The sequence below is a fragment of the Sulfolobales archaeon genome (genome assembly GCA_038881635.1).
GTDB lineage: Archaea > Thermoproteota > Thermoprotei_A > Sulfolobales > AG1 > WYEN01.
The window spans coordinates 1-42,327 of record JAVZPJ010000010.1 but is presented as its reverse complement, the minus strand read 5'-3'; the positions used below and the strand labels follow the sequence as shown (position 1 = coordinate 42,327).

37 protein-coding genes are annotated in these 42,327 nt (G+C 40.9%); 14 read left to right on the top strand and 23 right to left on the bottom strand.

Annotated features, from left to right (window positions below):
• Positions 1 to 590 precede the first annotated feature (590 nt).
• Complete coding sequence (locus tag QXS89_06460; GenBank protein MEM3831820.1) at positions 591 to 2,270, bottom strand: thiamine pyrophosphate-binding protein; 1,680 nt, start codon at positions 2,268 to 2,270, stop codon at positions 591 to 593.
• A gap of 11 nt (positions 2,271 to 2,281) precedes the next feature.
• Positions 2,282 to 3,307: a 2-hydroxyacid dehydrogenase gene (locus tag QXS89_06455; protein MEM3831819.1), complete on the bottom strand. Its 1,026-nt coding sequence runs from the start codon at positions 3,305 to 3,307 to the stop codon at positions 2,282 to 2,284.
• A gap of 495 nt (positions 3,308 to 3,802) precedes the next feature.
• On the opposite strand from QXS89_06455, the gene QXS89_06450 reads away from it, so the two are divergent.
• Positions 3,803 to 4,603, top strand: a complete 801-nt coding sequence (locus tag QXS89_06450; GenBank protein ID MEM3831818.1) for a ZIP family metal transporter — start codon at positions 3,803 to 3,805, stop codon at positions 4,601 to 4,603.
• A 280-nt stretch (positions 4,604 to 4,883) separates the two neighbouring features.
• Here the strand turns inward: QXS89_06450 and QXS89_06445 are convergent, their stop codons facing one another.
• Positions 4,884 to 5,714: an N-acyl homoserine lactonase family protein gene (locus QXS89_06445; GenBank protein ID MEM3831817.1), complete on the bottom strand. Its 831-nt coding sequence runs from the start codon at positions 5,712 to 5,714 to the stop codon at positions 4,884 to 4,886.
• Positions 5,715 to 5,854: 140 nt separating this feature from the next.
• Here QXS89_06445 and QXS89_06440 point away from each other — a divergent pair, with 140 nt between their 5' ends.
• On the top strand, positions 5,855 to 7,171 hold the full coding sequence (locus tag QXS89_06440) for a hydroxyacid-oxoacid transhydrogenase (GenBank protein ID MEM3831816.1): 1,317 nt from the start codon (positions 5,855 to 5,857) through the stop codon (positions 7,169 to 7,171).
• Between the two features lie 110 nt (positions 7,172 to 7,281).
• On the opposite strand, the gene QXS89_06435 is transcribed toward QXS89_06440, so the two are convergent.
• From QXS89_06435 to mobB, 5 genes are all read right to left on the bottom strand, one after another.
• Entirely contained in the window at positions 7,282 to 7,635 is a 354-nt protein-coding gene (locus tag QXS89_06435; protein MEM3831815.1) for a Rieske 2Fe-2S domain-containing protein, read from the bottom strand.
• 83 nt (positions 7,636 to 7,718) lie between these two features.
• Entirely contained in the window at positions 7,719 to 8,522 is an 804-nt protein-coding gene (locus QXS89_06430; GenBank protein MEM3831814.1) for an undecaprenyl-diphosphate phosphatase, read from the bottom strand.
• A 33-nt stretch (positions 8,523 to 8,555) separates the two neighbouring features.
• Entirely contained in the window at positions 8,556 to 8,858 is a 303-nt protein-coding gene (locus tag QXS89_06425; protein MEM3831813.1) for a hypothetical protein, read from the bottom strand.
• Positions 8,855 to 9,709 (bottom strand): biotin/lipoate A/B protein ligase family protein, encoded by an 855-nt coding sequence (locus QXS89_06420; GenBank protein ID MEM3831812.1) that lies wholly within the window; start codon positions 9,707 to 9,709, stop codon positions 8,855 to 8,857. Before QXS89_06420 ends, QXS89_06425 begins: the two co-directional genes overlap by 4 nt.
• A 48-nt stretch (positions 9,710 to 9,757) precedes the next feature.
• Positions 9,758 to 10,222, bottom strand: coding sequence for a molybdopterin-guanine dinucleotide biosynthesis protein B (mobB, locus tag QXS89_06415; protein ID MEM3831811.1), 465 nt, complete (start codon positions 10,220 to 10,222; stop codon positions 9,758 to 9,760).
• Positions 10,223 to 10,399: 177 nt separating this feature from the next.
• On the opposite strand from mobB, the gene QXS89_06410 reads away from it, so the two are divergent.
• A complete protein-coding gene (locus tag QXS89_06410) occupies positions 10,400 to 10,789 on the top strand; it encodes a hypothetical protein (protein ID MEM3831810.1) in 390 nt (129 codons plus the stop codon).
• A 254-nt stretch (positions 10,790 to 11,043) separates the two neighbouring features.
• On the opposite strand, the gene QXS89_06405 is transcribed toward QXS89_06410, so the two are convergent.
• On the bottom strand, positions 11,044 to 11,724 hold the full coding sequence (locus tag QXS89_06405; GenBank protein MEM3831809.1) for a hypothetical protein: 681 nt from the start codon (positions 11,722 to 11,724) through the stop codon (positions 11,044 to 11,046).
• Positions 11,725 to 12,477: 753 nt separating this feature from the next.
• Between QXS89_06405 and QXS89_06400 the strand changes: the two genes are divergently transcribed.
• On the top strand, positions 12,478 to 14,226 hold the full coding sequence (locus QXS89_06400; protein MEM3831808.1) for a S9 family peptidase: 1,749 nt from the start codon (positions 12,478 to 12,480) through the stop codon (positions 14,224 to 14,226).
• 11 nt (positions 14,227 to 14,237) lie between these two features.
• Here the strand turns inward: QXS89_06400 and QXS89_06395 are convergent, their stop codons facing one another.
• Positions 14,238 to 14,582 carry a hypothetical protein gene (locus QXS89_06395; protein ID MEM3831807.1) on the bottom strand — a complete coding sequence of 115 codons (345 nt, stop codon included), beginning with the start codon at positions 14,580 to 14,582 and terminating at the stop codon, positions 14,238 to 14,240.
• Between the two features lie 84 nt (positions 14,583 to 14,666).
• Between QXS89_06395 and QXS89_06390 the strand changes: the two genes are divergently transcribed.
• Together QXS89_06390 and galT are read left to right on the top strand one after the other, a co-directional pair.
• Positions 14,667 to 15,968: a galactokinase family protein gene (locus QXS89_06390; protein MEM3831806.1), complete on the top strand. Its 1,302-nt coding sequence runs from the start codon at positions 14,667 to 14,669 to the stop codon at positions 15,966 to 15,968.
• A complete protein-coding gene (gene galT, locus QXS89_06385; protein ID MEM3831805.1) occupies positions 15,919 to 16,929 on the top strand; it encodes a galactose-1-phosphate uridylyltransferase in 1,011 nt (336 codons plus the stop codon). The genes QXS89_06390 and galT overlap by 50 nt, the downstream gene beginning before the upstream one ends.
• A gap of 47 nt (positions 16,930 to 16,976) precedes the next feature.
• Here the strand turns inward: galT and QXS89_06380 are convergent, their stop codons facing one another.
• The 9 genes from QXS89_06380 to QXS89_06340 all read right to left on the bottom strand — a co-directional run bounded on the left by QXS89_06380 (position 16,977) and on the right by QXS89_06340 (position 29,486).
• Entirely contained in the window at positions 16,977 to 18,416 is a 1,440-nt protein-coding gene (locus QXS89_06380; protein MEM3831804.1) for an NCS2 family permease, read from the bottom strand.
• A 217-nt stretch (positions 18,417 to 18,633) separates the two neighbouring features.
• Positions 18,634 to 19,851 (bottom strand): MFS transporter, encoded by a 1,218-nt coding sequence (locus tag QXS89_06375; protein MEM3831803.1) that lies wholly within the window; start codon positions 19,849 to 19,851, stop codon positions 18,634 to 18,636.
• 417 nt (positions 19,852 to 20,268) lie between these two features.
• The gene (locus tag QXS89_06370; GenBank protein ID MEM3831802.1) at positions 20,269 to 21,093 is read right to left on the bottom strand and encodes a KaiC domain-containing protein; all 825 of its coding nucleotides are present in this window, start codon (positions 21,091 to 21,093) and stop codon (positions 20,269 to 20,271) included.
• A 61-nt stretch (positions 21,094 to 21,154) separates the two neighbouring features.
• Positions 21,155 to 23,506, bottom strand: a complete 2,352-nt coding sequence (locus QXS89_06365; GenBank protein ID MEM3831801.1) for an AAA family ATPase — start codon at positions 23,504 to 23,506, stop codon at positions 21,155 to 21,157.
• A gap of 6 nt (positions 23,507 to 23,512) precedes the next feature.
• Complete coding sequence (locus QXS89_06360) at positions 23,513 to 24,742, bottom strand: exonuclease SbcCD subunit D (GenBank protein MEM3831800.1); 1,230 nt, start codon at positions 24,740 to 24,742, stop codon at positions 23,513 to 23,515.
• Positions 24,739 to 26,445 (bottom strand): ATP-binding protein, encoded by a 1,707-nt coding sequence (locus tag QXS89_06355; GenBank protein MEM3831799.1) that lies wholly within the window; start codon positions 26,443 to 26,445, stop codon positions 24,739 to 24,741. The genes QXS89_06360 and QXS89_06355 overlap by 4 nt, the downstream gene beginning before the upstream one ends.
• On the bottom strand, positions 26,442 to 27,485 hold the full coding sequence (locus QXS89_06350) for a DNA double-strand break repair nuclease NurA (GenBank protein ID MEM3831798.1): 1,044 nt from the start codon (positions 27,483 to 27,485) through the stop codon (positions 26,442 to 26,444). The genes QXS89_06355 and QXS89_06350 overlap by 4 nt, the downstream gene beginning before the upstream one ends.
• A 129-nt stretch (positions 27,486 to 27,614) precedes the next feature.
• A complete protein-coding gene (locus QXS89_06345) occupies positions 27,615 to 28,079 on the bottom strand; it encodes an LEA type 2 family protein (protein MEM3831797.1) in 465 nt (154 codons plus the stop codon).
• A 3-nt stretch (positions 28,080 to 28,082) separates the two neighbouring features.
• Positions 28,083 to 29,486 (bottom strand): IMP dehydrogenase, encoded by a 1,404-nt coding sequence (locus tag QXS89_06340; GenBank protein ID MEM3831796.1) that lies wholly within the window; start codon positions 29,484 to 29,486, stop codon positions 28,083 to 28,085.
• Positions 29,487 to 29,609: 123 nt separating this feature from the next.
• Here QXS89_06340 and QXS89_06335 point away from each other — a divergent pair, with 123 nt between their 5' ends.
• Entirely contained in the window at positions 29,610 to 30,620 is a 1,011-nt protein-coding gene (locus QXS89_06335) for a hypothetical protein (protein MEM3831795.1), read from the top strand.
• A 159-nt stretch (positions 30,621 to 30,779) separates the two neighbouring features.
• Here the strand turns inward: QXS89_06335 and QXS89_06330 are convergent, their stop codons facing one another.
• On the bottom strand, positions 30,780 to 31,412 hold the full coding sequence (locus QXS89_06330; protein MEM3831794.1) for a mechanosensitive ion channel: 633 nt from the start codon (positions 31,410 to 31,412) through the stop codon (positions 30,780 to 30,782).
• 241 nt (positions 31,413 to 31,653) lie between these two features.
• Here QXS89_06330 and QXS89_06325 point away from each other — a divergent pair, with 241 nt between their 5' ends.
• The 5 genes from QXS89_06325 (at position 31,654) to QXS89_06305 (ending at position 37,566) form a co-directional block, all read left to right on the top strand.
• Complete coding sequence (locus tag QXS89_06325) at positions 31,654 to 32,235, top strand: hypothetical protein (protein MEM3831793.1); 582 nt, start codon at positions 31,654 to 31,656, stop codon at positions 32,233 to 32,235.
• A 12-nt stretch (positions 32,236 to 32,247) separates the two neighbouring features.
• On the top strand, positions 32,248 to 33,339 hold the full coding sequence (locus QXS89_06320) for a signal peptidase I (GenBank protein ID MEM3831792.1): 1,092 nt from the start codon (positions 32,248 to 32,250) through the stop codon (positions 33,337 to 33,339).
• Positions 33,309 to 35,378 (top strand): hypothetical protein, encoded by a 2,070-nt coding sequence (locus QXS89_06315; protein MEM3831791.1) that lies wholly within the window; start codon positions 33,309 to 33,311, stop codon positions 35,376 to 35,378. The genes QXS89_06320 and QXS89_06315 overlap by 31 nt, the downstream gene beginning before the upstream one ends.
• Positions 35,379 to 35,541: 163 nt before the next feature.
• On the top strand, positions 35,542 to 36,996 hold the full coding sequence (locus QXS89_06310; protein MEM3831790.1) for an MFS transporter: 1,455 nt from the start codon (positions 35,542 to 35,544) through the stop codon (positions 36,994 to 36,996).
• A gap of 102 nt (positions 36,997 to 37,098) precedes the next feature.
• Positions 37,099 to 37,566: an Lrp/AsnC family transcriptional regulator gene (locus tag QXS89_06305; protein ID MEM3831789.1), complete on the top strand. Its 468-nt coding sequence runs from the start codon at positions 37,099 to 37,101 to the stop codon at positions 37,564 to 37,566.
• 6 nt (positions 37,567 to 37,572) lie between these two features.
• Here the strand turns inward: QXS89_06305 and QXS89_06300 are convergent, their stop codons facing one another.
• Positions 37,573 to 38,820, bottom strand: a complete 1,248-nt coding sequence (locus QXS89_06300) for an aspartate aminotransferase family protein (protein MEM3831788.1) — start codon at positions 38,818 to 38,820, stop codon at positions 37,573 to 37,575.
• Positions 38,821 to 38,995: 175 nt separating this feature from the next.
• Between QXS89_06300 and QXS89_06295 the strand changes: the two genes are divergently transcribed.
• Positions 38,996 to 40,501 carry an aldehyde dehydrogenase family protein gene (locus tag QXS89_06295; protein ID MEM3831787.1) on the top strand — a complete coding sequence of 502 codons (1,506 nt, stop codon included), beginning with the start codon at positions 38,996 to 38,998 and terminating at the stop codon, positions 40,499 to 40,501.
• Between the two features lies 1 nt (position 40,502).
• Here QXS89_06295 and QXS89_06290 read toward each other — a convergent pair whose 3' ends face one another.
• A complete protein-coding gene (locus QXS89_06290) occupies positions 40,503 to 41,285 on the bottom strand; it encodes a DUF72 domain-containing protein (GenBank protein ID MEM3831786.1) in 783 nt (260 codons plus the stop codon).
• A 41-nt stretch (positions 41,286 to 41,326) separates the two neighbouring features.
• Here QXS89_06290 and QXS89_06285 point away from each other — a divergent pair, with 41 nt between their 5' ends.
• Complete coding sequence (locus tag QXS89_06285; protein MEM3831785.1) at positions 41,327 to 41,728, top strand: hypothetical protein; 402 nt, start codon at positions 41,327 to 41,329, stop codon at positions 41,726 to 41,728.
• A gap of 88 nt (positions 41,729 to 41,816) precedes the next feature.
• Here the strand turns inward: QXS89_06285 and QXS89_06280 are convergent.
• Positions 41,817 to 42,327: beta-propeller domain-containing protein (locus tag QXS89_06280; GenBank protein MEM3831784.1), on the bottom strand; the 511-nt coding region annotated here is incomplete at its 5' end.

Here is a 42,327-nt window from a genome sequence, read left to right as displayed (position 1 = left end):
TGTATAGAGAGCTCGATGAAATAAAGAACCAAGTAATAGAACTACCATTATCAACGCCATAACCCCTAATAACCGAGGCGATCTAGAGTTACTCTACTTAACTACCGCAACCCGTTGAGAACCAGATTCACGAGCATAATCATCAGCTGATCATGCTTCACACCACAAACCTCCCTTGCCTCAACAAGTTAAGAGCTCGAGAGCTAAATCATGTTCAACCCAGATGCGGATACATACTGGAATGAAAGACGTTGCAGGAGCACTAGCAATTCATTCCATGAACTATCTACCGACCTAGAGGAAGAGAATCAATTGAATCGTGAAAACCACACTACTGATCTGACTCGGGCTTCTAATGCATCACTTCACAATGAGCCTAGCTATTGACTTAGGATATAGACCTGCCCGAGCTGATGTCTCTCCTCAGCTAGTATGAGCTCCTTGTAGACTTAGCCAATTTAGAATGCAAATCACTCTATAAAGCAGAGGAACTATTATACCTAATTCTCCTACACCTTCTTTTTCAATCTCTCTATCATATCTACTGGGTGTGAGTATACGGCTGGTGTTCATGTAATCTCATATGCTCTCTACTCTGCAACTCTCATTGAAGCTTCTATATTAAGAGGTGGTACATCTTCTCTGCTTACTCTTAAGTCTATCAGAAATGGTTTCTCTGATCCTAGCATCTCTTCTATGGCTTTATCTATGTCGCTGTCATCTCTAACAGTAGCTCCGAGAACTCCAAATGATCTGGCGAGTGCTTCGAAGGATACGTCTCCGAGGAGTGTTCCTATAACTCTACCTCTTCTCTGGATCCTCTGTCTTAGAAGGAGAACTCTATAAGACATGTCGTTAACCACTACTATCTTCACCGGAATATTCTCTCTGACTATTGTCTCAAGCTCTCCTACACTCATCATGAACTCTCCATCACCGACCACAGCTATAACCTCGTGATCTGGTAGAGCCAGTTTAGCTCCTATAGCTGCTGGAAGAGCGTAGCCCATAGCACCTAATCTCGTAGCTGCTAGAAATCTTCTAGGCATTCTAATTCTCATAAAATCATATACATACACTATATGAACTCCCTGACCTCCTGTTATCAGATACTTCTCCGGAAGCTTCTCATCAAGTCTCTTAAAGAATTTAGAAGGATTAGCATATCCATCATATCTTCTCGATAAAGCTTCATCTAGCGAGGATCTCCAGAAAACCTTGAACCTCTCAACCTCAGAATCCCAAGATGGTTTAGATATTTCTAAACCTCTTACTCTCAAGCTCTCAACCAAAGCTTTCAAAGTCTCATAAGGATCTGCATAAACAAGTTTCAAATAGTAGAGAGGTCTGCTTTCAACAATCTTATTCTCTGTGACCACTACAACATCTCCTCTAGGAATAATATTATAACCATAGGTAGCTATATCATCAAGCTCATCACCTAGAACTAGAAGCAGATCTGCTTCCTCTAAAATCCTATCAGCAGGAAGAGAACCTCCTCCGAAACCAACTCTCCCAACACACCTAGGATCTGTCTCATCACAAGCTCCTCTAGCATTACCAGTAACCATAACATAAGCTCCAACCCTTCGCGCAAGCTCTGAGACTAGAGACTCAACACCCGGATACGCTGCCTCGCCGCAAACTAGTATGGCAGGCTTCTCAGCCTTGATCAAGAGGTTTAGTATTTCTTCCACATCTCTCTCGCCAGGTTTCATTGATGGAATCTCTAGTTCTCTAAGAACCTCTCTAGGATTAGAATCTACAGAACATCTCCACATATCTTCTGGAACCTCTATAACCACAGGTCCTCTAGGCTTAGATAAGGCTGACCAGAGAGCTCTGGACATTATCTTTGGAAGTTCTTCTTCTCTCGATATTCTTACAGCATATCTAGTTATAGACCTCACTATGCTAATCTGATCTACTTCATGCATAGCATCTGTACCATAAAGCCTTCTCTTAACACCTCCTGATATTAGTAGCAGAGGTACTCTATCTTTGAAAGCTATTCCCAACCCGAGAATCGAGTTGAGAAAACCAGGTCCTCCGTGAACAGCTGCAACTCCTAGACCACCTGTAGCTCTATACTCAGCATCAGCCATGCTTATAGCTGCCTGCTCATGTCTTGTTGTTATAAGTCTGATACTCTCCCTATGATCATAGAGAGCATCCATGAAATCAAGAAGAGTCGTACCTATTAAACCATAGATCCTTTTAACACCTAGAATCTCTAGAACCTCAGTTATGTAGGATGCAACAGTAGGCATAATCCAACCACCTATACAGACATGTTAACAACATTCAAAGGCTTCTCTCCTCTAAGAACTCTGATGACATTCTCTATAGTAACCTGAATTATCCTCGCCCTAGACTCGGTAGAAGCTCCTCCTATATGAGGTGTCACAATCAGATTAAGATCGCCTCTAGCCGCAAGCCTTATAAGAGGATGATCCTTGCCAGGAGGCTCTCTACTATACACATCAACAGCAGCTCCAGCAATCCATCTCTCCTCAAGAGCTCTAGCTAGAGCTTCTTCGTCAACGATCTCACCTCTCGCCGGATTTATAAGAACTGCTGTAGGCTTCATCAATCTAAGCTCCTTCTCTCCTATCAAACGCCTGGTCTCAGGTGTTAGTGGCAGATGCAGTGACACTATATCGCTTACTCTCAAAAGCTTGTGCAGAGGAGAGAATTCTACACCTAGTTCTCTCTCTATATTCTCAAATCTGATCTTATCATAGTATATAATGCTCGCATTGAAAGCTTTAACCCTTCTAGCAACCTCTCTTCCTATCCTGCCTAAACCTATTATACCCCAGGTCTTACTCTGAAGCTCAAAGGATCCTTTCTCCATAATCTCCCACTGAGGCCACTCACCTCTTCTAGTTCTCTCATGAGCTTCTACAAGTCTACGTAGAAGAGCTAGAGCAACCATTATAGTATACTCGGCTACTGTAACAGCATTAGCTCCGCCAATATTTGCTACTGGGATTCTCTTCTCAGCACAAGCATCTATGTCTATATGATCAAAACCAGTGCTCGGCTGAGCTATGAGTCTGACTCTCTCCATAGCATAACACATATCTCTTGTTATAGGAATCTCCATAGTATAATCTCCTATTATAACATCAACTGTTCTAAGGAGAGCATGAAGTTTCTCTCGATCTCTTAAATCTCTGAAGACAATAACATCAACATCTTTATCTAGTGAAGATCTGTATGAGGATAACAGAGCTCTTATGAACTCCGCTGGTAGAGGGCTGAAGCTGAGGACAAGATATTTCTCGGAAAGTTTCTCAGACATAGAAGCTCGCCTCAAGGCTCTGGTGGATCAGGTGAGGGATATATGATATATGGCTGTAGAGAAGATCCCATGAAGATGGCATAGATATGAGAATGAATATTTTTGAATTTAATCTACTTCTATTCAAATTAGATACCCTAGAATAGAATGTCATCTTAGGTATATAAAGCAAATATTATATAAGCATGTTAGAGCAGAAATGAGAGGGTATGATGCGAGCGGGAAGATGAGATCCTTATCAGAGAAAACAGATCTTTATATATTCTAATATATTCTAACACCCTCTTTCTACTCGAAATTCTCTGGAGCAGATAGATCTTCTACTGATCATATACAACCAGCTATATAGCTCTCGATCCTCGTTCTACATCATATTATTCTTACTCGTTACAAGGTTTCAATCATAATTTTAAATAGATATGTACAGCTCATAATACTATGCTTATAAGGTCTCATGGTTACAGTTAGATGAAAATGTAACCATGAGGTGTTAGAATGAGCTGGCAACCTGATACTCTGCCTATTGTTTTTGGGCTTATAGCAGGTTTAACCGTGTACATAGGCGCTGTAGCTCTCTACAGAGCTAGAAGAATTCTATCAGCTAGAGGAGTTGGCTTTCTCCAAGCTGTTGCAGGAGGAGTGTTAGGATACCTAGCATTAGAGGCGGGACATGAAGTATCGGAGTATGTTGAGAATCTGGCTAGACCTGCAACGGTGATGGAATTTCTTATAGCATCTATGGTGACTACAATAGCTTTTCTAGCAACATATTTGATCTTGGCAGGCATTGAGAATAATATGAAGAAGGGTAAGAGCTCCTCTCTAGGGATCTATTCCGGATATATTATCGCACTAGCCCTGGGTATACATAATGTTGGCGAGGGATTCGCTATAGCAGTTTCTCTACTCTCAGGAGCTCTAGCATCTGCAATACTATTCACCATAGGTTTTGCGATACATAATGCTACCGAGGGATTCGCGATAGTAGGACCGCTTATAGGAGATCTAAAGCTTAGGATTAGCCACACAACCCTTCTAAGCCTTTCAATGATTGCAGGACTTCCCACAGTCCTCGGATCTGCTGTCTTCTATACAGGCATAGGATCTGAGCTCTTCCTAGCAACCCTAAACACTGTTGCAACAGCCTCCATAGTATATGCAATGCTCCACGTGAACCTCTCAGCCCTAGGAAGATTAGGCGGTGTGTCAAGCCCGCTATTCTGGATCGCGCTAACCTCTGGCGTGATAATAGCCTACTCCACAGAGTCTGTAGTTCTCTTTGCATTAGCTGAATAGAGGCTAGCAGGTTTCCAATAAGCTTCTCCAGAGATCTTTTTTAAACCCTCATATCTATCTAGATCTAGAGATCCAGCCTATGTTAGAGAGTATTCTCTCGAAAATCTCGGTAGGAAGAATATGAAGACATATTCATGCAGAATCGGATCACGAGAAATAATTCTTAAACTCGAAAACCTCGCCCTTTAGAGAGGGGAGAACGCCAATCATGTTGTGAGAGGATCTCAAGAGATTAAAAGAGGAGGACTGGAGATCCTTAGCGTAGGATTTTAAAAAGGTTTCAGGTTAGATATTTAGGAGCTTTCGGATACTTACTCCACAACCCCGGATCATGACTTATGACAACATTAGTTCTAGGTCTTCTAAGCATTAGTTTTAGCAGTTTCATACCGGATATATACTCATCCAGATCTGCAAGAAGCCAGCCTTTATTCTCAACCTCGATCTCCTCAGGAAGATGCGTGAAATCACCTGTGAATATATATGAGTTCCCCTCATCAGTGGTAGCTCTCAGCATGATGCTTCCCGGTGTGTGAGCACCTACCCACAGGATCTCGATCCCCGGTAGCAGTTCGAAGTGGCTTACATCTATGGGGAACCAGTTAGCACCTTTAAGAGCTTCTAGATCTACAGGCTGGTACGCGCCTACTCTATTTATCCAGTAGAAGTAGAGAGCATTCTGAATCTCTTTCTTATGCACTATGAGAGGTGTCTTCAGATCCTTGAACAAATAAGCCTGACCAAGATGATCTAGATGCATGTGAGAGAGAACTACAAAACTCACATCCTCAGGCTTGTAGCCTGCCAGCTTCAGCTGTTTCTCAAGCCTGTTTTCATCTGCGAATCTAACCATTGGAAACACCTGCCAAGCAGACTGAGTCCAGGTCTTCGAAGCCTCCGGATGACTTCCGGTGTCGAATAAAACTACTCCATCCTTATGCTCTATCAGAGCACCTGTCACAGGAATTTCAATCCACTTATGCTTATCAGCAATCTTGCTAATATCTCCTATCTCAACATAGAGCAATGGATTCGGTATAAACCAGCCAGGTTCTCCTGCGAGAACGCCGTAGTCTAGGAGATATATCTTCTTAACACCAGTTCCAGCCATAAGACCACCAGTTCTATAAGTCTTTAAGAGTTAATAAAAATTAACATTGATATTGATATTATATATCATTTAATGTTCTAATATTTAATAATGTTCAGAAGCTACACTATATTTATATATCTCATTAGAGTGTTGAGTATATGGTGATAACCACGTCGTTAGGATATAGCTATATATCATACTCACCTGCTACGGATCCTGTCTTCACAATCTCTCTTCCTCAAACAATAAAATTCGGGATGGGTGTAAGTAGAGAGGCTGGGTATGAAGCTAAGAGGCTTGGTATTAGAAGAGCTCTTCTAGTCGTAGGGCCGAGGCTCTCGGGTAGTAAGCTTGCTGAGAATGTCAGATCCTCTCTAGAGGAGGAGGGGGTTAATGTCGAGGTTCTAACCAAGGTTAAGATAGAGCCTGATGATGAAGAGATTATCGAGGCTTATAAAGAGATCAAGGGTAAGGAGATAGATGGCTTTATAGCTCTCGGAGGCGGATCAACTATAGATACTGCGAAAATCCTTAATCTACTCTACACATACCCAGCACCTCTTGAAGACTATATTAACAAGCCTATTGGAAAAGGCTTACAACCTCCAGGACCTTTGAAACCTCTCATAGCTATACCGACAACAGCTGGAACAGGTAGTGAGAGTACGAGTGTAGCAATACTTGATATAAAGAGGTTGAGAGTGAAAAGCGGTATAAGCAGCCCCTATATAAGACCTACGGTAGCTTTAATAGATCCTCTTACAACCGTGACCATGCCTCCTATGGTCACAGCATCATCAGGTCTTGACGTGCTTAATCACGCTATAGAATCATATACAGCAAGACCTTATACCTCGAAACCAGCTATTAGAAACCCTGCTGAGAGACCGGTGTACTCGGGAGCAACACCTCTCGGAGATCTATTTGGAGAGCAGGCTATAATATGGGTTAACAAGTATCTGAGGAGAGCTTATGCGGATCCAAACGATCTCGAGGCAAGATACTATATGATGCTGGCAGCAAGTATCGCGGGAATAGGCTTCGGTCATGTAGGAGTTCACATCCCGCATGCAATGGGTTATCCTATAGCTGGTATGGTGAGATCTTATTACCCGCCTGATTACGAATTCGGCTACCCTATAGCACCACACGGCATAGCAACAGCTATACCAGCTGGCTACGTATTCAAGCATATAGCATCATACAACCTACCCAAGTTCTCGAGAACTGTCGAGCTTTTAACAGGGGAGAGAGTTCAAAGCGTTGCAGAAGTTAGAGAACTTCTCTTCGAATACTACATGAGACTGCTTGAAGATCTAGGGATCCCTACAAACCTGAGAGAACTGGGATTCGGCAGAGAAGATGTAGAGGCTCTGGTAGATGGGACTTTGAAACAGCAGAGGCTTTTGAATCAGTCTCCTAAATATGTGAGTAAAAAGGATCTTGAGAAGATCTTCTTAGAAGCTCTAGGATAGCATATTATGCATGCTCTAGAAATTCGAGGAGAGAACAGGTTTTATATTACGTAGAGTGATAAGGTGTTATAGAAACGAAAAAAGGATCTTCTAGAACGAGTATGCATGGATCATTCTACTGATGTTGATTCTGCCAGTTTCTCTAAGATCTCACGTCCAGGCTTCTCAACATATATATCTCCATTTCTAACCTCTAGCTTAAGTTTTATGAGAGGGCTTTTAGCCATCCCCCTCGTAGGTTCTCCGCTGGGTATCATGAACTCCTCACCATGACCTGGGCATACTATTCTATCTCCTTTCAAAGCCTTCTCACATAATACATAGTACTTGTGATCGCATACAGCTACGTAGGCGTGTAGATTGCCATTATGCCTGACAACAATTACCGGCACACCACCTCTAACCTTCACTCTAGCACCTCCCTCAGGCACTATATTCTCTCTTGAAAACCACACCATCTCCATGGGGATGGCACCTCAGTGAATTCTATTCAAGCCTTATATTTTTTATCTCTGGAAGCATACGGCTAAAGATCTTCGAAGCATGATCAGAGAAATCTATGGAGAGATATTATGAGAGCTATCGCTATAGTTATCAAACCCATTGCCAGAGTCATATAGCTTCTATATCTTGCTGCTAGCCTGAGTAGAGCTCCTATTGTTAGAAATCCTACTACTGCGGAAACTAGAAAAGCTGCTATAATACTCTGTATATCATGAAGAACCTGTGATCCTTCTGAGAAGAGGTATACCGTAGCTAGAGCTCCAGAGTTTGCTACTATCGATGCTATAAAGCTTAGTCTCATAGAATCCTCCAGGCTATAGCCTAGAAGTAGTAGAGCAGTGACCGTAGCTCCAGACCTACTCACACCAGGTAGTGCTGCAATCCCTTGAACCACTCCGAATAGAAGACTCTCTCTAAAACCTATACTCCTAGGATCCTTGTATTTTTCACTTCTTCCCATCCAGGATCTTGTTTTCATAGATATGAAAGCCTGGATCACGAGTATGAGACCTATGATCATGGTAGGAATCTCAAGCTCGAAAGATCCTCTCAGAATCCTTTCAGAGATCATGTATAGAGGAACTCCTACAACTCCTGTGGCAATAGTTGAGATAATGAGAAATCTTAGAAGCCATCTCTCTCTGAACACCCTAACCACGTTTCTCCAGAAGTATGAGAGTGCAGAGGCTACAGTACCTGCTTGAAGAGCTAGTGAGAGTGTGTATGAAGATGCTAGTGAGTATCCTAGAACATATGATGAGAATAACAGAAGAACTGTTTTACTCGATATAGGAAGCCATTCTACAAAGCCTTGGAGAATACCTAGAAGTATGTAGAATAGATCCACCTTAGACACCCTGTAGAGTTCTAAGATCTAATCCTATGATCTCATACCCTCCTCAAGAGCTCTCTGAATAGCTTCTCTAACCTCATCCATTGTAACCCCATGAAGCTTTAGACCTCGTTCTCTGATCATATTTATAACTGTTTCCATAACTCGATCTCTTCCGATTCTCAGCGAGGATAGCTCAGAGATCAGGGAATCATAAACGTGATCAGGTTCTGCAAAGAAATCTCCCGTGATTATAACTCCTCGGATCTCATCCTCGTAAAATCTCAGGCATACCTTAACTATCTTACCCCCCGCATGCTTCTTCTCGCCACAGCTAATTCTGAAACTCATAATCTCAGCCTCTCCAAGATCCTCTCCTGATCCCTGTCAGGTCTTCCTATAGCTTCAAATGCTTCTAACTCCTCTCTATCAATAAGATCCTGAAGCTCTCTTAGATAAGCTAGATTCCATTCAAGTCTCGAATACCTCGATCTATAGAGTTCTAAAGCTCTTCTAATCTCACCCTCATCAGGCTCGCTCCATGAGATCTCTAGATTAAGTCTTCTAGCTATAGCTCTCGCCAGAATATCATAGATCTCATTAGGAGAAACATCTCTACCTAAAACCTCTCTCACAGTGGTAACCCTCTTAACTCTACTCCTGGTAAACTGCTTGTCAGAAAGCTTTTCAGCAGAGATCTTGAGAACACTCCAGAGAGTAGATATATCACTAGAGACAAGCATAGCACCATGAACAAAAACCCTGTCACTAGAGATAGATGCGGCTAAACCCGAGATCTTAAGCCCTTCAACTTCTATATCATTCATAGGCTTGAAATAAGCCTTATCAATCCCGAGATCTCTTAAACCCTCGACAACAGCTTCACCTACGAGTTTGAAAGCATTCTCAATATCAAGATCATAGCCTGGAAGAGCTAGTGCATAGTTTATATTACCAAGATCATGATATACAGCTCCTCCTCCAGTGAATCTTCTCACAAGCTTTACACCAAGTTTTCTAGCTTCTACAGCTCTAACCTCAAGAGCTGGAGACTGGAACCTTCCTATAATGACAACCTTATCATTACGCCATAGTCTGAGAGTAGGAATCCTAGCTTCTCTATAGAAAGCTTCTTCAAAAGCCAGGTTAAAGAACTGATTCTCAGGCCATTCAGCAATCATTACCCTCAGGATCCCTCTCACACGAGCACCCGAGTATAATACTCTTAACCTATTAAAAGAGTATATTAACTATATTCTCAGACTTTTTCTAAGACATTTAGAAGCTATGTAACCGTAGACTCTCTCAATAGATTCTTCAACACTGAAGCTCTCTAGATCCACTCTAAAACCTATGATCTCATCTCTAAAACCTTCTATAAGCACTATATCAGGTTTCATACACTTTATCAGAAGACTTGGATCCTCTCTCCTCGAGAAGAAAGCATATTCATCTTGAACACCTATAAAAGCTATATCAGCTCCTGCATCTAGAAATCTATAGGTGTCCTTACCCTCGATATCTATCCTTCTATGATGACTATGTTTTACAACGGCAATCCTAATACTACTGCTCACACTTCTAATCCTTCTTATAACCTCTGATATGACAAGAGTCTTACCAGAATCCTTAGGACCTACGATCTGAACCACACAAACCTCACTATTACTCAACTCTCTCAAGAGATCAACTAAGCCTCTGTAGAGACTATCCACCTCCACACCCCCTATAGCATTCTATGCTAATGCTTATCTCCGAGATATTTATAGGATAGAAAGATCGATTCTTTCTCAAAAAGACTTCCACCATAATCACCTCTCATACAAAACCTCGCCCAACTAGTGGTAAACAAACTGCGAGTTTAAGCGAGACACCCTCGATAGAAACTCTACATGAGATGTTATACTCAGAGTCTTAAGAAGCTTGGTTTTATTACCGATTATAACTATATATACAATATAGAGAATATGACACATGATGATAAGATTAGGAGTGATAGAATATTCAAGGTTGTAGAATACATCTTGAGAAGTATTGATGTTCCAGGATTTGATATCGACCTTATATCAAGCGGTGTTGTAAGAAGTTTTAGAATCTCCAGAGATTATGAGAAGATTATTGTATTCGTAGATTTCTCAGGTTCTGATCCTGGATGCCTTTTCTGTAAATTTATAAATCATACTCTATGGAAGTCTATCTCTACAAGAATTAAAGAATCTCTTGCCAGGGTAGGATTCAAGGAAGTTTACGTTGTAGATGTGCAGACAGGACAAGAGCTGTAGACTTAGATTCTTGCTTCTCGAAAGATCTTCTCGAGAGTTTATGAGCTTGATTCCACTGCCTTAGTTTTCGAGATTTCAATCATATCTTTCCCATGTCTCTGATGCTAGAATAGATCTTTTTAGGATCTCATGCTAGGAATAGTAATATGAATCCTATTCGAGAGTTTATGAGCTTGATTCCACTGCCTTAGTTTTCGAGATTTCAATCATATCTTTCCCATGTCTCTGATGCTAGAATAGATCTTTTTAGGATCTCATGCTAGGAATAGTAATATGAATCCTATGATTATAATGAGTAGTGATGTTACTATCCGAATTCTAAGCATGTTAAGTCTTATGAGGTCAGTCACGATTCTCTGGATCTTCTGAAGACTTACTAGGATCACGATAAGAGTTGATGGAGATGCTACCGAGATCGCGTATAGAATCATATCATGAAAAGATTCATGGATCTTGTTCGAAGCTATGTATGATGCTGCTACAGGTATTAGAGGAGCTGTGCAAGGACACACCAGAGAACTTAAGCCTGAGATGATCCCTAGAAGTGGTGGGATTATTAGAGGTCCGAAAACCGTGACACTCTTAGCATGCTTCTGAAGAGGATTTACCGTGAAGATTCTAAGGAATCTATTCTCAGGTTCTAGGATATAGAGGAGAATTAAAACTCCTAAGAGGATCATTAGAAGAGACATGGCGACCGTGATAATTCTAAGAGCCTCCGAAGAGAGGAATGAGAAGAATCTTACAAATAGAAAGAGGAGAACAAGAGATGATGAGAAATACGTGACCAGATAGAGAGATGAGAGATATAAGAATCTCCTCCCTGAAAATCCTAGGTTTAAGAGAAGTGATATGAGAAAGATGAGAATAGATATAGAAAATATGTTAAGCCCCTGGACTAGTCCTACGGCTACTACTAATAGAGACTCTATCAAAGCTCCTCAAATACTATGAAACATAGAAAGCATATAACAAAACACCTAGCCATAGACCGTGTCTTCTGTAGAGGTTTTCAAGCTGTTTTAACTGCTATAGGTTCTTAGAAGATGTATCCCGCCTCCGAAGGCTATCACACCATCATCGAGGCGGGCTCAGTGGTGCCTGCTGATATAGCTTTTCGACGACCCTGCGAATGGTGAGCAGGTGCTGAGGGGAAGCCCGTGCTGATAATACCCAAGATAATCGAAAACACCTGAGCAAACTCGAATAAGCTACACGGACAATCACTTCGCTGAAATAGCTGAAGCATGATTATCATTCTCTAGGTGAGATGATATGATGATTCTCTTGAACCCTCCCGCTCTCGAGAACTCGTAGATAAGACTGCTCACACTACCTGTTAATGCTATTACTATGAGCATGGTCTTAGAATATATTCTGCCCAGCTCTATTGCAGAGGATCTACCTACGGCTGTTTTATCAGAGAAAGCTATATCTTAACCTGAAATAGATCTCTTGAGAATTCTGGAACATAATAATACGAAGATCCTGGATCTCCGATGCAAAAAGTATGAGAACTACAAACACCATGAAAAACCATGCAACTGCTTAGATTTGAAACCAGTATTCGAGAGTCTCTATTCTAATTCTATAATTCATTAGAATTAGATCTTAGATTTCGAATAGCTATATCTCTTTGGAGCATTGATTTCTTAAAAACTCGTGAATTAAAATAAAATGTGTTGAAAATGAGCGGCAAGCTTTCTAAGATCTCTCGTGTGATAGAAGCCTTTGTATCAGCTCATCCATATGTTCTGCTAGGAGTAGATCTGAGAGGTAGAATAGTGTATCAGACCAATGAAGGCGGGTTCAACTCTATATGGGTTCTCGATAGCAGTGGTAGGAGAAGGCTTAGTCAGAAGACTATTCTATGGACTACAGAGGTTTCCGAGTCTAGGGATAGAGTTGTTTTTACAAGAGATATTGCTAGAGGTAGAGAGCTTCAGAAGCTGGGTTACATAGATCTTTCTAGGGATGAGGAGATAATTATAGATGATATAGAACCTATGAGGATCTTCAGTATAGTGAATAAGAGTAGCATGATAATATTCACAGGTGCTACTGAGAAGAGCATAGCTCTCTACATGATTAGAAGAGATTCTGTGGAGAAGCTGGTAGAACTTGCAAATATTGTTTTCGCTACTGATGCTAGTGATGATCTTGTTGTTGGAAGCGGAAATCTAAGAGGTAATCCTAGATCCTCTGAGATCTTTATTTATAATATCTCAACAGGTGAGATGAAGATCTATACACCTAGAGAGGGTAGTAGCAATACAATTCCTATGATACTTAGCGATGGGAGAATAGTGTTTCAGACAGATGCTCTAGATCCTGATAGAAGAATCCTGGCAACACTAGATCCTCATACAGAGGAATTTAGAGAGATGAAGTTCAAATATGATGATTATGAGAGGTATAAGCCTGTAGAGAATCTATTCTACAGAGAGTTTAGAGAAGGATTTCTGGTTATAGGTAAGAGAGAAGGTAGATCTAGATTATTTCTAGATGGTAGAGAGATACAAACTCCAGCTGGTATGATTGTTAATGCTGATATATACGAGAATAAGATCTATTATACATACACTAATATATTCAAACCTCCTAGAATAATAGCTTCAGAGAACGGAGTGCATAAAGAGATCATAGGATCCAGACTTCCCGAAGATATTGAAAACAGCTTGGAAAGCATAGAATTCACATACATAGAATCACTAGATAAGCTTAGGATACCAGTTTTCATAATAAGAAGCAGAGAGTATGAGAATAAGAAGGCTGCAGTAGTGTACATACATGGAGGTCCCTGGTCTGAAGTTGCTGACAGCTGGAGTATTCTCATAGCATCTTTAGTAGCATCAGGATTCAATGTTATAGCACCTAATTTCAGAGGTTCAACAGGCTATGGCGAGTGGTTTAGAAGACTAGATATCGGAGATCCTGGAGGAGGAGATCTGATGGATATAGAAGCTTCAGCAAGATATGCTCTCGAGAAAGGTATTGGAGAAAAACTCTTCGTGATGGGCTATAGCTATGGAGGCTACATGACTCTATGGACCATGTTTAGCAAACCAGATCTCTTTGAATGCGGTGTTGCAGGAGCTGCGGTAGCTGATTGGGAGGAGATGTATGAGTTAAGTGACGCACTCTTCAGAAAATTCATTGAGGTTTTATTCGATGGGAGAAGAGATCTTATGAAAGAGAGATCTCCAATACACAAGGCTGAGAATCTTAGAAAGCCTTTATGCATAGTGCAGCCTCAGAATGATACTAGAACACCTCTCAAACCTATTATAAGACTTGTTAGCAAGCTCATGGAGCATGGAAAAAGCTTCGAAATTCATATAGCTCCTGATATGGGTCATGTGATCAGTACCATAGATGATGCTATCAAGATCCTTCTTCCAGCATTATTATTCCTACAGAGATGTGCTGAGAGATAGAATGTAGTTTTTTATCCTGGGATGAGTCTTATTCTAATTCTTCTATTCTTAGCATTCTCACTCACGATCTCGTATATCTCAGCACACTTGCTAGGCTTGAGACAGATTATAGATCCTGAGGCTTTAAGCATGATCTCGCCTAAACCTATAACAGTCTGAGCACTTCTAAAACCACTTTCTTCTGAGAAGGCTATCTTAACAAGTGTATCATCATCACCATATATGAATGTCGAGAGGGTTTTCACAATCCTATGAAAAGATCCTTCTTCTAGAGATCTCGAGAGATCTTCTAGAAAACCTGAGAACGCTTCAGGAGTTGAGAATATAATTTCAAATGATATTCTGAAGCACTCCATCAGAATCTAATTATACCTATAACGCTTATAAGTAGCACTTTATCTCCAATATAACTCTCCAGTTTAATACTAATTCGGTGGAGAATGAGCGAGAGAAGCGGGGGTAAGGAGATCCAGTTTATCAGAAGAGTTTTTAGAGGGTATAGAGAGTTCTACACATCTGATCCCGAGATCATAGTATCTGCTCCTGGGAGAATAGATTTTCTCAATACTCATCAGGATTACAAAGGTCTTCCCGTAATTGCTGTGGGGATAAATCTTAGAACCTACGTAGCTGCTGGAAGGAATCTCTATTCTAATCATGTTACAGCTGTTTCAGAGAATCTTAGAGATTCTGGGGAGAGATATGTAGATTCATTTGATCTTGATGGTATGAGTATTGATAAAAGCAGATGGTTTGGATCTTATGTGAGAGCTGCTGTTAAAACCTTAATCATTGAAGGATACGATCTGAAGCCTTTCAATATCTGGATCTATAGTGAAATCCCTATGGGAGCAGGTCTTGGGAGTAGTGGTACTCTTCTTGTTTCAATCATATATTCTATTAGTGAGCTTCATAGATTTAACCTAGATCCTGGGAGAATCGCTGAGCTAGCATACGTAGCAGAACATGATGTTCTGGGGATACCTTGTGGAAGACTTGATCAATATGCTGCTGCATTCGGAGGTGTTTCTATTATAGATACCAGACCACCGTACAAGGTTTCGAAGATTGATCTTGGGAAGGGTTTCTTCGTGGTTTTCGATAGCGGTATAAGACATTCTACATCTGATATACATCCGAGAAGACAGGCTGAGATTGATAAAGGTCTTGAAATGCTTAGAAGTATTATTCCTCAAGATCTGAGATCAATGATTCAAGGAGGTTATAATAGTGTCTACTGGGAGGGTTTAAGAGAAGAAGTTCTAGAACCATATCTCCAATCTCTACCTCATCCTTACTCAAGTAGGATACTATACACTCTCAAAGCTCATAGATCTACATTAGATGCTGTGAGAATCTTAAGAGGAGAGAAGATAAGCTCTAGAGATCTAGATTATATAATAAGAGATCTAGAGATATTCCTAGGAGAAAAACCTCGAATAGAAAATGATGATCTTAGCATGATAGGAGCTATAATGACATACCAGCACTCTCTTCTAAGCAGACTATACGAGGTTAGTCTTCCAGCATTGGATGAGATAGTATTTAGAGCTATAAGCTATGGAGCTTTAGGAGCTAAGCTATCTGGAGCGGGTTTAGGAGGTGTTGTGATAGCTCTCGCTAGAGACAGAAGAACTTCTGAGAAGATTCTGAGAGGAGTTCTCGAGGATAGACTTGCCGTGAGAGGATGGATTGTGGAGATTGATAGAGGTGTTTCGAGACATGAGATATCGAGAGAATAATGCTCTCAGAGAACTTAGATGGGATCCGATCCTTAGAGAGTGGATTATGATCTCATCAGGTAGAAAAACGAGACCTTGGCAGCCTCAGAACTTCTGTCCTTTCTGCCCTGGATCTCCTGAGACAGGATTTGGATGGGATGTTCTCATACTTGAGAACAGATATCCAATGCTATCTGAAGAATCTCCAGAACCTGATTCTCATTACTTCTATAGAAGAGGGAGAGCTGTGGGGAAATGCTATGTTGTTGTAGAAACTCCAATACATGATCTTGATGATCTAAGCGATCTACCTTTAGAACATGTTGAGAAGATAATCAAGGTAGTAGCTGAGAAAATGAGAGAAGATATGAAGAGAGAGTATGCGAAATACTTCCTCTGGTTCAGAAATAAAGGGAGAGAGATAGGAGTCTCTCTAGACCACCCTCACAGCCAGATATATCTCATGCCCTTCACACCTTCTAGAATCGAGAGAGAGCTAGAGAGCTCGAGAGATTATTGGAGAGATAGAGGAAGATGTCTTTTCTGCGATATAATAGATGTGGAGAGTAGAGAAGGAATCAGAGTGCTTATGGAGAGCAGAAGATATATTGTTTTCATGCCTTTCTACAGCCACTGGCCTTTCGAAGCACATATATATCCTAGAAGACATGTAGGACTTCTAACAGATCTCGATGATGAAGAGATCAGAGAACTCGCGCTAGTTCTCAAAAGAACTCTCTGTGGTTTTAAAAGACTTTTTAAGAGTAAGAGCAGTCCATATATAATGGTTCTACATCAGGCACCTCTGAAGGGAGAGTATGAGTTCTACCACATGCATATAGAGATCTACGGTCTTCTAAGAGATGAGTCGAAGCTCAAGTACGCGGCTGGAATGGAGATTGGTGGAGGAAATTTCACATATGATTCAATCCCTGAGGAAAATGCTTTGATGCTTAAAAAAGCTATTGAATTATGTGATTAGAATTCTCGGTCTCACATGAGAATCTTATGTTCTTTCTCTGAGAGGTTTCAGTGGATCATTGGTAGCATCATGAAGTATAGTATGAATACCAGTGTTATTACCATGGTTGCAGGTTTTATATCTCTAAATCTTCCCGAGAGAATCTTCAATAGCGTGTATGTTATGAATGCGAGTCCTATACCTGTGGCAATGCTATATGTGAGAGGTATTGCCACCACTGCTATGAAGCTTGGTATGGCTTCTGTGAGATCCTCTAGATCTATTTTTCTCAACACATTGAGAAACATAAGTCCTACGAGAATCAGAACAGGTGCTGTTGCAAATCCCGGTATTGATACCGCTAGCGGTGCTATTGGGAGGAATAGGAGGAATAGAACTCCTGTAACAAGAGATGTAAGACCTGTCCTCCCCCCAGCTTCTATACCTGATGCAGACTCTACATAGATCACTGTAGTAGTTGTCCCAGCTAGAGCTCCTACAACGGTTGCTGTTGCATCTGTGTAGAGAGCTCTATCAATGTTAACAGGTCTACCTCTCTCATCGATGAGTCCTGCCTTGGTAGCTAGACCAACTATAGTTCCTATACCATCGAAGAATTCTACTAGAAATAGCGAGAATGTTATCGGGAATGCGAGAAGTATAAGCTCTACATATGCTTTGAAAGCTGTTGGAAACACTGGAACTATAGATGTTGTAAAACTGGGGAGTTCAAAGATCTTCTCAGGGATCTGTACAACTCCTATTATCACACCTATGATAGTTAGGATAGATATGGTGAGAAGAAATGCTGGAGAGAATCTCTTTATATATAGAATAGAAGCTATTATAAGACCTAGAAAAGCTATTAGAGATCGAGGGTCTGTAAAAGCTTTAACATTAAAGCTAACAGGAGTTCCCACACCCGGTTGAACAAATCCTGCGAGGGAGAGTCCTATGAATGTTATGAAAAGCCCTATGCCAGCGCTAATGCCGTAAGCTAGGTTGGGAGAGATAGATCTAAGAACTCTCTCTCTGATACCAGACCATGCGGCGAATAGAAATATTATTCCATCCATGAATACAGCGAATATAGCAGCGTATAAGGCTGTTAGAGCGGCTGTATCTCCGGAAAACCCTGATCTAGCTAGAATCAATGTGAATGCAGGAATTACAGAGAACCCTATAAAGCTATTCTCACCCATTCCAGGAGCCATTGCAAAGGGAAGTCTTGCGTAGAGAGCCATGAGAATTGAACCAAATGAAGCTGCTATAATTGTTGCGGTTGCGATCCCGATCTTAATGCTGTTAACTAGAGCGATCTGATCTGGAGAGAGATTTTCAACTCCAAGCGCGTTTTTTAACGCGAGTTCAAATCCTTCTCCTATGATCAAGGGGTTTACAAATATAATGTAAGCCATTGTAAGAAACGTGGTAATTCCAGCGATAATCTCTCTACTAGATTGTGTAGAGATTTCTATAGGAGTGAGAATTCTAGATCTCCTGACCAATTATATCCCGCTAGAACGAGAGTGATATAGAGCTTATAAGTCATAGGTGTATCCTCTGATATTGTTTTTAATATGATTAAGTAAAAAGATCTAGGGCTGATCTCAAGAGAACTTTAACATTATTTCATTAATAGAGATCGCATTATTCTCAGGAGTGGATTTAAGTATCTATATTGAGAGAATGGTATCAGCAAAAGCTCTGAGTCTGAAGATCGGATCATCTTACTTTATCTATTTTTATGAAAGGTATTGTTGTTAGGATTCTGAAAACTGTTGATATAGCGAATCCTATCCTAAGTCCTTCATATCCGTATAGTCTGACAAATCGATCCATTGTAAAACCTCCTATCATAGACCCCACAGCCGCTGTAACACCCTGGCTGAAGTTTAGAAATGCTAGATGACTTGCTTGAAAACGCTTCTCAGATACCTCGAGGGTGTAGAGTGGTATAACTACGTTGGTGATAGCCTGGAAAGGACCTATGATAAGATTTGAGATGTATATATACTCTATATTAGGTGAGACAGCGTAGAATAGAGGTGGTGTTACAAATCCTATTCTACTAATAATAACAAGCTTCTTAAGATCTGTTCTAGGAAGGATTTTCATGAGAATATACTGAGAGATCATTGTTGAAAGAGTTGAGATTATGTTCAGAATCGCGAGATCTGAAACACTCATTCTATATAGATACACCTGAGCAACAGCGAAGTAAGGCCAGGCAAAAGACATCGCCAGTATATATCCTGAGAATGCGTAGTCGAATTTCATAAAGGATCTGTTCTTGAGGATTATTTTAAATGCTTTAGAGATAGAGATCTCAGAAGATTTTCTTTCAGAGCTTTCCAGACATGAATCTAGGTATAGCATATTAAGCCAGATTAATGATCCTATGAGGCTTATGATTCCTGAGACTATAAATAGGATTCTGAGAAGATCTATTGAAGGATTTATTAGAAATCCTACTGTTACGAAAGCCAGTAGAGCTGTGATCTGAGATGCAATGGTTATAGTGCTCAGGATCTTTCCTCTCTCATGACTTGAATAGAAGGCACCTATGAATGCTATGAGAGCAAGTCCTGAGATCCCCACGGCAACGGCTCTGAGAGTGTAGAGTCCTACTAGAATCAAAGGATCTAGTGTTAAAGAGATCAGTATCCAGAGTGATGAAGCTGTGACTGAAGTTATAAGAAGGATCATTATATATTTTCTCAATCTATCTATAAAAGATCCTAGGAGAACCTGAGCAAGCGTGGGGAGAGAGTTTAATGAGAACTGAAGAATCCCTTGAAGAACTCCAGAAGAGGTTAATGCCGCGAGATAGTAGCCTATGTATGGAGCTGAGAAATTATCTGCTAGAGATGCTAGAGACTGTCTGACAACTACAGGTCTCGAGAAACTCTTGTTAGAACACCTTGGGTCGCTGTCGTTCATTTTTCAATTCGCATAGAAAACCTTCTCAGCAGAGCTAATAAACGAGTTAGGAGATGCTATTGAATAAGGACTTCAGCTCCTTATATAGACTCTATTAGATTATTCCATTACCTCATCTCCGCTCTCTCACATCTATTCAGAACCTCACCTTGTCTGGAGGTTTTCAAAGCGATCTCTCCAACCGTTGTCTCTCGAGAATCTCAGGAGAGACTCGATTTTTCTACTTCTAGCTGAACTAATTCCAAGTAGCATCGCATATCAGTGTAGGATTTTTAGAGAAACACTATTCTACTAGAGAGGTTTGTAGAGTTCTCAGGTAGCCGGTAGAGTTTTGGGAGATTAGGGAAGGAAGGCTGGTAGCGTTTTTATGATGCTCTATCGAAGATCTTCTCTAGAACTTAGAGGATCATCACACCACTATTCTTCGGGTACTTCTCTCTCAGCTTCTTTCTTAGATTCTTTAATTCTTCTGATAACATCTCTCGGGAGTGACAGATCTTCTCTTCCAAGCTCTGTAGCTTTCTTAACTCTCATACCCACTCCATCTATTATCTCTATCTCATGCATTCTCGTGTCATGTTGTGTCTGCCTCATCTTCTCAACTATCACATATCTCTTGAGAACACCTCTCACTATAGCTCTTCTAAATCTTATAATTCCATCAGCAACATGCTCTACTCCGAAGCCGAAAGCATCTCCTGTTGTTATAGCATACTGACTTATCATGAGAGTTGTGAAATCCCATCTATAGAGAACTCTCTTAACAGAATAACTATACCTCCTAGCCATAGCAGGTTTATCAAGCCAGAAAGCACTCATACTATCTATGATAAGTCTAGCTCTTCCATATCCAAGTCTCTTCTTAGCTTCGATAACCTTCTCCACAAGCCTGTCAGGATCTAGCTCCTCGAGATTCCACTCATCACTTCTACTTCTCATTAGAGCGTCAATTATTATCATCCTCCCCTCATTAACTGCCTTCTCAAAATCCATGCCGAACATTCTAGCCTGTCTAGAGATACTCTCACGACTCTCCTCAGTAGTCACATATATGATCCTATCACCCTCAAGATAGCCTTGCCAGGCGAAGTGTATTGAGAACACAGTCTTTCCAGTTCCAGGCTCTCCTGTGACTGCTACGAAAAAACCTCTGGGAATACCTCCTCCAATAAGCTCGTCAAATCCTTCAACACCTGTTTTAAGTCTCTCGACTTCAACTCTGCTACTCTCCTCCTCGCTCATGGTATCATCACTAATCTATTTATAATGCTCAAGGCTAAAATCCTGGGATCTCTTCTATCTCTCATCTCTCGATATTAATCCTGCTCACACCACCTGTATTGATAACTCTTATAAGTCTATCAGCTCTGTCTGCTATCTCTTCATCGTGTGTCACCACTATAACCTGATCCATTGCCCCAGCTATTTCTCTTATTATATCGAATATCATTATTCTCATGTCTGAATCTAGGTTCTGAGTAGGTTCGTCGAGTATCATAAATCTCGGTATCCTGCCCGTGAGAATTCTTGCTAGAGCAAGTCTTAGTGCTATTGAGAGTATAGTCTTCTCGCCTCCACTCAGATTCTCTATAGGTCTTTCAACTCCTGAAGAATATACTATTCCAAATCCGAATTCTTCATCGATCTTCATTCTAAACTCTCTATTAGTCTCTCTAAGAATTCTATTGATCTCTGACTCTAGAGATGCTCTAACCCTTGAGGTGAGGATCTTCGCGATAACACCGTCTTTTCTGAAGATCTCTGAGAGTTTCTCTAGAGAATCTCTAGCTTTTTTCAGAACATGGATCTCGCTCTCAAGATCTTTAAGCTTGCTTATCTCCTCCTTCTTAATCCTGAGATCATTTTCACTTCTAGAGATCTCACCTTCAATTCTATTAAGCCTGCTACTAGCATTCTCATAAGATCTCCTAGCCTCTTCAAGTTCTCTTAAAATTCTTTCGCTATACTTCTTCAGAGAAGATTCCATTGAACTCAGGTCTAAACCTTCAAGATCTTTAAAACCTCTTGATCTCGCGAAGTATATAACCTTAGATCTAGCCTCTTCAGCTTCTTTCTCACGACTTCTCAGATCAGCTTCTATAAGAGGAAGATCTCTTCTAATACTCTCGAAAACCTGTTTTAAAGCATCATACTCTCGATAGATTCTCTCAAGAATCTTGACACATGATATATCCTCTGACACATCCTCAGACTTCTCAACACCAGCTTGCTGGAGAATATGCGAGCATCTAGAGAGATTCTCTCTAAGTTCTCTCTCTAGATTATCTCTCTTCTCTCTAAGTTCTCTAATCCTCCCATTCTCTACCTCTACTCTGTTTAGAGTGTCTCTAAGTTCTCTTACAAGTCTGCTAAGATCCTCTCTAGATATTGTGAGAACACTGATCTTCTTACTATACTCTTCTATCTTAGTAGAATGCTCTCTGATAAGATGATCTATTTTATCCCTAGATAGAGGAGTTCCACATATAGGGCATCTATCAGTTTCTCTAAAACTCTCCTGGAAATTCCTGTAGATCTCTATATAAGCTCTTGCAGTAGCTATACTATTCTCAAGATCTCTTAGAATCCTCTCAGAAACCTCTATAACTCTAGTATAAACCCTCTCTCTCCAGAGCTTTTCAAGATCTTCATCTTTATACTTCTCAGAGATCTCTTTAACAATATTCTCAGCATGTGATTCTAATCTCTCAACCTCTCTAACCCTCTTCTCTAACTCCTCCTCCAATGTCTTCATACTGCTTCTCATATTTAGAATCCTGTCTCTAAGCTCTGCCACTTCGTTGAGATCTAATTTCTCATAAGCTGAGATCTTATCTTCAAGTTCTTTCAATCTCTTCTTCTTCTCCTCATACTCTCTAGATCTATTCTCGTAGAATACTGCTATCGGGATAACTCTTAGAAGCTCGCTGATCTCTTCTCTAAGTTTCTCAAGTTCTTCTACTTTCTTTCTAGAATTCTCCACCTCAGTTCTCAGCTTATCTCTCTCAGCTCTGAGGATAGAGAGATCTTTCTCAAGCTTCTTGATCTCTCTATCAAGCTGTTCTTTCCTCCCTAACTCTCTTTCAATACTCATTATCTTCGAATCTACTTCTCCAATGATCTTTCTCAGATTTTCCCTGGCTTTCTCAAGCTTCTCAAGACCTAGAAGTTTTAAAATCCTCTCTTTTCTCTTCGAAGGAGGTTCTAGGAGAACTTCATTGAGAAAATCCTGTCTAGCTATAATAGTTGAGGTAAGGATCTTAGGTTCTGAGATACTGAGTATCTTCATAATCTCTCTAGGCACGCTACTTCCTATAGCTAGAATTGATTCTTTTGGACTGAGTCTCTTGAGAAAATCAGTGGAATCTCCTTTCAGACCTATCTCTCTTCTAACCACATACCTCTCTCCTCCGATTCTGAAGACAAGCTCTATAGAACCTCTACTAGAACCTCCTCTCAGCATGTTGCTCTTCGAAGTTCTGACAATCTCTTCAGAACCTCTTCCCAGGGCTAGTAGAGCGTATACTATGCTATCGATAATAGTACTCTTACCAGCTCCATTAGGTCCTATGATCACGTTAAGACCTTCTTTAAACTCTACAACCGAGTTCTGGTGTGAGAGTATGTTTTCTATCTTAACTCTCTCTATAAACAACTATGATCACCTGAGATCCTTGATCATATTATAAAGCTTATCTAGAAGATCTCTTCTGCTAATAAGAGTGTTAAGAAGATCTTTTCCACCTATATTCTCATCTATAAATCTGCTGAGAAGATCTGCAAGCTCATGATCTTTTAATATATCTTTGAGAACATTCTCAATGCTAGGAACTTCTATAGATTCAGAAGATCCTGAGGAAGCTATTATGCGAGTACCTTCTCGAGAACTCTCTTCCACAATAAGATCATATCTAAAGATCTTTTTAGACTCGATTAGAGCGTTAAGCTCTCTAGTCACAGACTCTCTCTCTAGAGTGGTGGGGGTTTTCTTTAGAAGGAATACAGCTATAGGAGGTTTTTTAAAAGCACTCCATTGAATAGATCTGATTTTACTTATCAGATCCTTATAATCAGAGCCTTCAATATAGATCCAGCGTCTTGTTCTCTCAAGCTTCACCCTCCTGAGATCAACTCCATCAGGATCTATTTTAACTACATAGATACTTCTCTCTATAAACTCTCCAGCATCATTAAAAGCCTCACCTCTATCAAGAGCTTCAATAGATCCGGGATAGCAAGCCGGAGTAGATCTAATCCTCCCCTCCCAAGGCATGTGAAAATCTCCTAGAGCTATGTATCTGAACATGCCAGCTCTCTCACCTAGGTCTGAGAGACTTCTCAAACCTCTCTCTCTACATATATTATCGCTCCATCCATAGAAGGTCTTAAATGGATCGCATGTGAGCGAGTGTACGAGAGCTATCCTAATAATATCTCTCCTCAGATCATTCTTCTGAGCATACCCTCCCTCGAAGAAGCGGTTGGAAACCCTCTTAGAATATCCTAGGATCTCAACTTCAAAACCTTCTCTGCTTGTGAAAGTTCTAGACCCATCAGTATTTATTGAGAGAACATTCATAAGACCTATAGATCCGAAGAACTCTAGAGGAGAGCTCTTCATAGTACTAGGAAGATCATGATTCCCAGCTACCACGAAGAATGAAATCCCATGATCTCTGAGTCTTGAAAGCTCTCTATAGACACGTATATAGGTCTGAGGAGGAGGGTCAGGTCTGTCAAACATATCTCCTCCATGCAGGATAATCTCGGCACCTTCTCTAATAGCTATATCGACAACCTCGGAAAAAGAATCATAAAGATCTATCTCCCTCTCAGGAAGCCCCCATCTTCTATGCCCAAGATGAGTGTCTGAAACATGAACAAGCTTCATAGAACACCATCACCCGGAAACTCTGAAGGAGCTAGACTCCCTCTCTCCTCCCACTCTCTATACTCCCTCCACTCAGCAACAAGATCTGGAGATGCTCCAGCAGTCTTACCCTCATGCTTGTCTACAGCTACTAGCGCTGGAAATCTACCGACCCACTCACCCATGAGAATACCCCAGCCTGTTGGCAGTGATGTGAGAGTTCTTGCAAGACTCTCCTCAAGATTATCAGCTATGTTCATGACGCTGGCAATATCCTCCTCCTGAACAAGTTTTAGAAATAGATAGTTCTGGATCTGTGATGATATGTCTGGATCTAGAACTCTAGGTCTTTGACTGACCACTACCAGGATTCCTCCGAACTTCCTACCTTCTCTAGCAATCTTCTTAATACTCTCCTTAGCGAATCTATCGGATTCCTTAGATATGAATAGAGGTGCCTCCTCTATAACTAGAACTATTGGTGGTATTCTACTTCTAAAACCTTCCTCTCTATATCTTCTCTTTAGAAGGTCTAAAAGCTCTTCAGCTAGCATTCTCAGAATCCATGCCTTCTGATAATCTGTTAGATCTGAGACATCATAAACTATAATCTTCCCGGGAGAAATCCTGTTGAGAGGATTCACAGCATCAAAGCTGAGTATAGGTGTTGAGAATATAAAATCAACATATTTATCCTCGACATCTGATACCACCTTTCCCATGCTAGAGCCTACACCTGTCTTCCTAATCTTATCTACCATGAGCACGTGGAATTTCTCCACAGCATCCAGCTTATCTGGATCGCTTCCTCTCTCTTCAAAAAGATCCTCAGCAACTTCCTTCAAACCTTCCTGCTGAGATCTGAACAAGGCTTCAACAGCCATTGGAAGACTGAGATTCAGTTTTCTCGCTTTCTCTTTAATCTCTTTATAAACTTCTCTGAATGCTTTTCTAAAAACTCTTCTCTGCTTTGTAGCAGCTGGCTCTGGTATTATAAGTCTCACGAGAACGCTCTTATCAATCTCTAGAGGATTTATCTGTGCTCTGACAACCTCAATAGTTCTATGATCCTCGAGTCTCAAGCTGGTGTACTCACCATGAACATCGAATACTATTATAGGAGCTCCAAGTCTTGAGATCCTGTCTATGAGAACTGCCACCGCATTACTCTTACCAGAACCTGTTGCACCAGCTATCAGTAGATGCTTGTAAAGCTTGTTCACGTCTACAGCGATCTCGACATCTCTAAACCTGGCTAGAGAGCCTATCCTTATAAGACCTGCTTCACTTCTCGATCTCTTGTAAACCCTCTCCAGAGGATTCGGATCTATATCATGTGCAAGGTATACCTCCGCTCCCGGAGGTATAGGGTATACCGGTACTGTAGCTTCTCCCCCGCTCACATCAGCAATCACATATATATTCATGGGAGAGTAGTTGAATCTACTAGTCCTAGAAGCGGTTTCTCTCACATCCTCCCTAGCTAGAGATAGAATACTCATAGGCACTGCAGGCTGGTAGGAGGCGTTTGTCACAATACCTATAACCTCAACATCTCTGAGAAGATCCTCTCCCCTGATTCTCTCTCTCACCTGAAATCTGGTATAGACATAGGATCCTATGGGAACAGGTGATAAAGCAATCATCTCTGCAATTGTAGGAGTTCTAGAAGATGATATAATTCCTATGGGCGTAGCCTTCTCATTTATCTTCTTCTCACTCATATCTCAAGCGCCTCTCTCCCACTCTCTATGTATAGACCGCTTACGTAAAGCAGCTTGGTGACATCTCTGTATCTGAGTACAGATGTGTGGTGTGCTTCTCTCAAAGGCTCTGGATACCCGTTTAAACTCCAGAATCTAATCTTCTCGTATAGAGATCTTATCTCCTCCAGTTCTCTGGTATGATCTCCTAGAAGACTGATCTGATACATTCCACCACCCTTCTGAAACACAGCATAGAATAGAGTGATCCTTCTATGAGGATCTCTATTCTCATATAAAACAGGTTCTGAAAAACCAGGTGTTCTCACACCATTTCTAAAAACACCTCTTCTACTCAGATAAGAATCTATTAAAATCACGTCTGGAACCAGAATCTCTATCTTGCTACCATCTCTCTCTAGATATGGTTTTAACTTCTCCGAATAATATGTTCTACTCTGAGTCTTTGATATGAATACTATGCTCATACTCTCAGAGAGCTTGTCAATAGTTTTAAGCCTATTCTCCCAGCTCTTCTCAAGCCCTAGAGCTTCTGCAACAATTCTACCAGCTCCCTTGAATCTATATGGGAGAAAGCTTCTCGCAGACCCGTCCATCATCACTAGAGGTTCTTCTCCTACATACTCTCTCTTTACACACTCATATGATCTCTCACCAATCTCTACTTCTAGATCTCTTGTTCTATGTGATAGTATCTTCTTAAGCTCTTTAATCGGTGGAGGAGTTTTTCTAGAGCTCTCCTCGGTAGCTGGTGATGCTATGAAATGAGCATCTCCAAAACTACTGCTCTGAATACATCTGCTCAGATCTCTATCTATGGATCTTGGTATGGAAACTCCTCTAATTATATATAGATATATGTACTTGTATATCCTAGAGTAATAAGATGAATCAACTCCTATCACAGGCGAGCTCTTCTCAGATCTATACTCATACCATTCTATATCTCCTTCAAACCTCAGATCTCCAAATCTCTCAAAGTTCTTTAAAACCTCTTCTCTTAATCTTTCAACAGCTTCTGTAAGGTCTGGTGTTGACATGATATCCGAATATATTATATTGTGTTTTGAGCGAAATTAATAATATCCTGAGAAGATCAGGGATGTGCTTAGATGATATACTAGGATCGAGATCTCAAAGGTAATACTATTAGATCTTTTGCAGCCAGCTTATGGATATGTGACTTCTCTAACGATTCTCACAACACCTAATGGAGTGTCTTTGTAGATGTGTACTAGGATTCTCGATGAGAGATTTCCACTCAAGATAACATCTATAAGAGTCTGCTCCAGAGTTTTTAAACCTACTCTTAGAAGAGATCTTATTGTTATCTCGCTATTGGGAGGTATTGATTCGCTCTTAGAATAATTTCCAGATCCTATAGATCTGTTTCCTATAAACATTTCATAAGAGATTCCATCTATTGAAACATCCGAATCTCCTTTATTGGTGATGGTGAAGTATATCTCAAGATCTATGGAGGTTGGAGAGATCCCTGAGATCATGATACGTTCTACTCTCACATCAAGTCTTCTAAGACTTTCTCTAGCAAAGAACCACTCAGAAAACATGTATCCGAATACTCCTAGAGCTATGAGAATTGAGAGAGCAAAAGCTAGATATAGTTTATTCAATAACTACACCTGCTTCGAAGAACCTCTAGGATCTCTAGATCTCGTTCTTATAAACACAGCTTTCTCCCAAAGATCTCTTATACTAGAAGCTCCCGCATATCCAAGTCCTGCTCTAACACCTTCCACTAGATCTCTTACAATCTTGTACACAGATCCTTTGTATGGTATCACTACTTCGATACCTTCTGCAACTCTCTTAGAAACCCTTGCATATCTATCTACAGCGAATCTCCTCTCCATAGCACTTTTACTAGCCATACCTCTGTAAGGCTTGTACAGCTCTCCCTCGAGAGATATCAGAGGTGCTGAAGCTTCATCTGTTCCCGCGAGAAGACTTCCCAGCATAACGCTACTAGCTCCTGCTGCTAGAGCTCTCACAATATCTGCAGAAGATCTGATCCCTCCATCAGCTATCACGGGAATTCTAAGGTTCATATCCTCTACAGCATCTCTAACACTAGCTACAGCATATAACGTAGGCATGTAAGCTCCTGAAACCTCAGGTGTTATGCATATAGATCCTCCTCCTAACCCTACTCTAAATCCATCGATTCTCTCGATATATTCTACAGCATCTCTAACAGCTTGATAACTCGCTATATTTCCTACAACAAGATCTGATGAGGTTTCTCTAGAGATTTTGCTAAGATGCTTTAGAACATTAATATTGTGAGCGTGAGCAACATCAGATACTAGAACATCAGTTATAGGATCTAAAGCTTTAACTCTGTTGAAATCAAATGGAGATATAGCAGCTCCTACGACAAGACCTCCATCTCTTCCGATAGCAGGTGTGTAATCTTCGAAGAGATCTTGAAAGACTAGAGTTCCCAGGTAGAAGCCTTCTCTCGAGATTACTGCTATAGTATCACTCTCTCCTCTAATAAGATCTCTTCTAGCATCATTAAGCCTCGTGATCTCAATAGATTTCGGAGGCTTCATAAGTTTTCCAACCAGAGTTTCAAAACCTCTGCAGCTCTCGATAGCATCAGAGTATCGAATATGACCTACAACTCTTCCATCATCTACGACGGGTATATCTCTGAGAAACATTGATCTCATGATCTCTAGAGCTCTATAGCATGTATCCATACTCGATATGAATAAGGATCTGGTTCTTATAAGAGGAGCACTTTTAACTCTTCTAACAATCTCAACCTGTCTCTCCACAGGAATATTTCTATGAACAACACCGATACCTCCTAGAAGAGCTAGTGCTATAGCCATCTCCTCTTCGGTGACCGTATCCATAGGTGATGATGATATTGGTATGAGTATCCTAGTGTTTCTACTGAAGAAAGTACTGAGATCAATCTCAGAAGGCTCTAGAGAAGCCATTCCAGGAGCTAGATAGACTTCCTCGAAAGAGGTCGCGTAAACAGATGAAGAGAGTTTTTCTCTGAACAAAGTTTACAACCTACTCATACAATAGTTGGCAACAGCGTTTTTAAGGATTCTACTAGTTTTACGAGTAGAGATCATAATCATGCATATATAAATATGCCTATCTAATATAGCTTGGTGATTTAAATCGATAGAATCCGTGTAGTAGTCTACGGGTTAGGCCCGGTAGGTAGTTTGATAGTGAGGTATCTTCTTAGAAAGAACTTCTACGAGATCGTGGGAGGTGTGGAAGTGGATCCTAATAAGATCGGGAGAGACGTTGGCGAGGTCTCTGGTGTGGGAAGGATCGGGGCTTCTGTGGTTAGCGATTCTGAAGCTCTCGAATTTCTTAGAAGAGCTAAAGCTGATGTTGTGATCCAGTCTACAGGAACCTATCTAGATAGAATCTATCCTCAGATAGTCAGATCTCTTGATGCAGGATCTAACGTTATATCAACAGCAGAAACCCTTGCATACCCATGGTACAGGTATCCTGAGCTATCAAAGCTTATCGATAGCATGGCTAGAAGTAGAGGGCTCAGAGTCTTGGGCACGGGTGTTAACCCGGGCTTCATATTTGATACTCTCCCAGCAGTCCTATCCTCGGTTCATGCTGAGGTTAAGAAGATTTCTATCGTGAGATCTATTGATGCTGGGAAGAGAAGATACTCGTTCCAGAAGAAGTATGGACTTTCACTATCTGTGGAGGAGTTCAGAGAAGGTATGAGAAGAGGAGAGTACACAGCTCACGTAGGCTATGCTGAGTCAATACTTCTCCTAGGAGAGTTTCTCGGTGTAAGGATATCAAAGGTTGAAGAAGGTCAGGAACCAATTCTTGCTGAAAGATATATGGAGACAGAATACTTCAAGATACAACCCGGGAGAGTTGCAGGAATCCATGGATGGGGTAGAGGATTTATGAATGATAAAATCTTCATAGAATTAGATCTATATGCATCCGTAGGTCGTGAAGATTATGATGAGATCTATATAGAGGGAGAACCTAGCATTAGATGGAGAAGCAGTCCCGGAGTTCATGGAGATATAGCTACAGCTTCTATGATAGTGAACACGATACCCAAGATGCTTAGAGCATCTCCAGGACTTCTTACGATGAAAGATATTATAACACCTTCTCACACAATCTCTATCTATTAATTCTCAGCTTCGTCTCTTCATTTTTATTATTCTACCTGAATTATCTGATGTGGTTGTCTGTGTTGCTTACTTAGGTTTGCTTAGAATTCTTCTAGATATCCTACGGTAAATCTTCAGATCTCAGATCTTTAGATATGTAAAAAAAGCTTGTGATCTTCTCTATTGTTTTCCAGGTTTCAGATATATCTTCCCACCAATAATCGAGCTATTAGGTATAAGCACAGTCACACCATCAGCTTTCCTAACTATGGTAAACATGGTGGCAATATCTTCAACAACACCTTCTTCACCAGCTATTATAACGTTATCACCTACTCTAAAAGGTCTTGCTATCAGCAGGAAAAGCCCTGCAACAGCCTGACCAAGCACCTGCTGAGATGCAAAGCCTATGACAATACCTAGGAAGCCGCCTAGAGCAACTCCGGCAGCACCGCCAGCTACACCGCCGGCTATTGCTGAGAGCAGAGCTCCCATACCTATGATCCTGATTATATTCCTGATAGCAGCAGCGGTAGGATGTCCATACCTAGATCTTGTAGACCAGTAGAAGAACCATGCAATACTATTGACAATAAGATAGCCGAAGGCAAGTGCTAGCAGGATCTGGATGTACACTTGATATCCTGTTATATCTACTCCTAATGTTTTCAGCAGAAGATCTTCTACAACGAATTTCACCAAAGCAGAAACAGCTACATACACGACTACTATCACTACCGTTCTAGTCATAGCTAGTGAAGCTCTTCTAACAATCTCTCTACTATCCATACTCTCTTGAGCCTGAATACTCATATGCGACCCCATGAGATCCTGCTTATACCTGCTTAAAATTCACAGCCCTACACCTCATGAGAAGCATTCGAATCATTATCAGAAGATGTTAGAATCAGACCTGATAACATTGAGACCACATACATATCGAAGACCTCCGCGAGATCTGGTAGAATCTCATTAATCATAGTAGGATCTCATATAGTAGCCAAAGACCTATTATTTAAATACCTCTTTGGTAGAATAGAGAAGGTATGCAGAAATGAGAAGAGAGATAATATCACTCGGAATAATACTAGCACTAACAGTAGTAGTATTCGCAAGTGTATTCGTCTACTACCCACTCACAGTCACAGCAACTCCTACACCACCATCTGTAGTCTTTCAGCCTGGAAGTAATGCTGGTCAGCCTGATATAGGACAGGGTAATACAATAAGTGTGACTATTGGTGCTAATAGTACTTCAGCATCTATCACTATACATCCCACATATCAAGAGAATTACTATAAGAATGTGACCCTAGTAGTGAACTATGATAGTAAGGCATATAACGTCTACATAGTATTCACCAGCGTCAGCAATAATCTACCTGCAGGTAGTGTGGTCAAGCTCTTCGTATACTCCGGAAATACACTAGTTAAAGCAATCGATATAACTAGTCCATCGACTAACACGCCTATATCTATAGGCTCTCTACCAGCTGGTAGTAAGTGGGAGTTAGACTTCTACGTGAAAATACCTGAAGGCACGAACATCAATGGAGCATCATATAGTGTAACAGCCAAGCTGGTTTTCACACCATCTAGCGAGACACCACCTGCTAATCCTAGTGCTGGAAGGTAGCGAGGGCATCTAATGAGTTTCCTTTTTAAAAGAATTCTCTTTTTAATCTTCGATATATTTCTTCTCGTATTTCTTGCTCTGGTTGTTCTTACTCTTCTCTCTAGATTTGGATATCTTGATCTTGTTGGTCTCTCTATCGTGGCTTCTAATAGTATGGAGCCTTCTCTCAGAGTAGGTGATCTTGTTCTTTACTCGTGTGGTAATTATAGTGTTGGAGATGTGATTTTATACTGCGTCACTCCTAGCCACTGTATTGTTCACAGGATCATAGATCTCGTGAGAGTGAACATGAGTAATGGAGATAGAATTATGCTGATCACTAAAGGAGATAATGCTAATCAGACTGACAGTCCTATAGAGCTTTCAATGGTTAGAGGAAGAGTGATCCTGTCGATACCTAGAGAGATCTGGATACCCCTGCTAGTGGCTGTCATTGTTTATTCTCTCTATGGTATTGCTAGAATACCTGTTATAGGCTTCTCATATGTTATCTCTCTCGCTCTCGCAATAATTCTGCTACTATCAGTATACATAGTAGTTCCTGGAGCGATCGCGCTATCCCCCCCACAACTCCCTCTTGTAGATCTAGCGGGTGTATACCTGGATCAGGCTTCATGTTCTCTGAGTATTCGCTACACGACAGCTCTATCGATCGCTAATGCTAGTGTAGGTATAAACTCTACACAAGCGGATATAGTCAGCATACTCGATAGAGAGATCATTGTAAAACCAGATCCTATGCTTCTTAAGAAAGCTTTTGAAGAGAGAAAACCACTACATATAGAAGTGAGAGCTGTTTTCAATGGTAATATCAGGCTTGAGGGAGGATACGATCTTCTCGTAGGCGGAGTAGATCCAGAGATAAGCTCGGAAGATGGGGTGATTCTTGTTAGAAATCTTAATTGCTTTCCTATAACGGTTAACATATCTATCAGATACTATCTAGACGGGGCTTGGATTTGGATTAATGAGAGTCTCACGATAGAAGGCTTTTCACAAGCTTTGATCCAGCTGCCTGAGAAAGCCGAGTACGCGTACGCCTATATATCCTGGTTCAACCAAGGTGTTCTAAGATGGATTGGAATACCGGTGAGGATAGGCTAGATAGAATCGCTCGACTGCTTATTCTTGTATCCAGCTTGATTGGTGTGATAGCATCTCTAATCTATCTTCTTCTAGTGATCCTCCCGATATACTACTTCCATGGATATGTCTACGGGTACTACTCAGTCACGGATTACAAGCTGTATTATAGTTATAATAATCAGCCTATTTCAATGCCTCACACAGATTATATAAGACATGTTTCTCTCATCTTCGCACTATCTTCAGCATCTCTGCTCGTTATCTCAATAGCATCTGCGGTTCTATTCAAGAGAAAACCTCTTCTAGCTCTAGGACTATCATATGGAGTGTCTATGGGTTTGATCATGCTCTACGGATTATTCAATGGATACATCTATAGAGCTGTCTCTCTCGATGTAGGAGGATTCAGTAATCTGATAGGAGATGAGAAGAGCTTCAGCACTCTGGCAGGTGTTGTAGCTTTTGAAGGAGTTAGAATAGAAGAGACAAGCATTCTCAGAATAGGTGGAAGCAACTGGATACAGCTAATACTCATAATAATAGCCTTTACAACCTCTTTCACCTCTCTCATAATAGTATCTAGAAAGATCGCTGAGAACAAGCCTTCTAATATTGAAAAGCCTAGATCCACGAGTTTCAGAAATAAGATGTCTCTCGCAACACTCATAATACTAGTACTCCCAGTACTAGCATCAGTATTCGTATACAACCCAGCCACCCTAACCATAGCACCCAGCCCACCTACAGCAACTCTAGAAACCCCACCATATAACTACACCTGCACAGCATTGAATAGAGTAAGCAGAGGAGCACTCACATACACAGACTTCGAAACCTACCCACTAACCGGGTGGGCTAGTAGCGGAGGAACTTGGAGTAGTGTTAGCGGTGTAGCAGGAGCTAAAGGAAATGTGTTACAGGGAACAGATAACGATGGAGGTCTCGGAGTCGCTTCTCACTATTACTACAACACTCCTGTATCAGGTAATAATTGGGTGGCGGTGAAGACAAGATGGGTTTCGGGATCAGGCTGGTACGGTATTTCAATGATGAACTCAGGGATAAATAGAATGTACACGGTAGAAATATACACAACTGGATACCTACAGATATGGAGCTATAATGTGGTAGTCAGTGGATGGCGTATTCATGCTAGCGTCTCCATACCCGGCTACAGTCAGACTAGCTGGTACACTATTGTAGTGAACTACTCGGTAGCGGGAACCACTATTACTATAACAGCATATCTCTATAGTGCAAGCGGAAGCTATGTTACCAGTGTTTCAGCAACTATAACCAGTGCCAACGTGTTCACCCCGGCATATATCGGAGTTGAGGTTGACAATGTAGCAGCATACTTTGATGAATTCATAATATCCACTGTAGATCCTAGAACGGTATACTTCACAAGCTTCTACACAGGTATGAGTGTTGAGGTGTGGGATAATCTAGGGAGCCTCGTTAACACGACAAAAGCTCCAGCATCATCTTTCACTCTTGGTGTGGTGAATGATATTGTTGTGGGCACGGGCTTTGATGGGAGGATAGTAGTCAGATACCCTGATTCATATCTCTGTGGTATTCTCACAGTGCCAGCCACTGATGCTATTCTAGGTGGAGACACGTATAATCTCTCTACAGCTCCGATCACTGTGAGCCTTGGAGCTAACAAGACCAGTGCCAGTCTAGCACTGAAAATCTCCGGAGCTTCTCAGCTTACAACTACATCGAGAGTTCTAAGTATAAACACATCCCAAACACTCTACGCCAGGCTGATAATAGAATCCTTGCAAGCTCCAACCACTCTAAACCTAGACATATGGCTTGAGGGTGTTGGAAGCTCCACGAATATTACTATAAGAAATGGCTCGCTTATCACGAGCTCTACGAACGTGATACAGCTGAACCTGGGATCGGGCAACAGTATATCTGTCAGCGGATACTTTACAACAACAGGTCAGACTGCAACACTTACACTGAAACTCGAGCTCTGCACCCTACCCGGAAGTGCTGGTGTTTGTGTCTACTACCCGATTTTTATCAGTCTCTCATCCTAGCCTGCAGTCTTTCTGGTGGAGGTTTAGAAGCTTCTCATTCTCTCATCAATATAATATTCTGTGGAGGAAGATTCTTTTTCTCTAAAAGAATATACCTGGAGAAGAAGAGATCGTGAAAAGCTTTTAAGAGTGTATGGCTTGTCACCTCTATTGGTTTAGCACGTTGAAAAAAGATGAAGAACAGATGCTATCCTATGATAGAGGTAGGATTCTTCTTGTTATATCTGTCACAACACTTGTGAATTTTCTTACGGGATTCGCGGCGAGACTTGCAGTAGTTGGAATGCCTACTATATCTTATGATATTAACGCTAACATCTGGGAGATGGTGTGGATTATACAGGGCTACATGCTTGGATCCACCTTCATCCAGTTGGTTGTTGGAAGACTAGCAGATCTATTTGGAAGAGTTAGATTATTCAATCTCGGAATACTAGTATTCACAATAGGATCTCTTCTCTCAGGACTGTCACCTACACCACTAGCACTCATACTATCAAGAATACTTCAAGGAATTGGAGGAGCTTTTCTAATGAATCTCTCGGTGACTATCCTAACAGATAACATACCACCAGGGATACTTGGAAGATGGCTTGGGATTAATCAGGTCACATGGAGATTGGGAGCTTTAGCAGGACTTACCCTCAGTGGTTTTATAATAGATTACATGGGCTGGAGATGGATCTTTCTAATTCAGGTTCCCATAGGCCTTGTAGCTCTGATCTGGAGCTATCTAAGATTAGAAGATGTTTACAAACCTATTGAAAGAGAGAGAATCGACTGGACTGGGTTTCTAACTTTCACAACTTCAATCACTATACTCCTAGTAGGCTTAACACTACTTGGATATGGCTATGGAGAGTATCCTTCTATCCTCATAACAATCTCTGTAGCTCTCCTCATAATGTTCGTAGTGATCGAGCTTAGAACATTTTCTCCAGCACTAGATCTAAGGATTTTCAGAATAAAACAATTCACAGGAGGAATCATAGCACAACTACTCTACTCAATAGGCTTCGGAGCAAGTCTCACACTCCTAGCAGTATATCTTCAGAGTGTGATGGGCTACGACCCCTCTATAACAGGACTTCTCATAACACCATATGAACTGGCATTTCTAGTATTCGGAGTAGTAGGAGGATTTCTCTCAGATAGAATAGGTTTCGTGAAGGTCACAGTAGCAGGACTGATAACAAGCTCTGCAGCTCTTCTAATACTCTCATTCATGAATTCTCTCAGAGATCTGATTATTGGAGAGATATTATTCGGCGTAGGAACAGGACTCTTCGTATCTCCAAACACAGCATCTATAATGAGTTGTGTACCTCCTGAGAGAAGAGGTGTGGCATCATCTATAAGAACTCTCTCCTTCAACATAGGATTCATGATAAGTCTGAACATAGCTGTTCTAGCTATAACAACTCTGATACCCTATAGAGAAGCATCTCAACTCATAACACTAGGCTATGTAGCATCGAATTCTAATATAGGTTATGAGATAAGAGAGCTTTCTCTAGCTATAAAACACTCCTTCCTAATACAAGCTCTTGTAATGATTATGGCTGTACCCTTCAGTATTCTCAGATCTGAGAGTGTGCGTAGAAGTAGGAAAATCTAAGGGAGTGATCTGAGAGTAATAATACTATGCTGGAGAGCTTCAGCTCTAACTCTATTCTACCAGCATATAAGTATTTCTAGGATAATCTCTCATGGGATGTTCATGAGAAGAGGATCTAAATTCTTAGACGAGATAGATCTAAAACTACTTAGAATACTACAGGAGAATCCTAGAGCCTCTCTCAGAGAAATCTCGAAAAAACTAGATCTCCCAAAAGCCACAGCACACTACAGACTTAAGAAGCTTGAAAGCTCTGGAATTATAAGAGGATATAGAGCTCTTCTAAATCACGAGCTATTAGGCTTCGAATATGTGACAATAACACTCGTGAGAGGAAGATATGGAAGAGATTATCATGATCAGATAGGCTACATGCTCTCCTCACTACCATATGTTCAGGGAGTATACTTCGTTCTAGGAGATATTGATTTCGTAGTCACAGCAAAAAGTCCTTCTAGAGAGGATTTTATGAAGATACTGACTGAGATGATCAGATCTCCATATATAGAGAGAACATCAACTCTTGTCGTTGTAAAAACATATAAGGAAGATCCTGTGCTCTCAATATGAGAAGCTCTATAGACTCAGCCTGCTAAGACTTCTATCAAGAGCTTCCACTATTAGATCCAGTTCATCGTATGAGATTATGAGAGGAGGTTGTATCCTTACTACATTACCATAGACTCCTCCAACTCCTACTAAAACTCCTTCTTCGAGCATTAGCTTCTTAATCCTTCTACTCTCCTCAGCAGCCGGTGTCTTTCTCTCATCTCTAACAAGTTCGATTCCTATCATAAGACCGACACCTCTGATATCTCCTATGATCCTGTGTTTCTCTCTGATCTCATTCAATCTCTTCATAAGATAACCACCCTTCTCAAGAGATTTCTTGTGAAGTTCTTCTCTGAGGATAATCTCAATATTCTTCAAAGCTGCAGCTGCAGAAACAGGATTTCCTCCGAATGTTGAGAAATGATCTCCTGGTTCGAAGGATGAGGCAATCTCATCTCTAGTTGTGCAAGCACCTATAGGAAGACCTCCTCCAAGAGCTTTAGCAGTGGTAACTATATCAGGTTCAACATTATAATACTCCACACCAAACATCTTCCCAGTTCTCCCAAAACCTGTTTGAACCTCATCTACGATCAGAACTCCACCATATCTATCTAAGATCTCTTCTTTAAATATCTTCAGATAATTCCGAGGCAGAGGTATTATACCCGGCTCTCCTAAGACTGGTTCTACTATGAATGCAGAGATCTGAGATGTAGAAGCTTCTCTAATAATACTTCTAGCAATCTCAGCATATATCAATCCACATTCTTCCTCATCTGAATACTTGAAAGGAGCTCTATAGCAGTAGGGAGCTGGAACGAATATCACCCCCGGTATCAGAGGTCCGAAACCCTTCTTCCTACCTCCCTGCCCCGTGACACTTAGAGTTCCCAGAGTTCTTCCATGAAATGATGGTGCTAATGCTATTATCTCATGTCTTCTAGTATACTTTCTAGCAAGCTTCAGAGCACACTCATTAGCTTCAGCACCGCTATTTCCGAAGAAGGTTTTTCTAAGTCTTTGTGAAGGCATGATCTCTGAGAGTTTTTTCGCCAGCTCTACCAATACTGGATCATAGTAGTAGTATGATGCTATATGAGAGTATCTTCTAATCTGATCATATACAGCCTGAATTATCTCTTCTCTACCATATCCCACGTTCATGACTGAGATTCCTGAGAATGCATCTATATACTCTCTCCCGCTAACATCTCTAATGATACAACCTCTAGCCTCAGAAACAACTACTGGAGCGACTTCATCAACTATATTCAGTATCAGATACTTGTGAGCTTCCTCAATAATCTTATCTCTAGAAAGATCTATGGGATATCCCTCGTTGAAGTTCTTTTATACAGAATATAAATCGCTTCCCAGATCTTCTAAACAATATATCATTTTACCCGGGAAGTTTTAATATCCGTCTGAACACATGTGATCTGAGGTGGAAACCCTGATATCTTTTGACTCTCTAGATAGAATTCTCGAGATGTATGGCGAGATTCCTAATTATATCGATAATAAGTATGTAGAGGCAGACACAGATAAATATCTGGATTCATACGATCCAGGTGTTGGAAGAGTTATAGCTAGAATACCTATCTCAAGCAGTAGAGATGTTGAAAGAGCAGTAGAATCAGCTCAGAGAGCTTTTGAAAAATGGAGTAGAACACCTATATACGACAGACTTCAGTATCTCATAAGACTTAAGATAGTTGTTGAAGAGAGAAGAGAATTTCTAGCTAGACTCCTCTCTCAGAGTGTTGGCAAGACCTTGAGAGAAGCTAGAGGCGAGATCTTCAGAGCTGTTCAAGCAATAGACTCAGCACTAGCATCACCACATCTCTTCGCCATGAACAGAAAGATCATGAATATAGCGAGAACAGAACCTGAGATAGATATGGAGGTTGTAAGAGAACCTCTAGGAGTCTTCGGAATAATAACACCATTCAACTTCCCAATAATGATTCCTATGTGGTTCATTCCATGGGCTGTGACTCTCGGAAACACAGTTGTTGTGAAACCAAGTGAGCTGGATCCTACTCCTCTAATAATTTTCGCAAGATTATTCAGAGAAGCAGGCTATCCCGAAGGTGTTGTAAACATAGTTAGTGGAGACGGCTCCACAGCCAGAGCCATTATACAGCATAAAGACGTTGTAGGAGTAGCATTCGTAGGATCAACAGCTGTAGGTGAGAAGATATACTCGGAAGCAGCAGCTCACGGGAAGAGAGCTCTATGCCAGACCAGTGCTAAGAATCCTGTAGTTCTAATGCCAGATGCTGTTGGAGAACAGTCTATAGAGAACATAGTAGGAGGCTTCTTCGACATGGCTGGTCAGAGATGTCTTGCACCAGGTCTTCTAATAGCTGTTGGAGATGCCTACGAGAGATTCATACCAAAGATCTTGGAGAGAGTTAGGAGAATTAGAGTTGATTATCAGATGAAAGAAGAAACTGAAATGGGTCCTCTCATATCTCATAAAGCTAGGGAGAGGGTTGTAGGTTTTATTGAAAGAGCTGAGTCTAAAGGTTTTAGAATCCTTATTGATGGAAGAGATTTCAAGCCTTCTAAGGATTATGAGAATGGATTCTATCTAGGACCTAGCGTTATCGAGACAACACCAGATTCAGAACTTGCTCATGAAGAGATCTTCGGTCCTATAATGCCTGTTGTAAGAGCTGAGAATTTTGAGGAGGCTATCGAGATAGCTAATTCTAGAAGGTATGGAAATACAGGAGTTATATTCACCTCAAGTGGTAAGTACGCTAGAGAGTTTGCTAGAAGAATTAACGCGGGAAATATAGGGATTAACGTAGCAGTAGCACAACCAGATCAATTCTTCCCATTTCCAGCTAGAAAGAAAAGCTTCTTCGGAGTACTTCACGGACAGGTTGATGCTATAGATTTCTTCACGGATAGAAAGGTGATCATACAGAGATGGTGGTAGGCTAGAAAATTCTCTCTAGAATTCTCTTCATTGTTCTAGCATTCTCAAGCATCCAGTGATCATTGTTAAAGAATATATAGATATTCTCAGGATTCAGATCTCTTATTCTTCTCGCTATCTCGCTGAGCTCATCCGAAGAATATTCATAGAGATACCAGCTACTCCTACCATGAAGTCTTAGATATAGATACCCTCTACAGCATGCAAACCATGATGCCTGTGGAGAATCTACGGAGACTATCACAGCTCCTCTCATTTCTCCGCATAGTTCATCTGGATCTCTCTCGAACCAGGATCTATGCCTGAATTCCACAGCGATCTGAGAATCAGCACCTGAGTTCTTGATAAAACTTCTCAGCCTCTCTATATTCTCATCTTTCAGAATATATGATGGGGGTAGTTGGAGAAGATAGAAATCGATAAGATCTCTCATAGGATTAAAAAGATCTGAGAACCTCCTCCAGCTCTCATAAGATCTCTGAGAAAGCCTGTACACATGTGATATAATCCTATGAATCTTAACAGACCACCTGATACCTCTACCTCTAGCCTTCCACGAAGAGATCTGATTAGGGGTAGGATATCTGTAGAAAGAAGCGTTAAGCTCTACAGCATTTAAACCAGATTCTCTAGCATACCAATCTAGAGACCCACCTATATTCCAACTATAAAGCCATCCCGAGGTTCCAACATAGATCCTAGATTTCATACTCTCATTGAAGATATACTCCTCTAATTCTATAAAACTCTTTAGATCTTCCAAGATCTCTCTAGGTAAAATCATATATATTCAGACCTCTACTATCAATCATCGGATGCTCTAAAATGGAGGGAGAAGAATTCATAGATGTTCACGAAGGTGGTGAAAGCTCCTGGCTTCAGAAACTCAGTGATCATATTAGACTAAGAGGTTTCAGATATGAAGCTCATGGAGATAATATGAGGATTATCCTCGCCGGAGGCATGACAATAGATCTCGAGTCAGGTTCTGAGGGGATATGCTTCTCAACTAGAACAATTCTTCCTAGAGGAGGTGATGCCTCAGAAGTCGGCGACTACATAGATCTTATGAGATTATTTCTTAAGATAACATCTCTAATGCCTGAGGGCGTGGTCTATGTAGTGGATTCAAGTCTTGAAAGCTATAATATTCTCAATGCTAGAAGATGTGTTAAAACACTTGAAGAGGCTATGAGAATTATAGATCTATTCTCTCAAAATCTCTAGCAGATAACACCGAATCATGAGAGGATCTAGGTGGTTATACGGGTTTAAACCCCTTTGCTCTAAAAAATCCTGAGACCGGATTAAGAGTTCATCTCTCGAGAACTATTACACCTGTCTCTCTATAGCTATTTATATCGAATATCTTCACAAGATCCTGAGATATTGTGAAGATCTCTTCTCCTACATAGATCGCTCTCAAGCAATTCTCGTGAGAAAGTATCGCATCGACTTTCAGCACATGATCTCTATAGCTTATCACAAGAGCTCCGAGAGACCTATAGAAAGTATCATAACTCGAGACAGGGATCATGATAAGCATTCTCTCTGGGTAAACTGTGACAGCATGATGATCCTCGAGCGCGATAGATTTTGCTGAGCGGATTATGATCTTTGAAATCTCATTCATGCTAGAAGGATCTGTCACGTTGAAGAGTGATATCTTAAGACTAGAATTCTCAAGACCTACACCCAGCAGCATGCCCTCAGATAAGGGGTGGAGATACTCGCTGAAGCCAGGTATCTTGAGGAATCCTAGAACACGTGGGTTTCTAGGATCTGAGATGTCTATAGCGAATAGAGGGTCTATCTGTCTGAAGGTG

Excerpts from the sequence above, each read along its gene's own strand:
- QXS89_06450 (MEM3831818.1), top strand. The coding sequence starts at position 3,803 with ATGAGCTGGCAACCTGATACTCTGCCTATTGTTTTTGGGCTTATAGCA.
- QXS89_06315 (MEM3831791.1), top strand. The coding sequence starts at position 33,309 with ATGGATTGGAATACCGGTGAGGATAGGCTAGATAGAATCGCTCGACTG.
- QXS89_06435 (MEM3831815.1), bottom strand. The coding sequence starts at position 7,635 with ATGGAGATGGTGTGGTTTTCAAGAGAGAATATAGTGCCTGAGGGAGGT.
- QXS89_06290 (MEM3831786.1), bottom strand. The coding sequence starts at position 41,285 with ATGATTTTACCTAGAGAGATCTTGGAAGATCTAAAGAGTTTTATAGAA.
- QXS89_06410 (MEM3831810.1), top strand. The coding sequence starts at position 10,400 with ATGAGATGTTATACTCAGAGTCTTAAGAAGCTTGGTTTTATTACCGAT.
- QXS89_06460 (MEM3831820.1), bottom strand. The coding sequence starts at position 2,270 with ATGCCTACTGTTGCATCCTACATAACTGAGGTTCTAGAGATTCTAGGT.
- QXS89_06350 (MEM3831798.1), bottom strand. The coding sequence starts at position 27,485 with ATGTCAACACCAGACCTTACAGAAGCTGTTGAAAGATTAAGAGAAGAG.
- QXS89_06360 (MEM3831800.1), bottom strand. The coding sequence starts at position 24,742 with ATGAAGCTTGTTCATGTTTCAGACACTCATCTTGGGCATAGAAGATGG.
- QXS89_06355 (MEM3831799.1), bottom strand. The coding sequence starts at position 26,445 with ATGAGTGAGAAGAAGATAAATGAGAAGGCTACGCCCATAGGAATTATA.
- QXS89_06440 (MEM3831816.1), top strand. The coding sequence starts at position 5,855 with ATGGTGATAACCACGTCGTTAGGATATAGCTATATATCATACTCACCT.
- QXS89_06370 (MEM3831802.1), bottom strand. The coding sequence starts at position 21,093 with ATGAGCGAGGAGGAGAGTAGCAGAGTTGAAGTCGAGAGACTTAAAACA.
- QXS89_06445 (MEM3831817.1), bottom strand. The coding sequence starts at position 5,714 with ATGGCTGGAACTGGTGTTAAGAAGATATATCTCCTAGACTACGGCGTT.
- QXS89_06400 (MEM3831808.1), top strand. The coding sequence starts at position 12,478 with ATGAGCGGCAAGCTTTCTAAGATCTCTCGTGTGATAGAAGCCTTTGTA.
- QXS89_06305 (MEM3831789.1), top strand. The coding sequence starts at position 37,099 with ATGAGAAGAGGATCTAAATTCTTAGACGAGATAGATCTAAAACTACTT.
- QXS89_06425 (MEM3831813.1), bottom strand. The coding sequence starts at position 8,858 with ATGAGTTTCAGAATTAGCTGTGGCGAGAAGAAGCATGCGGGGGGTAAG.
- QXS89_06455 (MEM3831819.1), bottom strand. The coding sequence starts at position 3,307 with ATGTCTGAGAAACTTTCCGAGAAATATCTTGTCCTCAGCTTCAGCCCT.
- QXS89_06375 (MEM3831803.1), bottom strand. The coding sequence starts at position 19,851 with ATGAACGACAGCGACCCAAGGTGTTCTAACAAGAGTTTCTCGAGACCT.
- QXS89_06285 (MEM3831785.1), top strand. The coding sequence starts at position 41,327 with ATGGAGGGAGAAGAATTCATAGATGTTCACGAAGGTGGTGAAAGCTCC.
- QXS89_06320 (MEM3831792.1), top strand. The coding sequence starts at position 32,248 with ATGAGTTTCCTTTTTAAAAGAATTCTCTTTTTAATCTTCGATATATTT.
- QXS89_06390 (MEM3831806.1), top strand. The coding sequence starts at position 14,667 with ATGAGCGAGAGAAGCGGGGGTAAGGAGATCCAGTTTATCAGAAGAGTT.
- QXS89_06325 (MEM3831793.1), top strand. The coding sequence starts at position 31,654 with ATGAGAAGAGAGATAATATCACTCGGAATAATACTAGCACTAACAGTA.
- QXS89_06330 (MEM3831794.1), bottom strand. The coding sequence starts at position 31,412 with ATGAGTATTCAGGCTCAAGAGAGTATGGATAGTAGAGAGATTGTTAGA.
- QXS89_06395 (MEM3831807.1), bottom strand. The coding sequence starts at position 14,582 with ATGGAGTGCTTCAGAATATCATTTGAAATTATATTCTCAACTCCTGAA.